This window comes from Marinobacter sp. DSM 26671 (genome assembly GCF_900112835.1).
Lineage (GTDB): Bacteria > Pseudomonadota > Gammaproteobacteria > Pseudomonadales > Oleiphilaceae > Marinobacter > Marinobacter flavimaris.
In genome coordinates this window covers 1-57671 of record NZ_FONF01000001.1, presented here as the reverse complement: position 1 = coordinate 57671, position 57671 = coordinate 1, and the positions used below count along the sequence as shown (strand labels likewise).

The window sequence follows — 57671 nt, the reverse complement described above, 5'->3', positions numbered from 1 at the left end:
CCGTTTGAAACCCGCACGGTTCAGTTGACGTCGGAAAACATGGAGCAACAACTGCCCCGTGAGGCGGACCTGATAACAGCGTCAGCACTGATTGATCTGGTTTCCGAGCCATGGCTGAATGCGTTAGCCCTGGCAGCCGCAAGAAGGAAGTCCGCGATGCTCATTGTGTTGAGCTACGCCGGTCACTTTGAGCTGGCTCCCGAGCATCCTGATGATGAGCTGGTAAAGACTCTGGTGAATCGGCACCAGCACGGCGACAAGGGAATTGGTGCCGCGCTGGGGCCGGAGGCCAGCACTGTGTTGCAAGACCTGCTGGTTGCCGAAGGTTACCGGGTTGAACTGGCGGAATCCCCCTGGATGCTGGATGGCAGGGATCACGCATTGGCCAAAATGCTGATGCAGGGCTGGATCGACGCGGCCATTGAGCAGTCACCTCACGAGGCGGACCGATTGTCACGCTGGCTGGAGAGACGCAATCACCAGTTATCCGAAGGGGATCTGACGATTGTTGTGAGACATCTGGATCTGCTGGCGTTGCCACCTGAGGCATTGCCTTGACCGAACTGCGTCAAAGGCAGGTGAAGTTGGCTGCCCGTTGGTTATTCACGGTTCTGGTGATCGGATTCGTGATCCGCTCTATCGATGCAGGTGAGCTCTGGCAGGAGCTTGCCCGCTTTTCTCCTTATGTCCTGGTTCCCGCACTGGCGCTTACGGTCTTTCAGGTGGCGTTGTCCGCCTGGCGATGGCGTTACACCGTCGAACGGCTCGGGCTGCCCCTGGCCTATGGTGTAGCGGTGCGGGAGTACTATCTGGCGACGTTTCTGAACCAGGTGTTGCCGGGAGGTGTGCTCGGCGACGTAAACCGGGCCTGGCGACATGGCAGCGGCGCCGGAGAGCGCCTCTCCGCGGTGCACGGGGTGGCCATCGAGCGACTTTCAGGCCAACTGGTTTTGGCGCTGGTGGTTGTCATATCGGTCAGCTGGTTGCTCGGTTCCGGACGGGTAACGGCTGGTCAATGGAATGGCGGGTTCTGGCTGGGCGTCGGCGTTATTGCGGTGTTTCTTGCACTCTGGTTGGCCCTGAAAACCGGGCTGGCGGCTTATCTTCAGCGGCTCAGACAGGATCTCTACCAGTCTTTGCTAAACCGAACGGTGTTGCCGGTACAGATCGGTTCATCTTTACTGGTGCTGGCGAGCTATCTTGGGGTGTTTCTCTGCCTGGCCTGGGGCGCAGGCTATATCGAAAGCACAGAGTCGGCGGCCATCATTGTCAGTCTGGGCAGTATTCTGCTGCTGAGTATGGTAATACCGCTGACGGTTGCCGGTTGGGGCATCCGCGAGGGCGCTGCAGCCTTGTTATGGCCAATGGCGGGATTGCCCGCGGAGCAGGGCGTGGCACTGAGCGTTGGGTACGGGGCGTTGGTGTTGGTGTCCAGTCTGCCAGGGGCTGCTTTTTTTCGACCTACACATCACGGGTAAAATCGAGGTCGAAGAGCATATCGCTGCCGAGGTTTATAAGTTGGGCGCGAGGTCGCAAGGCATCATCCAAAAAATCGATCTCGGGAAGCGAGAAAGCTGGCCTGCCGCTGCCAATGATCATGGGCGCAACCATCACGTGCAGGCGGTCCAGCAAGCCGGCGTTCAGGAAGCACGAAACGGTAACACCGCCCCCTTCCACAAAGACTTTTTTCAGCCCCAGGTCTGCGAGAACCTCGAGGATCACTCTCGGATCGACGGCATCTTCGGATTCGGCATCCCCGAGACAGGGAATCTCAGTAACTCCGGAACCGATCGATGGATTCTTCGCTTTCTCGTAAGTACCCGCCACCAACCGCAGGGTGGGAGCTTCGCCATCGGTGAACAGGTCATGGCTGTCCGGTACGCGATGGTGACGGTCAATGACCACGCGCACGGGGTTGCGGCCACTGGTGCGGCGAACGGTCAACCGGGGATTGTCTGTAGTTGCGGTTCCGGCTCCAACAACAACCGCATCCGACACTGCTCGGATCCGGTGCAGATGGGTAATTCCATCGTCGCCGTTGATGAAACGGGAGCGACCGGTAACCGTGGCAATGCGTCCGTCCAGGCTCTGGCCCAACTGACCAATAACTTTGGGGCTGCCGTTATCTGGCACGGGCCGACAAAGGGGTAGGAATACCGCGAGCAGATCCTTCGCCTCACCCGTCGCCGGTTGCATCAGGTGCCAAGCCCCGTGGCCGTTGAGTTTTACCGCTTCTTTGTCGGTTCCCGGCAATGGCAGTGTCACATTGCTGCGGTTAACTGCGCTAAGCACCAACTCCCATGCCGAGTCGATATCCAGAGTTCTTGCCGCCATAATTAGCCTGTTTGGTTGTTGCCATCTTCAGTATAGGCAGATTGTGTGCAAAGCTGTATGTACGTTACATTTCTGGATTGATTCACTTCGCAGGGCATTATCGGGACGAGTATCCCGGCTTGGATGACGAGGTAAGTGGCCATGCAGCATGCGCAACCCATTCAGCACTGGGAGCCAGAAAAGCCTGAGGACCATGGGCAACTCGAGCTGCCCGGTATTGCCCTGGATAAGAGCGACGAACTTCTGGAGTCGCTGGATGAGCTGGAACAAGTCCTTGATAAGGTCCAGTTGACCACGGAAGAAGCGGAGCTTCTTCGCCGGTTCCGCAGGACCAGTGCGGAAAACCGGCGAATGATTCTGCAAATCCTGGGCAACTGATCCCGCCCAAGATGCCTTATTTGCCTTTTTTGTAGATATTCTCGTAAACGTAGTTGGTGGCTTCCACGAAGCCATCAATGCTGCCGCAATCGAACCGGCGCCCTTTGAACTGATAAGCCAGTACGCAACCGTTTTTCGCCTGCTCGAGAAGGGCATCGGTGATCTGGACTTCACCGTTCTTGCCCGCCGGGGTCTTCTCAATAATTTCGAAGATATCCGGCGTGAGAATATAGCGGCCGATAATGGCGAGGTTGCTGGGCGCATCTTCCGGAGCCGGCTTTTCTACCATGTCTGTGATCCGGTAGAGGCCATCTTTCATGGATTCACCGGCGATCACCCCGTACTTGTGGGTTTCATCAGCCGGCACTTCTTCTATGGCTACAATAGAGCAGCGGAACTGGTTGTAGAGCTTCACCATTTGCGCCAGGACGCCATCTTCACCCTCGGGGCCAATGCAAAAGTCATCCGCCAGCACGACCGCAAACGGGTTGTCACCCACCAGATTGCGACCAGTCAGTATGGCGTGGCCGAGGCCCTTCATCTCATTCTGCCGAGTGAAGGCAAAACTGTTGTGGTCGATCAGTTCGCGGATGGAGGTCAGCAGCTCTTCCTTACCCGAGCCGGCAATCTGTTGTTCGAGCTCGTAGCTGATGTCGAAATGATCTTCGATAGCGCGCTTGCCCCGACCGGTCACGAAGCCGAATTCGTGAATACCTGCTTCGGAGGCTTCCTCAACGCCGTACTGAACCAGGGGTTTGTTCACTACCGGCAGGATCTCCTTGGGCATCGCCTTGGTGGCCGGAAGAAAGCGGGTGCCGTAGCCGGCGACGGGAAACAGGCATTTTTTGATCATATCGTTCGTCCTTTGATGGTCGGTTTCACGCCCTGTGGGCTGCTTAACGCCTTTGCGTAAGCCTATTAACAAGTGTTCTATCACAAAGTGTGCCGAGTTTACCCAAGTTGTAACGACAAATGCAGGGGCGTGATGGAAATTGTACGTTCTAGCAAAGAGCTATGGCCCTTTAGAGGAGGGTTCTTCAGGTTTACCATCACCAAAAATTTCTCTGATCAGAGGTCTCTTAGTGCGATCCTCCTTGCCTGATTGCACTATTTTGGTGCGCTTCCGGCGGCGTGGGTTCCTTGCCCGGATAGGCTCTCTACCTTTTATTGTTCGTACATAGTCCACGTGATCTTCTCTATGGCAATCTATGGCCCGGCACAGGAGGGGCGAGAACAATGGACAGACGAACGCTGATCAAGGGGCTCGGAGCACTGGTAAGTGCCGGCGCGTTACCACTGTCGCCTCTGGTGAACGGTGCCGGCCTCCAACCAGTTGCTGGTAGCAGTCCCCGTGCCTTCAACTACGCCTGGCTCAAAGGTCGGGCCCGGGCACTGGCAGCTGAGGCGTATGTCTCTCATAAGGATGAATTGCCCCAATCACTGAAATCCATTTCCTGGGATGACTATCAGGCCATCGCCTTCAGGTCCGACCGGGCGCTCTGGCGCGACGACGACACTGCTTTCCAGATTCAGCTCTTCCACCTTGGGCTGTATTTCCAACAACCCGTAAAAATCCATGAAGTCACTGATGGCGAGGCAACGGAACTGGCCTATCGACAGGATCTGTTCCGGTACAACGGCGATCAGCGCCTGGGCGATTTGCCAGAAGACCTGGGCTACGCCGGTTTTCGGATCCACTACCATAAAAACTTTGCCCTGGATCTCGCCGCCTTCCTGGGCGCCAGTTACTTCCGGGCGGTGGGCTCGGAGATGCAGTACGGCCTGTCGGCCAGAGGGCTGGCCATTGACACCGGCATGGACCGCAAAGAAGAGTTTCCCCGGTTTTCCGAGTTCTGGCTGGAGAAACCGGCCCCGGGGAGCCAGCTACTCAGGGTATGGGCTCTGCTGGACTCCCCCAGTACCACCGGCGCCTACGCGTTTGTGCTCGACCCGGGGCGCAACATGGTCATGGATGTGGATGTAGCGCTTTACCCGAGAACGGAAATCACGAGGGCAGGGATTGCACCGCTGACCAGCATGTACCAGGTGGGCGAAAATGATGATCGCATGGGCTACGACTGGCGTCCGGAAATACACGATTCTGACGGCCTCTCCATTCGCAACGGCAACGGCGAGTGGTTGTGGCGGCCACTGGTGAATCCCGTCAATCTCCGGTTCAACACTTTTCAGGATAACAACCCCGTTGGCTTTGGCCTGCTGCAGCGGGACAGGGATTTCGACCACTACCAGGATGATGGCGTGTTTTACGATCGCCGGCCCAGCCTCTGGGTGGAGCCCCGGGGAGACTGGGGGCGGGGCAGTGTTGATCTGGTGGAAATCCCTACCGTGGATGAAACCTTCGACAACATCGTCGCCTTCTGGCATCCGCAGGAACCTCTGTTGCCAGGCCGGGAATACCTCTACAGCTACCGCCTGCACTGGGGCGAGCAAGCTCCGTTGCAACCATATGAATTAGCCACGGTGCAGGCAACCAGGACCGGGCTGGGCGGTGTCGTGGGCCAGGAGCGCACCTATTTCTCTTGGCGCTTTGCCGTTGATTTCGCCGGCGGCGCGCTTGAAATGCTCGCCAAGGATGCTGAGGTAGAGCCGGTCATAACCGTGAGCCGCGGAGACGTTGAAATCACTTCCGCAAGACCATTGTCTGCAATCGACGGCTACCGGGCCATGTTCGACCTGGTGCCGGATGACTCGATTGAACCCATCAATATCCGCCTGTACCTCAGGCTGGGCGGCGAGCCGCTGACGGAGACCTGGCTATATCAGTACACTCCGCCACCGGTCGCCGAACGCCAGATCTACTGATTGGCTCTACCTATTGTAAACAATCTGCAGCTCAATTTAGCCAATATTGTTGACAATTTGATCGCTCAAGCGTAGCTTTGCTCAAAATCAACCCGGTTTTGTTGACAAACTATGGCTGAGTTACTGTCTACCACCTACACCCGCGCCGATGAGGCGTTTGATTGTCTGCAAACGGCAATCGTCAAAGGGGAACTGGCGCCCGGCGAGAAGATCGGCGAACTGGAGCTTTGTTCCCGTTTTAACCTCACGCGTGGCCCGCTCCGGGAAGCGCTGGGCCGTCTTGAATCCCGCGGCCTTCTGGTGCGCCGTCCCCACGCCGGCGTCAAGGTGGTTTCAGTCAGCGCATCCGAGTTAATGGAGCTCTACCGCATACGCGAAGTCATGGAGGGGCTGGCCGCTCGACAGGCCGCCGAGCGCATGACCGACCAGGAAATTGCCGACCTTCAGGCCACCCTCGACACCCACGAACGCATGATCGATGAAGCCCAGGGCCAGGCCTATTACCAGGCCGAAGGGGATTACGACTTCCACCACAGAATCGCCACCGGTAGCCGCAATACCAAACTTGCCCAGATGCTGCTGGGTGATCTTTATTACATGGTACGGATGTACCGTTACCGTCTCAGCACCTCCACCGGGCGCCCCCAGCGGGCACTGGGTGAACACCGCCGTATCGTCGAGGCCATCGCCCAGCGCGATGGGGAACTCGCCGAATTTCTGATGAAACGCCATATCAACGCAGCAAGACAGAACATCGAGAGAAAGATCGAGGAAGGCGAGCTCACAATTTGAACAAGGGGTCAGACCCCGATTTCACGCACAAATTTACGAATAACCAAGAGAGGCCAACACCATGTCCAACAAACTCAGCCCCGGCGCCCGCTTCCGCAAAGCGCTCAAAGACAACCAGCCCCTTCAGATTGTCGGAACCATCAACGCCTACGCCGCTATGATGGCCGAGAAAGTGGGTCATAAGGCCATTTATCTTTCCGGTGGCGGCGTCGCTAACGCCTCCTACGGTTTGCCGGATCTGGGCATGACCTCCATGAACGATGTGGTCGAGGACGTTCGCCGAATTACCGCAGCTACCGACGTACCTTTGCTGGTTGATATTGATACCGGCTGGGGTGGTGCTTTCAACATCGCCCGCACCATCCGCGAGATGGAGCGTGCCGGTGCAGCCGCTGTCCACATCGAAGACCAGGTTGCCCAGAAACGCTGTGGTCACCGCCCGAACAAGGAGATCGTGTCCCAGGAGGAGATGGTCGACCGCATCAAGGCCGCCGTGGATGCCCGGGAAGACAAAGACTTCTTTATCATGGCCCGTACCGACGCGTTCCAGAAAGAAGGCCTCGAAGCCGCTATCGAACGCGCCAAGGCCTGCATTGAAGCCGGCGCAGACGGCATCTTCGCTGAAGCGGTCACGGAGCTTGAGCACTACAAGGCCTTCTCGGAAGCCCTGGACGTGCCCATCCTGGCCAACATCACCGAGTTTGGTGCCACACCCTTGTACAACCGCAAGGAACTGGCCGAAGCCGGCGCCGACATGGTTCTGTACCCACTCAGCGCCTTCCGCGCCATGAACAAGGCCGCCCTGACTGTTTACCAGAACATTCTGGAGAAGGGCGACCAGAAAGACGTGGTTGATCTGATGCAGACCCGGATGGAACTTTACGATTTCCTGAACTATCACGATTTCGAGCAGAAGCTGGACCAGCTGTTCCAGCAGAGCAAAGGCTAACAGCATTTATCCCCTCTCCCCTAGCGGGAGAGGGCCAGGGAGAGGGGGTAGAGAAGCACTCCGCAGAATCGGAAGCTTCCCCTCTCCCCCGGCCCCTCTCCCGCACGGGGAGAGGGGAGTCACAAATATTCAGGATTGGCCCAAGGGGTAATCCGACACCCCAAACAAGATAACGATGGGAGACAACAATGGCTGAAGCAAAAAAACTAGGTGGCGCAGGCCTCCGTGGCCAGGTAGCTGGCGAAACCGCCCTGTGTACAGTGGGCAAAAGCGGCGCCGGCCTGACCTACCGCGGCTACGACATTGCCGATCTGGCTGAAAAAGCCCAGTTCGAAGAAATCGCTTACCTGCTGCTGCGCGGCAAACTGCCGAACCGTCAGGAGCTGGATGCCTACACCAAAAAACTCCAGAGCCTCCGTGGCCTGCCGGCTGCCCTGAAAACCGTGCTTGAGCAGATCCCCAAAGACGCGCACCCGATGGACGTGATGCGTACCGGCTGCTCCATGCTGGGCAACCTGGAAACCGAAGAAGACTTTAGCGAGCAGGACGACAAGATCGACCGCATGCTGGCGGTGTTCCCTTCTATCATCACCTACTGGTACCGCTTCGCCCACGAAGGCGTTCGTATCGAAACCGAGAGCGACGTGGACTCCATCGGTGGCCATTTCCTGGAGCTGCTGCACGGCAAGAAACCCAGCGAGCTCCACGAGCGCGTCATGAACGTTTCGCTGATCCTGTACGCCGAGCACGAATTCAACGCCTCCACCTTCACCGCCCGCGTGTGTGCCTCCACGCTGTCTGATATTCACAGCTGTGTGACCGGTGCCATCGGTTCGCTGCGCGGCCCTCTGCACGGCGGGGCCAACGAGGCGGCCATGGCCCTGATCCAGAAATTCAAGACGCCGGAAGAGGCCGAAGAGGGCCTGATGGGCATGCTGGAGCGCAAGGAAAAGATCATGGGCTTCGGCCACGCGATCTACAAAGAGTCCGACCCGCGGAACGCCATCATCAAGCAGTGGTCCAAGAAGCTGGCGGAAGAAGTGGGCGATACCGTGCTGTATCCGGTATCCGAGCGCTGTGAAGCGGTTATGTGGCGCGAGAAGAAACTGTTCTGTAACGCGGACTTCTTCCACGCATCCGCCTACCACTTCATGGGCATTCCAACCGAATTGTTCACCCCAATCTTCGTGATGTCCCGGGTATCCGGCTGGACCGCCCACGTGAAAGAACAGCGTGAGAACAACCGCATCATTCGCCCAAGCGCCGATTACACCGGCCCGGCGGATGCCAAGTGGGTTCCGATTGAGGAGCGGCCATGAACACTGAATACCGCAAGAGTCTGCCAGGTACCGACCTGGACTATTTCGATACTCGCCAGGCCGTGGAAGACATCCAAGCCGGCGCGTACGACAAGCTCCCATACACCTCCAAGATCCTGGCTGAGCAACTGGTTCGCCGGTGCGATCCCGAGGTGCTGACGGATTCCCTGAAACAGCTGATCGAACGCAAGCGCGACCTGGATTTCCCCTGGTATCCGGCCCGCGTGGTGTGCCACGACATTCTTGGCCAGACCGCTCTGGTGGATCTCGCAGGTTTGCGTGACGCCATTGCCGAGAAGGGTGGTGACCCCGCCAAGGTCAATCCTGTGGTTCCGACCCAGCTGATCGTGGATCACTCGCTGGCCGTTGAGCACGCGGGTTTTGAGAAAGACGCGTTCGAGAAGAACCGTCAAATCGAAGATCGCCGCAACGACGACCGTTTCCACTTCATCAACTGGACCAAGACTGCGTTCAAGAACGTGGACGTGATTCCCCCCGGCAACGGCATCATGCACCAGATCAACCTGGAGAAGATGTCTCCGGTGATTCAGAATCGGCCGGATGGGGAAGGAAAGCGCGTAGCTTTCCCGGATACCTGTGTTGGCACTGACAGCCACACGCCAATGGTTGATGCCCTGGGCGTTATTTCCGTGGGTGTAGGTGGCCTGGAAGCGGAGAGCGTTATGCTCGGCCGTGCCTCCATGATGCGCCTGCCGGACATCGTTGGCGTGGAGCTGACTGGCAAGCTGCAGCCGGGTATCACCAGCACTGATATGGTCCTGGCCATCACCGAGTTCCTGCGCAAGGAGAAAGTGGTAGGCGCATACCTGGAGTTCTATGGTGAGGGCGCCGACAGCCTTAGCGTGGGCGACCGTGCCACCATCTCCAACATGACTCCGGAGTATGGCGCCACCGCAGCGATGTTCTACATCGACGGCCAAACCATCGACTACCTGAAACTGACCGGTCGTGAAGACGACCAGGTCGCCCTGGTGGAGAAATACGCCAAGGAAACCGGTCTCTGGGCCGACAGCATGAAGAACGCGGAATACGAGCGCGTGCTGAAGTTCGACCTGTCCAAAGTGACCCGTACCCTGGCTGGCCCCTCCAACCCCCACGCGCATTTGCCGACATCCGAGCTGGCAGAACGCGGCATTGCCGGCGAGTGGGAACAGGAAGAGGGCAAGATGCCGGATGGCGCCTGCATCATCGCCGCCATCACCAGCTGCACCAACACCAGTAACCCCCGCAACATGGTGGCTGCCGGCCTGATCGCCCGTAACGCCAACAAGCTGGGCCTGACCCGCAAGCCATGGGTGAAAACCTCCCTGGCGCCGGGTTCCAAGACCGTAAAGATGTACCTGGAAGAAGCCAAGCTCCTACCGGAGCTGGAGCAACTGGGCTTTGGCGTGGTGGCCTTCGCCTGCACCACCTGCAACGGCATGAGTGGCGCCCTGGATCCGAAGATCGCGCAGGAAATCATGGATCGCGATCTGTTCTCCACCGCCGTGCTTTCGGGCAACCGGAACTTCGACGGCCGGATTCACCCCTATGCCAAGCAGGCATTCCTGGCCTCGCCGCCGCTGGTGGTTGCCTATGCGATCGCCGGCACCATCCGTTTCGACATCGAAAAAGATGCCCTCGGCTACGACCAAGACGGCAACCCTGTCACCCTCAAGGATATCTGGCCGGACGATGCGGAAATCGATGCCATCGTGAAATCCAGCGTGAAGCCGGAGCAGTTCCGCAGCACCTACATCCCGATGTTCGACATCACCCGGGATGCCCAGGCCAACACCAACCCGCTGTACGAATGGCGCCCGCAGAGCACTTATATCCGTCGCCCGCCATATTGGGAAGGTGGCATGGTTGGAGAGAAAACCCTCAAGGGTATGCGCCCGCTGGCGGTGTTGCCGGACAACATCACCACTGATCATCTGTCGCCCTCCAACGCGATCATGATGAACAGCGCAGCCGGTGAATACCTGCATAAGATGGGCGTGCCGGAGGAAGACTTCAATTCCTACGCCACCCACCGTGGCGACCATCTGACGGCCCAGCGTGCCACTTTCGCCAACCCGAAACTGTTCAACGAAATGGTCCGGGACGAAAACGGCAACGTGAAGCAGGGCTCCCTGGCCCGCATCGAGCCGGAAGGCAAGGTCGTCCGCATGTGGGAAGCCATCGAAACCTACATGGATCGCAAGCAGCCGCTGATCATCATCGCCGGTGCCGACTACGGGCAGGGTTCCTCCCGCGACTGGGCCGCCAAGGGCGTTGCCCTTGCCGGTGTCGAAGCGATCGTGGCCGAAGGTTTCGAGCGGATTCACCGCACCAACCTGATCGGTATGGGCGTGATGCCCCTGCAGTTCGAGGAAGGCACCACCCGCAAGACCCTGGGCATCGACGGCACCGAAACCTACGATGTGGAAGGCACCCCGGCGCCCCGCGCCGAGCTCACGCTGGTCATCCATCGGAAGAACGGCAGCACCGAGCGTGTGCCGGTTATCTGCCGCCTGGATACCGCGGAAGAAGTGTCTATTTATAGCGCTGGTGGTGTGTTGCAGCGGTTTGCGGAAGATTTCCTGCAATCGGAAGGTGCGGCATGACACACAAGCCACAAATAAAAATCCCCGCCACCTACATGCGTGGCGGCACTAGCAAAGGCGTGTTCTTCCGGCTGAAGGATTTGCCGGAAGCCTGCCAGACCCCAGGCGAAGCCCGGGACAAACTCCTGCTGCGAGTCATCGGCAGCCCGGACCCCTACCAGAAGCAAATCGACGGAATGGGCGGCGCCACCTCCAGCACCAGCAAAACCGTGATCCTGGCAGAACCCACCCAGCCGGATCACGATGTGGATTACCTGTTCGGCCAGGTCTCCATCGACAAGCCCTTTGTGGACTGGAGCGGTAACTGCGGCAACCTCACCGCCGCCGTCGGTGCTTTCGCCATCAACAGCGGCTTTGTGGCCAAAGACCGGGTTCCGGAGAACGGCACCTGCACCGTCCGCATCTGGCAGGCCAACATCAAGAAAACCATCATCGCCCACGTGCCCATTACCAACGGCGAGGTTCAGGAAACCGGCGATTTCGAGCTCGATGGCGTGACCTTCCCGGCTGCAGAAGTGCAGGTGGAGTTCATGGACCCGGCCGACGGCGAGGGTTCCATGTTCCCGACCGGCAACCTGGTGGACGACCTGGAAGTGCCTGGCGAAGGCACCCTGAAAGCCACCATGATCAACGCCGGCATCCCCACCATCTTCGTGAACGCGGAGGACATTGGATACAAAGGCACCGAGCTGCAGGACGACATCAACTCCGATCCCAAAGCCCTGGCAAGGTTCGAAACCATTCGGGCCCACGGCGCGGTAAAAATGGGGCTGATCCAGAACATCGAAGAAGCCGCCAATCGCCAGCACACCCCGAAAGTGGCCTTCGTCGCAAAGCCCTCTGATTACGTATCCTCAAGCGGCAAAAACATCCGGGCAGGGGACGTGGATGTCCTGGTTCGCGCTCTGTCCATGGGTAAGCTCCATCACGCCATGATGGGCACGGCGGCGGTGGCTATTGCCACGGCATCGGCCGTTCCCGGAACTCTGGTGAATCTGGCTGCAGGGGGCGGCGACCGCACCCATGTGACCTTCGGGCATCCCTCCGGCACGTTGCGTGTGGGGGCTGAGGCGAAGGCAGTGGATGGTCAGTGGACTGCAACCAAAGCCATTATGAGCCGCAGTGCGCGGGTTTTGATGGAAGGTTGGGTGAGGGTGCCTGGCGACTCGTTTTAACAATGATTGTGTAAGATTCCCAAGTATAGGCCGGGGTATTCCCGGCTTTGTCTTGGCGGGTAGATGTTCAGAGTTCGTCTCTCCTCAAGAATAGCGCGGCCTACCTCTAAGGTTTACTAACAGAAAACTAATTAGTAAACTCCCCCCATGTATTCCATAAAATTCAAAAAATCTGCGCTTAAGGCGCTTCGAAAGATTCCGAGGCCCATAGCCCAAAAGATCATGTCGGAACTTGAATCGATCGCCCGGGATCCTGAAAGCTACAACGGAGACTGGAAGCCCCTTAAGGGAAGGCCTTATTGGCGACTCCGTCAGGGCGGTTACAGGGCAATTTGCAGTATTGATGATGGCCAGCTGGTTTTATTGGTTTTGAAAGTTGGTGCGAGAGGAGATGTTTACAAATGAGCGTTCAGATTATTGAAAAATCAGGCAAACCTGAATATGCGGTGATTCCTTACGCAGAGTATCAGGAATTGCTGGAGATGGCTCAGGATGCGCGTGACATTCAAGACGCCGATGCAGCTCTCGCGGCCCTTTCAACCGGAGAGGATGAGGCGATTCCTGGATCGGTCGCGACGCGCCTCCTGTCAGGTGATGAGCATCCGCTTAAAATTTGGAGAGAGTATCGAGGCTTCACTCAGGAATCACTGGGCAACGAAGCTGGGATAGGAAAATCGTACGTGTCTCAAATTGAAGCCGGAGCCAAAATGGGTTCTACACAGGTACTTGGAGCGCTTGCGAAGGCTCTTAAGGTCGATATCGACGATCTATTGCGGTGATTTCCGCTGTAAAAATGGGACTGATCCAGAACATCGAAGAAGCCGCCAATCGCCAGCACACCCCGAAAGTGGCCTTCGTGGCGAAACCGTTTGATTACGTATCGTCAAGCGGCAAAAGCATTGGGGCAGGGGACGTGGATGTACTGGTTCGCGCGCTGTCCATGGGCAAGCTCCACCACGCCATGATGGGCACGGCGGCGGTGGCCATTGCCACAGCATCGGCAGTTCCCGGAACCCTGGTGAATCTGGCTGCAGGGGCGGCGACCGCACCCATGTGACCTTTGGTCACCCCTCCGGCACGTTGCGTGTTGGAGCAGAAGCGAAGGAAGTGAATGGTCAGTGGACCGCAACCAAAGCCATTATGAGCCGCAGTGCGCGGGTTTTGATGGAAGGTTGGGTTAGGGGGCCTGGCGATAGCTTCTGACGGAATCTATAGTGGGGGCAAGGAGGTTCCCACTATGTCAGCAACATTCGATCTCAACGAACGCCCAGACTATGACGAAATCCTGCAAAAGATCGCGGATTACGTTCTGACCTATGAAATAACGAGCGAAGAAGCCTGGAAAACCGCTCGCTTCTGCCTGATGGACACCCTTGGTTGTGGTCTTCTGGCTTTGCGCTTTCCCGAATGCACAAAACATCTCGGCCCAATCGTTGAGGGCACGATGGTTCCCCATGGTGCCCGTGTGCCCGGAACTTCCTTCCGGCTTGATCCAGTCAAGGCCGCCTGGGATATTGGTTGCATTGTTCGCTGGCTGGACTACAACGACACCTGGCTAGCGGCAGAGTGGGGCCATCCATCTGACAACCTTGGCGCCATACTGGCCGTTGCAGACCACCTCTCGCAAAAACAGGTTGCCGAAGGCAAAGAGCCTCTAACCATGCATAGTGTTCTGGAAGCCATGATCATGGCCCACGAAATCCAGGGCGTTTTGGCACTCGAGAACTCCTTCAACCGGGTAGGGCTTGATCACGTGGTACTGGTAAAAGTCGCGTCTACGGCGGTTTCGGCAAAATTGATGGGTGCCAATCGCGAGCAGATGCTCTCTGCATTGTCCCACGCCTGGGTAGATGGCCAGTCGCTCAGAACCTACCGCCACGCGCCCAATGCAGGCTCCAGAAAATCCTGGGCCGCAGGCGATGCCACATCGCGAGCCGTGAGGCTTGCCGATATCGCCATGCGCGGCGAGATGGGCATCCCCAGCGCCTTAACTGCGCCGCAGTGGGGCTTCTACGACGTATTGTTCAGCAAAACCAACAAAGACCAAAAACTGAAGCCTGAAGACAAGCGTCAGTTTTCTTTACCACAGGAGTTTGGCTCATATGTGATGGAGAACATCCTGTTCAAGATTTCCTTCCCGGCCGAGTTTCACGCCCAGACCGCAGCCGAAGCCGCGGTTAGTCTGCACCCGCAAGTGAAAGACCGGCTGGACGAGATTGACCGGATTGTTATCACCACCCACGAATCTGCTATTCGCATAATTTCAAAGAAGGGCGATCTGGCCAATGCGGCCGACCGGGACCATTGCCTGCAATACATGATTGCCGTTCCTCTGATTTTTGGACATTTGAAAGCGGAGCACTACGAAGACAGCTTTCACGCGGGAAACCCGATCATCGATCAGCTTCGCGAAAAGATGGAAGTGGTTGAAGATGAGAGATACACCCGGGAATATCTGGAAGGAGACAAGCGGTCCATCGCCAACGCCATTCAGGTATTTTTCAAGGATGGCAGCAGTACTGAACAGGTGGCGGTTGAATACCCGATTGGGCACCGTCGTCGCAGGGCGGATGGTCTTCCGCTGCTGGAGGAAAAGTTTCGTGACAATCTTGCCACCCGCTTTCCGGCACAGCAATGCCATAAGATCGGCTGGTTATGCACGGATCAGAATCAACTGGAAATAACTCCGGTAAATCAGTTTATGGAGCTATTCGTGATTTGAGCAGGCAATGAAAAGGCCCTTAATCGAGGGCCTTGATTCAAATCGAGCGATGGCGCGCTTTGTATGTATTGATCAGCCTGATTGAGAAACATCAGGTGCCGGGTGACAACCCGGGGCCGCGCCGCCACGCCCCATATATCAGGCATGCCCTCTCCGTCAGTGCCGGGATTGATTTAGAATTTGTAGCTGGACCTTATGTCGGAAATTTATTTCCGATTTGGCGACAGTGGTTTCACATTGTCCGGATGTCTGGCGGGTTCTCGCGACTCTTCGGTAGACCTTGACGTCAGTTGCTCCAGGCGGGAGTCAATACGTTCCAGTGCTGTCGCAATACGCGATAGGGCATCATTTGATGGCATCGCCGGGTTGTTTTGTGGTCTTCTTTCCTTTGCGCCGCCACCCGATTGTCGTCTGGTAGCCTGTCTGCGTGGCGCTTCTGTAGATGTATCCTCACCCAACAAATCTCTTCGAATCCCCTTGAGATCGAACGGATCAATGAACGGCCGGTCTTCTGAATAGGCGCACATCATCATGCCGTCACAAAGTTTGTTGATCAGGCGCGGTATGCCCTTGCTGAGCTTGTGAATTTCACGGACGGTATCGTCGTCAAACAGCTTGTTCCCGCCATGTCCGGAGACAAGAAGGCGGTAATCGATATATTCGGCGGTCTCAGCAGCGGTCAGCCCTTCCAAGTGGAAGAAAAGCTTTACTCTCTGTGACAACTGAGGGATGTCGCTGACCGCCTTTTTAAGCTCGGGCTGGCCGAGGAGGATCACACGCATGGAAGGCCCCCCCATGCTCTCCATGCCGGTCAACATCCGGATGTCTTCGAGATTTTCCCGGCTCAGGTTTTGAGCTTCATCAATGGTCAGAACAACCGGGGTGCCAGCCGCAGCCATGCCCTCAAGGTACTCTGTGATCTGGAACAGCATCGCGACTTTGCTGTCATCCTCGATCTTCATGCCGGCCTTGCGCAGGATAAGACCAAACAAATCTTTTGATTCGAGGTTTGTGTAGGAAATATTAAGGAGTTTTAAGTCGCCCTCAAGGTTGCGGATAGTCTTCTTGAGCAAGGTCGTCTTACCGGAGCCGATCTCCCCGCTGATCACCACAAAACCTTCAGAACTCCATATGGCAGAGGACATGTAGACATAAGCCCGTGAGTGCTGCTGGCTCATGTAAATGAAATCGTCTTCTGGAGTGATGCGAAACGGGTGTCTGTGCAGACCGAAGAATTCCAGATACATCTCTAGTTCCTGTCCTTCGCCTAAGCCAGGCGGATCATTTGGTTGCTTCGCAAAAGGGTTTTATCAGGCTCGTAAGCGTTATAGCTTTCGCTTACAGTACCAAACCGGAAATCCTGGAGCAGTCGTTCCAGGCGGCCATAGCAGCGGTCAAGATTGGTGTAATGGCGGAAGCGGGAGAACCAGCTTGCATTGTTGTAACGCGGCTGGTCCGGATCAATTTCCCAGGGATGCAGGTAAAACATCTGGGGGCGGTCCCCAAAACCTGAGGCATTGCGGAACAGATATCGAAATACCGGATAAGGAAACTGGCGGAAATAACCACCACCCGCTGCGGGTATCGCAATTCCCATCACATTAGCGGTTGTCAGGGGAAACTCCCGTATGATGTTTCCGTTTGCCGTTTCGATGGAGTAGGGCGCTGAAGGCGAACCGGGGATGCCGTAACGGTCATGCCGGATCGGGAAAATACTCGAGTCCCAGGTAAAACCCGCCTCGCTGAGAATATCCAGTGCCCACAGAGAGTCTCTCGTGATCGAATAGCTGGCCGCCCGGTATCCGTATACTTCGCGGCCGATAATGTCTTCCAAGAGCTTCTTGGAGCGAAGCGTTTCCTCCCGAAACGTCTCTTGAGATTGGTTGTAAACGAGCTGGTGGCTATACCCGTGAGAAGCGATTTCGTGGCCGTGGTCCGCCAATTTTCTGATGAGCTGTGGAAAGCGATCAGCGACCCAACCCAGAACGAAAAACGTTGCCTTGACGTTGTGGCTGTCAAAGAGCCCCAACAGACGTTCGGTGTTTTGCTCAACACGGCTTGGCAGCGAGCCCCATTGTTCGGGACTGATAACCCCTGAGAGCGCTGCAACGTGGAAATAGTCTTCCACATCAATACTCATTGCGTGCAAGGGCGATTTTGCTTCCGGGCTCGACATGGGTACTCCTTCCCAATTTAACACCAACAGGACGATTTTCACTCAGCTATCCCTCAAATACAATTTTAGTTGGTGTCAAAAATCAACCGAATCATAAAAGAATGTAAAAGTGTGTTACATAAAGATACAATCGTGTTGAGGTTGCATTGCGCTGAGAGCAGAATGCACAGTGAGTGATCAGGAGTCGGCGACCCAAGGTGGTTTGTCGCCGGGGAATTCGAAGTCGGTCTGTCGCTGATTGTCGAGCAGACGACAAGGATGTTCAGCGTGTCATATATACGGTTCCGGAAACATTACCTGCACATACCCTACCTGGTACTGGCTGTACTGGAGTTCGGGGTCCTTTTTGCAATTTTTTCGTTACTGACCCTATTTCTGACCCTCGTAGGCATTGATCACGCACCGATGTCTGTCGATCTGGTGTCTGCGCTGCTTTTCGCCGTTATTCTCAGCAGTGGCACGCTCGCGATGGGTGGCTATCTGGCCATGGTCCACGAAAGTCTCTCCTCCCTGTTTTTTCGCACCCTGGTAGCCTACTGTTTTGTAGGTGGGATCGGGCTGACCGTGCTCTACATGGTCATGCCCTCAGCGGATCCGGGCAGTGCCAACCTGTTCTGGGCCGTCATTCTTGCATCCCTGGCGGTGATTCTGCTTCGTCTTGTATTTCTCCGGATTGTGGATTCGGAACAGGTTGTGCGTCGTGTAGTTATTTTTGGCGCGGGAGATTTCGCTGCCTCACTGCTTGAGGAATATGAAACCAACATGAAGGCGCTGGGTGTAAGGATTATTGGCTGCATTGCCGACACTCCCACCCGGTCGGTTGCGGACGACAAACTTCTCCCGACACCGCGAGATTTTTATGAGTTCTGCCGCCAGAACAAGGTCTCAGAAATTGTTGTGGTTCAGCAGGAGCGCCGTCGTGCCGAAGGAGGATGGCTTCCGGTACCTGAATTGATGGAGTGTAAGCTGCGGGGCATCGCAGTCACTAGTGGCCTCGAATTTTATGAAAGGGAATTAAAGAAGGCGAAGCTGGATATGGTACACCCGTCCTGGATCGTCTTCTCCGAGGGGTTCAAGGCATCAAAGAGCAGAGCGCTTGCCAAGCGGCTCCTGGATCTCGTCATTAGCCTTACATTACTCACAGTAATGTTTCCTTTCATTATCCTCACGGCTTTGGCGGTATTCCTGGAAACAGGAAGGCCGATACTCTATAGCCAGAAACGTGTAGGCATGCTTGGGAAGGAATTTCGGATTTATAAGTTCCGCAGCATGCGGCAGGACGCCGAGAAAGACGGTAAGCCCCGTTGGGCGTCTACGAACGATGACCGCGTAACAAGGGTTGGCGCATTCATCCGCAATACCAGACTGGATGAACTTCCTCAGATCTATAATGTGATCAAGGGCGAAATGAGCATCGTTGGTCCCCGGCCTGAACGACCGGAGTTTGTCTCTGAACTGAAGGAAAAAATAGCGTTTTACGACACACGTCATTACGTGAAGCCTGGATTAATGGGCTGGGCACAGCTTAAATATCCGTATGGTGCATCGGTGGAGGATGCCAAAGGCAAACTTGAATACGACCTCTACTATTCCAAGAATCACAGTTTGGTAATGGACTTTTTGATCATGATTCAAACCGTTGAGGTAGTGCTCCTTGGAAAGGGTGTGCGCTGATGATGACTAGTATAACAACAGGGATTTGGAGAACATTTATGTGTACGTTCAGTTACTTGCGGCAGGTAATGATAGTAGCGCTTGTCCTCGTTCTGGGGGGGTGCTCCGGCCTTCCGTCCTCTTCTGAAATGCCGCCGGTTTCCGAGCTGGAGCCGGAGCCGTATCAGATTGGCGTTGGAGATACCATTTCGATTCATGTCTGGCGTAATCCGGAACTGGGACAATCCATCGTTGTTCGACCTGACGGATTTATATCAATGCCCCTTATGGGAGACGTAAAAGCCGAAGGCAAAGAGCCGGAAGCGCTGGCTTCAGAAATCAGCGTTGCGCTTGGCGAGTATATTCGCACTCCAGAAGTCACCATTATGGTCACCAGCCCGGCGAGTAAAGAGTTCCGCAATCGCATCCGGGTTACCGGCCAGGTTGCATCACCCCAGTCCGTTACATTTCAGCCAGGTATGACGGTGCTAGACATAGTGCTCATGGCAGGCGGAGTAACCGATTTTGGGGCGGGTGGACGCGCGATTCTTCATCGGCAAATTGATGGCGAATACAAGAGCTACTCGCTCGATCTGGATGCAATCTTGAGTGATGGTGATATGCGTACCAACCATCCCCTGCAGCCAGGAGATGTAATCAGCGTGCCAAGAAAAGATCTTTTCCGAGGTGAGCTCTGATGGACATCCAGTTCATTCTGGATATTTTGCGGGCAGTGAAGCTTGAACTATACAGCAAGCGTGTCGCTGCTGTTGTCATCTTTATGTTGGTCACCGCTGGTGTTCTGACCTTTGGTTACCTCATGCCCAAGCAGTACACCTCGGAAGCTGTTTTATATGCGGATCAATCGAATATCCTGCAGCCCCTGTTGAGAGGACAGGCAGAAGTCACACAGATCGATCGTATAAATGAAGCCCGCGAAATGCTCCAGAGCCGCTCTTTCCTCGAACAGGTTGGTCTCGATACTGGCCTGATTATGGGAGGAGAAACAGACCAGAGACGCAATGGCATTATTTCCCAGCTAAGAAACCAGATCCGTTTGCGTGTTACCAACGGGAACTTCCTGGAGCTGCGGTATACCAGTGGCGACCCTGATGAATCATTCCGCGTGCTGAGTTCGGTGCTTAATCGCTTTGTTGAGAGAACGGTGCGAAAGAAACGCTCCGAAAGTCAGGGAGCGTTCGAATTCATCGATTCGCAAGTCAAGTCATATCAACGACAGCTTGAGGAAGCAGAGCAAAGACTGAAGGAGTTCAAGGCCGCCAATCAGGACGGTACGGAAGGCAGTGTTCAGGGAAGGATCGAATCGCTCCGCCGGGACATCGAAAACCTGAAACTTGAAATCCAGCAGACCGAATCGGAAGTTCGCCTGACCCGCGCTCAATTGCAGGAAGAAGAGCCCGTTCGCCGAATCACAGTCGATCCAGGCAAGTCCTCTATCGAAAGGCGTCTTGCGACCATGTACCAGGAGCTTGATTCCCTGCTACTGAAATACCATGAAAAACACCCCGATATAGTCAGCATCAAGGATCAGATTGCAGATCTTGAGCGGCAGAAGTCAACGGAGGGCGATGGAGCCCGCGAGGGTGCGGTCACGGAAGTACTGGAAAATCCGGTGTACGAAAATCTGAAAATACAGCTTTCTGAAAGTACAACTCGCCTGGAGGTACAGAAAAATCGATTGGCGTCCCTGCAACGTTTGCTGGAAGAAGCATTCGAGCGGTCCCAGCGAGTGGCACAGAACCAGGCTGAATTGTCTGATCTCACCCGGGACTATGACGTTACCCGTGGTGTCTACGAAGATATGTTGCAACGGCGGGAGAAAGCTCGGCTGTCGATGACTCTGGACGTTCAGGGCGAAGGGGTCAGTTACAAAATCCAGGAACCGGCATCCTATCCCACTACCTGGGATGGCCTGCAGTTATATCAGGTCGGTATTGCAGGTCCTTTTCTTGGCAGTGCCGCCGTTCTTGGCTTGCTGACAATGCTGGTAATGTTTGATCAACGGGTGCGGTCTCCCCGGGCCTTGCAGTTGGCACTGCCGGAGACCATCCCTGTCATTACAACCATCCCCCATTACCGTAGCACTTGGAAAGACCGGCTTCTTAGAAAAGATGTCCTGTTTATCCTGTTCATCCTGGTGGTGTTTATGCTTGGTTATCTCGCAGTGCTGTTGTTCAGCGTCATGGGGGTTACGCCTGACCAATTGGTCGAGAGAGTCAGGGAGTTGACTGGTCTTGGGGGCAATTGATGGACGATAACAAGCTCTACAACGCATTGCTGAAAAGTCAGGAAGAGCGGCGTCTACTTGAGCAAAAGCGTGGTGAGGCCAGACCGGAGGAAAACTTTCGGAAAGAACGACCTTTCGCGGGTTCCGACCGATTGAAGCCGAACTGGGTAAGAATCGATACAGACGATGGTGAGAACGCCCCAACAGTCTATGACTCGTCAGTCTCTCTGGCTCTGATTGGCAACCCGAAACCCTGGAGCAGGGACCAGCTTCGAGAGCGCAAAATCATCTACTCCGGCATGCCGGATAAAGAAGTGATGGATGCCTATCGGGAGCTGCGTATTCAGCTCCGCAACAAAGCAGGTGAGGGAAACTTCACGGTACTCTTCAGCAGCCTGGGTGATAAAGGGGGTTCTGTTTTGACCGCCTTTAACCTCGCGGTTTCCTTTGCCATGGATTCGCATACTTCCGCACTTCTTGTGGATTGTGATCCCTATCACGAAGCGCTGACAAACCTTGTTTCCAGTCCAATGACCGCGGGTGTTACCGATTTCGTTGCAGATTCCTCACTAAAAATCAAAAATATTCTATACCCTAGTGGTGTTGCCAGGCTTTCCGTGATTCCTGCAGGCACACAGGTATCTTCGGCTGTTGAGCTATTCTCTGCGGTGCGTATGCGGGATCTGATGAATGAGCTTAAAGCTCGCTATCCGGACCGGTGTATTATCATCAACGCCCCACCTTTTCGGGATAACACTGAAGCCCGGATTCTGGAGCGATTTGCAGACCAGGTCGTGTTTGGCGTTCCTTTCGGAGAGGTGACCGCTGAGGAAATCTCGGAGTCCGTTGATGTACTGGATTCCGATAAATTCTCTGGCCTGGTTTTTCAGGAGTAAGCTCATGCAGCTCAGAGTGGACAGGGCACGTCGGCTCCAGGCACCCATCTTGATCGGTTTATGCATTTTGGGCGCAAATGCTTCGGGGCAGGGCCTGAGTGACAAGGTAACATCGATCTACGGTTCCGGCTCGGTGTTTACCGGATTGACCTACACCAGAACAGATACCGGCTCTGGTACAGACACCAATACCGAGCCGAGTGTCGGCCTGTCCGGAAGCCTCGGCGGTAATCTGGAAAGCGGCGCCAATTCCCTCCAGTTGCAGTACGGTGGAACGCTCGAAACCCGCAGGGATACCTTTGGAGGTGGACAAACCGACAGTAGCTCGGTGACCGGAGCATCGCGGTTCGTCCATTTTGATCCGGCAAGCCGCTTTGATTTTAACCTGGGCCACACTGTCAGCTCAGTACGAAACGACACCGGTTTCGTTGTAAACCCTTCGAGCTACGATACCCGCAACACGCTGAGTGCTGGCGCGGGCCTCCGATTTTTTCCAGGCGACTTAACCACATTGCGTTTCTCGGGCCAGGCGGGCAAAAGCTTTGGTGAAGGTGAGCTGAACGGAGGCGAGTCGTTTACCGCATCAGCGGATCTTACCCGTCGTCTTTCTGAGAGATCTTCAGCAAGTCTGGTAGGAAGCAGGAGCTGGTCTGATGATGACGGCCTGGACACGATAATAGATTCCGCTCAGGTCATTTATAACCGTACCCTGGAGAACGGTTCATTCAGCATCGGTGTAGGAACCAGTCGCTCTGAGACCGAGTTTGCTGATGGTTCCGAATCCGACGGTGATGCGGGAACGGGCTTCGTGAACCGCACCTGGGCTTCCGATGAATCGCAAACCACCGTGGCATACAACCGCCGTCTGTCAGACAGTACCACCGACCTGTCCCTCAATATTCCGGAGTTTCTGAACTTTTTACCGGACTCGATTCGAATCCGGGATCTGGTTGTCAGCGATTCCGTTTCGATAACCCACAGCACCTCCCGTCTTTGCGACGTTTGTACACTGGGACTCGTGGCTGAGGCTTCTGTGCTCGAGTCGCAGATCACAGGGGCTACCACCCATGAATACCGGACCGGAATTAACCTTGGAGTACAGCTAACGTCTCTTCAAAGGCTGAGTTTTGGTTATAGCTGGCAGGGAGACGCGGGCGAAGATGAGGGTACCATCATCGATCAGATCCACAGCTTAAACACTCGCTGGACCCGGCAGTTGGCGGAGAACACATCGTTCAGCGTTGACTTCAACCAGTCCTACCTGCGAAGCAAGCTGGAACGGAATGATCAAGAGCAGTTTACATTACGCCTTGTCCTGACCCATGGCTTTTCTCTGATGGGCACCGGGAGTTAGCGGCAGGCATGGAGTTAAGCCACTAATGCAAGCTGCGAGTCTTACCGAACTATGCTGCGAAGAGAGCAGCATTGAGCCAGAAGAACTTGCTGAAGAATGGCGGGATCTCGAGCAGTGGGCCAGCAACACCGTATTCCTTTCATGGCAATGGATTGGAGTGTGGCTATCTGTTTTCCAACCCAAAGCCAAAGTGCTGCGGGTTACACAGGGTACCCGGCTTGTTGGTTTGGGCATTGTAGTACGGTCGATTGAGCGTAGACATGCCGTTCTTCGCTCTCGGTGTTTGTACCTGCATCAGACCGGTTTGGAGTCGGAGGACCAGATCTGGATCGAATACAATGGATTTCTCTCAGGCCGGGGGTATGAGTCCGCCGTGGCGGTAGCGTGCCTGAACCATCTCAAACGGAGAGAGCCCGATTGGGATGAATTTGTTATCGGCGCAGCCGATGAAAATTACGTGCAGTCGGTATCAGAGGCTTCAGGTCTAGTTTCCCATGTTCGCTGGGAAGCGCCCTGTTTTGGTATTGATCTGTCCTCTCTCAGATCCAGTGGGCAAAGTTATCTCGATTCGTTATCTGCAAACAGTAGGCACCAGATTCGTCGCAGTCTCAGGCTTTACGAGCAAATTGGCGCCGTAACGTTGGTGCGACCAAAAACTCACGAAGAAGCTGATCTTGTATGGGGTTCAATCGCGCCATACCACCTCGCACGGTGGGGTGATAAAACGGGAGAAAGCGGGTTCGCCAACCCGGACTTCGTGCGGTTCCACCAAAGCTTCATCAGGACTAACTGGAAGGCCGGTGCAGTGGATTTGATCGTGCTCAAGGCAGGCGAAGAGGTCATCGCAATCTTTTACAACTTTCTCTACCGGAACCGGATCTACTTCTACCTTGCAGGCATCCGATCGGAGACGGACAACCGGCTGAAACCCGGTATGCTCGGCCACGCGCTCTGCGTAGAGGATTATCTCGATCGCGGTTACGACTTTTACGACTTCATGGGCGGAGAAGAAAGATACAAGCGCCAACTGGGTGTTCGACATCAATACCTGGTTCGCGCTGGACTACAGAGAGATCGCTGGAAACTCCGCGCTGAGCGAGCCGCAAGAACCATAAAGAATCGCTGGGAATTGATGTGAAGATCGTTGTTCTGTCCCACCGGATACCATTCCCCGCAAACAAGGGTGAAAAAATCCGAACGTTTCATCAGATCCAGTATCTGGCTGACTGCGGCCATGAAATAACGGTTCTTGCGCCTTATGAGCATGCCGAAGAAATCAGCTACGGCAAAGCGCTGGAAGAGCGCCTGAAAATAAAAACAATCATGTTTCCGCTTCGGCCCAAGTGGCTGAGGCTGGCGCGGGGTTTGGTAACAAACGACGCTTTGACACTCTCGTATTTTTACAGCGCCGGACTGCAAAAAACTTTCGACAGGCTGGTGAGTTCCGGAGATTACGATACAGTGCTGTGCACCGGCTCCGCCATGGCGCCTTATGTTTTCCGAAATCCTGAATTAACAGGGCGGGACAAACCAGTGCCGCTTCGTTTGATTATGGACTTTATGGATCTCGACTCCGATAAATGGCGGCAGTATCAGGCAAGTTCCCGCTTACCAATGAAACTGGTGTATGGGCGGGAGGCGAGGCTCATCAACCGGGTAGAATTGAGAAGCTACCAACGGTTTGACGAATGTTTCTTTATTTCGGCGAACGAGGTGGATCTCTTCTCCATGCAGCTGCCTGAAAACCGGAAACTGAGTGTGCTTGGTAACGGGATAAATACCAGTTCTTTTTTCCCGGTCCGCGAGGAGGACGCTGCCCGTAAACCGACGTTTTTGTTCACAGGCGTCATGAATTACAAACCAAACGAAGATGCCGTCCTCTGGTTTGTCGATGTGCTTTGGGAACGAATAAGAGCAGAATGGCCGGATGCAGAGTTCATTATTGCCGGCATGGACCCGAGTTCCAGAATAAAGCAGCTGGGAAAATTGCCCGGCATTACCGTTACCGGTTTAGTGGAGGATATCGTGCCTTTTTATCAGAAAGCCGACATCTTCGTAGCGCCGTTTCGGATTGCCCGGGGTGTGCAGAATAAAATACTTCAGGCTCTGGCATGTGGCCTTCCGGTTATAACAACCCGCCTCGGGTTGGAAGGAATTAATGCAACCCCGGGAGAAGACATTCTTGTAGCCGATACTGAACAAGAATTCTTTGAGGCCATAAAAAAGATTCTTGAAACAGAAACGCTCTACAACAGCTTGTCGCTGAACGGTGTCGAGCTCATCCAGCGGGAATACAGCTGGGACAGTGTGCTACAGGGTCTTGCCAAGGCAATAGAAGTAAAGGATTGCGCGTGACGGGTATTACGGAAATCGCAAAGAAAACAATCAGGATTGGGGCGCTCATTGTTGTGAGCCCGTTGGTTGTTCTCTACTGGTTGTTACGCCCTGTCAGCCGGGAGGACAGCCTGTTCGCCGGATTTTCCCAAACCGTGTCCCTGTTTCCGGGGCTGCTGGGCAGTTATCTCAGAATCGCTTTCTACCGCTGTGCCATGAGCCATTGCGCGAACGACAGCTATATTGGGTTTGGCACCCTGTTCTCCCACCGTGATACCGAACTGCACAGCGGCATCTATATCGGGCCTCAATGCAACATCGGCTTATCCGTAATCCACCGTAACTGCCTTCTCGGGAGCGGCGTTCACCTTTTGAGTGGCAAAAACCAGCACCGTTTTGATGATCCGGATACCCCGGTTCGCCTGCAGGGCGGGGAGTTCACCAAAATATCCCTTGGCGAAAATACCTGGGTTGGCAATGGCGCCATCATCATGGCGAACGTTGGCAGGGATTGTATTATCGGTGCAGGCACTGTGGTTACCAACGACATTCCCCCCGGGTCAATCGTAGCGGGCAACCCCGGTAAAGTCGTTCGGAGCCGATACGCTGAATCAACAAAGGGGGCCACGACATGACGGCTGGCTCCGGCGTATTTGCAGGCACGGTGAATAACCCCCACAACCTTTTGCAATGGCTGCGTTTTGGCCTTCCGGTTGAGAAAGGTGTGTGTGAGGATGCGCAGTACCTTGAGTTGGCATCCGAAAGCGGGGACAAAATCGACGCAGAGTTCAGCACCATAACCCGATGGCACGACGGCTCCGTTAAATGGGTTCTGGTGGATCTTGTCGGAGAAATGTCCGGCGCCGTCTTTCTTCAGCAAACCGGAGGATCGGGGCAGGGCCGGGCGAGGCAGCATCCGGCCTCATCTATTGAAGGGGATTTTGCCGGTGAGAAATGCCGGTTTTCTCTCGGTAATGACATCAAGGCAGAATTGTTGATATCTGTTGAGGGCGCTGAACGTCGACTGAAGCTGGCACAAAACCAGGTTGAGCGGAGAAGGCTAAGTGCCGACTACCGGTGGGTGTTCGAGGTTGAGGGCATTCGTGATCTGGAGGTCTCCCTTCGTGTGACCGATGTGCCGGCAACCGGACACATCGAGCTCAAGCCAAGAGTGCATAACCGCAGGGCCAGCCTACACCCCAATGGTTGCTGGGATCTGGGTGATCCCAATAGCCTCTACATTGACAGTTTCTCAGTGAAAGTAACCAACCCGAGGGCTTCCGACACCAGACTGGAACTCCGGGATTTGGCATCGCATCCGGCGTTTGAGCGGTCCTACCCCGAGGGAGTTTTGGTCCAGTATGGCAGTGGCGGAAAACACTGGGATTCGCCGGTTCATGTTGACAAGAATAGCCAGTCAACCGTGCCCGAGCGTGGCTTCAAGCTCTTTGATAACGAGGGTGGGCACCTGGCCCAGGGTTTACGTGCCAGCCCGCTTGTTCGGTTCGACAACCCGAGCGCCCGGAGATACCTGATCCCCGGCCACTTCTGGGAAAACTTTCCATCCTCTCTTGAAGTAAAAGCCAGAGAGACTTCCTGGCGGCTATTTCCCAGGGAAACCGAGTTGCAGCCTGGAGAGGCCAAAACATGGCAATGTGATATCGGGTTTACGGTTCCCTGTGCCAGTTTCACCTACGATCCTGACTATATCGACCACACCGGCGTGATTCTGGGGCGCAGGGTAGTTGCAACCAGTGAGCTCACCGACCTGCTGGATAACAACCTTTCAGGGCCTGGTTCGTTTAAAGAAAAACGTGAAGTCTGTGATGAATACGGCTGGCGGAATTTCGGCGAGCTCTACGCCGATCATGAAGCTCTGAATTCGTCTGACGAAGAAATCTTCGTCTCCCATTACAACAACCAGTACGACCCGATACTGGGATTTTCATTAAGGTATCTGGCCACCGGAGACCAGCGGTGGCATCAACTGGCGTGCGATCTGGCGCAACATGTGGTCGATATCGACATCTATAAAACCGATCAGGACAAAGCGGAATACAACAACGGCCTCTTCTGGCATACGGATCATTATCTGCCAGCGCTTACCGCCACTCATCGTACCTACTCGAAAGACCATCAGTACGCCTATGAAGGGCACCAAGGCGGTGGGGGACCGGGCGGCCAGCACTGCTATCCTTCGGGGCTTGCTCTACGATACCTCCTGTCTGGCGACGATACATTCAAGTATGCGGCCATCGGGCTGAGCCAATGGGTGCGCTGTTTCTATAATGGCTCACCGACGGTACTTGGCCGGTTGCACAGATTGCTCACGGTCGATCTTAAAGCCGGACAAATGACTAACGTCGGCTACATGGAGGAAGGGTACAAATACCCCCTTGACCGGGGCACAGGCAATTATCTCAGTGCCCTCATCGATGCCTTCCTGATCGAGGGCGATGGCGGTTTGCTGGATGAAATGCATCGCATCATCATCGAAACATTGTCTCCGGATGATGATCTTGCGGCCCGGGATCTGGCGAACGTTGAGGAGCATTGGTTCTACATCGTATTCCTGCAATCACTTGCCAGGTACCTCCTGCTCAAGGAGCAACTCGAACAGCCGGATCATCATTATGCCTATGCCCGCCATTCTTTCCTGCACTACGCCGAATGGGTGCTGAAGTACGAAGAGACCTACCTCTCCAATCCGGATGCCCTTGAGTTCCCAACGGATACCTGGGCTGCACAGGATTTAAGAAAGGCCAACGTGCTGTATTACGGAGCCTATTTCAATCCGGCAAGGGCAGAAGCTTTCCGGCGACGGGCAGACCTGTTCTGGGACTATTGTGTAAAAACGCTTGGAGAGTCTCCTGAAGCCCATACCACCAGAATTCAGGCGATCGTAGCTCAGAATCTGGGTGTTCGTGAGTGGTGTCTGGAACGCGACAGTTCGCCATACCCGCTGATGCCGCTAGAGCAGGTAAGGGTAAGTAAATCAGGCATCAGGCAGCGTTTTTTGCGGGATCTCCGGAAGATCCTGCGGGACTTTTCGATAACCAACGAAATCGAGTGGCTCAAGGGCCGCGTGAGCGGTCGATGAGGGGGACAAATGGATACCGTTGATTTTGTAATCCCCCACATGGGTCGCCCGGAAATGCTCCAGGAAACCGTTCGGACCATTCTGGCCCAGAGCCGAATCGAGCAGGTGGAAAGTATAACCGTGGTCACGAAAAACGAGCATCGGCTACCGCTCGTGGAACACGATAAACTGAACATTCTGTACGCGCCCGATGCAGCGTCCATCTCTGACCAGAGGAATCGTGGCGTGGCAGCCGGGCGTGCGCCCCTGGTTGCGTTTCTGGATGCCGATATCGGCCTGGCAGAAGACTGGCTGGAAGTCTGCGCCGGCCTGCTGGCAGAAAAAAGCGACCGGGTGTTGGTCAGCGCCATGCAGAAAAACTCAAAAAGCGCCGGCCGGGTAGAACGTCTCAGAACAGCGCTCAGCAATGTCAGTCTGGATGAGCCTGTTCAGTTTCTGCCCGGCCGAAACCTTCTGGTAAAACGTTCGGCCCACGAGCAGGTTGGGGGCTTTCCCGAGCACCTGCAAACCTGTGAGGATTATTTCTATACCGAACAACTATCTCGGCTGGGCGAGCTTTATTACACCTCACGCACTCACTATGTGCACCTGGGCGAAGATAAATCACTGCGGCAAACGTTTACCAAGGAAATCTGGCGCTCTGAATACAACCTTCTCTCGCTGGCCGGTCGCACGGTGCCGCTCAGAGAATGGCCGAGTATTTTGTTGCCGTTCTGGATGGTGCTTGGGTTTGTTGTGCTTGTTGCCGGTACGTATTCGCGGCCATTTGGGGCTGCAGGCGCGATCATGCTGATTGTGCCGGCCTGTCTCTATAGCGCAAGGTTGTATGCCAAGCCATCAAACGACCAGCCGCTGCCGTTTCTGCTACTTTTTTATACAGTGTATTTTCTGGCCCGCGCAGCAGGTACTGTTAAGGGTACACGGCTTTTGCTGAAGAGGAAGCTCACGGAATGAGTATCAGGGTTCTGCAGTTCATCTGTCCTACGGGGTATTACGGTGCCGAGCGCTGGATCAACGCCTTGGTCTCGGCGAATAGGGATGATGCTATTGAATACCATATCGCAATCACGGATGAACCCGAATCGTCTGATGAGGTGCTCACACGCTCAATACTGCCCGAAGGCCAGAAGCACCGCCTCAGAATGTCCTCCAAATTCGACCTTCTGGCCATAGTCCGGCTTGCCCGGCTGCTCAAAGAGCGGCAGATAGATATCATCCATACCCACGGCTATAAATCAGACATCGTCGGAGTTGTCGCCGCAAGGTTGGCGGGCGTGCGGTCTGTATGCACGCCTCACGGCTTTGAAAATGCCGAAGACACCCGCCTGAAAGCCTACATGTGGCTCGGGGGGAAGGCCTTCCACTGGTTTGACTTGGTTTGCCCCCTGTCTGAAGATATCGAAAAAACCGTCTTGCGCGATTACGGCGTTGATTCCCGATCCGTTCGTTTGATCAATAACGGCGTGGACCTGGCGGAGGTTGAATCGGCAATCGCTGACCCGAAAACTCTCGATGCCTCGGACTTCACCATTGGCTACATCGGCCAGTTAATCAGCCGCAAGAACTTGCCGGCAACCCTTGAAGCCTTTGCCTTGTTTCATGGCGACCACCCGAATACCCGTCTGGTGTTAATTGGTGATGGTGAGGAAAAGCCGTGCCTCATGGAGCAGGCCAGGGAGCTGGGTCTGTCAGATTCGGTGGGTTTTCTCGGCTTCCGGGACGATCGCCTTCAGCTTCTGCCGACCTTTGATGTCTTTGCACTCACCTCATCCCTGGAAGGAATCCCCCGCTGCCTGATGGAAGCCATGGCTGCAAACGTTTGCGTTACCGCCTTCGACATTCCCGGCGTTGATGTACTCGTGAAGCAGGATGAAACCGGCGTACTGGTTCCTTTTGGCGACGCTCGCGCTTTGGCGAGGGCATGGGCTCATCTGATGCAAAACCCCGCCACAAGGACAAGACTGGCTGAAGCTGGCCGATCCTGGGTTTATTCCAGGTTCTCAGCTGCAGCTATGGCGGAGGAGTATGCTGCGTTGTTCAAGAACCTGAGCGCAAAACAGGTGGTCAGCAATGCGTAAAGTCTACTTCGTGCTCAGTGTGGACACCGAAGAAGAGTGGGATTGGGATGGCCCCTTTCCGAACAAGGTTATCTCCGTCGAAAACGTGGACCATCTTCCGGTATTCCAGGGCCAGCTGAACGATCTGGGCCTCAAGACCAGCTATTTCCTGGATTACGCGGTCATGGAAAATGCCCATGCACGGGGCCTGCTGGCGGATCTCTACCGGAGCAATCCCGGGATCGAATTCGGGGCTCATCTTCACCCCTGGGTAACGCCACCCATCGTACCGGTTGAATCGGAGGCCGACTCCCACATTGTCAATCTGCCCATCGACATTGTTTCGGAACAACTGAGATCCCTGACCAGCACGATCACCGAACTGACCGGCCGGCAACCTACGTCGTTTCGCTCCGGTCGTTGGGGTATTAACGATGACATCTTAAGGGCGCTGGCGAAGCAGGGCTACCTGGTGGATTCCAGCATCTACCCCTTTTACGAAAACGACTGGTTCAGTTGCGCTGAATACGACAGTTGGCCACTCGCCATGTCGCACCTGCAGACCAAGCCGGAACTCATCGAACTGCCGGTAACCGCCGGCTTCAACCACCGGCCCTTTACCAAAGCACAGCGCATGCACAAGACCTTAGAGCAGCCGGCCTGGGCACGATTCCATGTTATCGGCGTGCTATGGGCGCTTATGCTGCACCGGAAAATCTACCTTAGCCCGGAACTTTCAACCAGCCGCGACATGATTGCCCTGTGCAAAGAAATGCTTCAGGCGGAATGCCCGGTGATCCACATGTATTTGCACAGTTCCAGCCTTCTGCCGGGTTCAACTCGCTATGTTCAGTCCGAGAGGGACAAGAACCGGCTTGTGAAACGCATAGAGAGCGTGGTCAGCTTCCTCCGTTCACAATGCGAGGTGGAACCAGTGGCCATCACTGAGGCGGCTCTTCGCCTGAGGGAAGAGGGGGCTCTCAAAAACCATGGCTGAGGCAGCGCTGATTGATTATCAGGAACGGGACAACTGGAACGAATTTGTTGCCGGCGCAGAGTCAGCGACTCCATACCACAGATTCGAATGGATGGAAGCCATAGAAATTGCCTACGGCCATAAACCCTATCCGATTGGTGTGAAGCAAGAAGGTAAGATCGTTGCCGTATTGCCGTTGATACTCATGGAACAGCCCCTGACCCGGAAAAAAGCCCTGGTCAGTTTGCCATTTTGTGATCTCGGCGGGGCCGTGGGTGCAGGGGCCCACGTCGAGCTACTGAGCAAAAAAGCCAGGGAGTTGGCAGACTCCTTGGCCGCCCGCGAACTCGAAGTTCGCCAGAGAGAAGGTCAGGGCATGGGCTTTGATTTCGACACCCTGGCGTCGGAGGTTGGCAACCAGAAAGTCAGTATGATTCTGGAGCTGGAATCCGGCAGCGAGAAGCAACTGGCCGCCTTCAAACCGAAGCTGCGAAGCCAGATAAAAAAAGCCATGAAAAACGGCTGTACTACAGAGCTCGGCAACAATGAGAAGCTGGTTGAGGATTTCTACCACGTATTTAGCCGCAATATGCATGCGCTTGGTTCGCCCGTGCACAGCAAGGACCTGTTCCATGCCATTTGTAAGGCCTTTGCTGATCAGGCCGTTGTTGCCGTAACTTATTTCGAAGGCGAAGTGGCAGCCGGGGGCATTGTGCTGAAAAACGGTAAGAATGCTGCCATTCCCTGGGCCTCGTCGCTCTCCGAGTACAACCGGCTGGCGCCCAACATGCTGCTGTACTGGGAGCTCCTGGCACACTGCGCCGATAACGGCATCACAACCTTTGATTTTGGTCGGTCTACATTTGGTGAGGGCACCTTCCGGTTCAAGAAGCAGTGGGGCGCGCAGCCCTATCTATTGTCTTGGAAGGACTGGATGGAGCATAACGTAAGCGGTACCAGTGCACCGGGGAGAATCAGGCCCATGCTCGAGAGCGCCTGGCGCCGTCTTCCCCTGGGGCTGGTTAATGTACTCGGACCACTTGTGCGAAAGCACATTCGTTTATAGGGATTGTTAACGTGTGCGGTATAGCAGGATTCACAACCTCTCATGAGTCTGACAGCCATCTAAAAGTGGCCAGGGCCATGGTGGAGTCGATACGCCACCGGGGGCCAGATGCCCAGGCAGTGCAGCAATTCAACGGCGCGGTGCTGGGCCATGCCCGGTTGAGTATCATTGATCTTTCCGAAGCCGGTAATCAGCCCTTTGTCTCCGACGATGGCCGCTATGCCCTGGTGTTCAACGGCGAGATCTACAACTTCAAAACCCTGCGCAATAAACTTGAAAGCCAGGGTGTGCGGTTCCGCACCCAAACCGATACCGAGGTGGTACTCGCGTTGTTGGCCAGGGAAGGCATGGGCGCCATCGAGCAACTGAACGGCATGTTTGCCATTGCCTTCTGGGACAATGACGCCGGCACCCTCGATTTGATTCGGGACCGGATTGGCAAAAAACCACTGTACTACACCGAACAGGACGGCCAAATGCTGTTCGCATCAGAGCTCAAAGCCCTGCTCCAGTGCCCGAACGTACCCCGGGAAATCCGCCCGGATGCGGTTTACGATTTCTTTGCCTACCAGTACGTACCCGACCCGAAAACCATCTTCAAAAACATCTACAAACTGGAGCCGGGCAGCCACTTGCACCGCACTAGCGCCGGTAAGACAACGCTGCGCCGCTACTGGTCACCGGAAATGGGCGAGCCTGAGTCCCTGAGCATGGAAGATGCCAAAGGCCAACTGCTGGATTTACTGGAAGATGCCACCAGGCAACGCATGATCAGTGACGTGCCGTTGGGCGCCTTTTTGAGTGGCGGAGTGGATTCAAGCGGTGTAGTCGCCATGATGGCGAAGGGCGGCCATACCGTAACCACCTGCTCAATCGGTTTTAAAGAGAAAGACTTCAACGAAACCGAATTCGCACAGGCCGTGGCCAACCAGTACCGGACCGATCATCGGGAACACACGGTGGAGGACGGCGTTGCGGAACGCCTGCTGGATATCTGCCGGTTCCTGGATGAGCCTTTTGCAGATTCATCCCTGGTGCCGACCTTTCTGGTCTCTGAACTCGCCAGGAAAGACGTAACCGTTGCCCTGACAGGGGACGGCGGCGACGAAATCTTTGCCGGCTACGAAAAATACGCCACCGACTGGAGAGAGAACCAGCTGCGGAACAAGTTTCCCTCATCTGTGCGGGCGGTTATGGGCGATCTGGCCCCCGCTCTGCGGAAAATACCCGGCACATTCCTGCGCCGTGCAAGTTCATTGATGCACAGCCTCAGCCTGGACCCGGCAAAGGCCTTCTATGTAACCAATACCTTCATTGATGATCACATCTGGCAGTTCCTGCTGAACGAGGATTTCCGAAAGGACCTTGCGGATTACCATCCCAGTGAACTCACTGAGCAGGTGTACAACCAGTGTGACTCCGAAGACCATCTGGCAAAAATTCTGTATACCGACATGCGAACCTTCCTGCCGGGCGACATACTGGTAAAAGCAGACCGCATGAGCATGGCCAATTCCCTCGAACTACGGTCGCCACTGCTGGATTACCGCATCATCGAGTTCGCCAACCGCCTTCCGTCCGAGTTGAAATTCAACAAGGGCGACAAAAAGATTGTGCTGCGCGAGGCGCTCGAGCCGCTGCTGCCGCCGGAGATTCTGAACCGCAAAAAAATGGGCTTCTCCACGCCTCTGGCGGCCTGGTTCCGAGGGGAATTGAAGTCCATTGCCGAAGCCCATTTTTTTGAGAAAGGGCAAGGCCTGAGCCAGGTGTTCCGCAAAGACCACATAAGATTGCTATGGGACCAGCACCAGAGAGGATTGTTCGATCATTCCCCGGTGCTCTGGAGTATGCTGATGTATGAAATCTGGTGGCAGAATTACATGGCAGGGAGCGAGGCCCGAACGCCTCAAACGGAAACACCGGTCGCTCTGGCCACCTGTTAACAGCTCACGCTCTGGATTGATTGAATGTCGATATTATTACTCAGCGAAATTTTCCCGCCCCGCCATGGGGGCAGTGGCCGCTGGTTTTATGAACTCTACCGAAGGCTTGAGCCGGGCACGGTAACCATCGTGACACAGGATAATGCCGATTCGGCTGATCAAAGGGTGGATGCAGAATTCCCCCAGCGCATACACAGGACCGCAATGGCATCACCAAGCTGGGGCCTGTTGAGCGTCACCGGACTCGTTTTTTACGCGCGGACTCTGATGCGTATTCTGCGATTGAAACCTTCGGGTTTAAGCCAGATCCACTGTGGGCGCACCATCCCGGAAGGATTCATAGGCCTCCTTCTGGCCAGACTGCTGCGCAAACCGCTGTTGTGTTACGTGCACGGTGAGGATATTGAAGTGGCGCGCACAAGCCGGGAGCTTACCTGGATAGTGAATCGAGTTTTGCGTGGCGCCGACCGGCTTATTTGCAACAGCCAGAATACCAAGTCACTCCTTATGGAGCATTGGCATGTGCCGGCCAAAAAGATTGAAGTGATCAATCCGGGCGTTGACGAACAAACCTTCTGCCCCGCAGAGTCAGATCCGGCCTTCCGGGAAAAGGTTGGTTGGGACGATCGATTTGTTTGCCTCACAGTGGGTCGCCTCCAGCGCCGTAAAGGCCACGACAAAATGATCGAGGCTATTCCACATATCAAGGCGGAAATACCTAATATCCTATACGCCATTGTTGGGCAGGGCGATAACTACCCAAACCTGGTGGCCGAGGTAAAGAAACTTGGCCTTGAGCAGCATGTAAAGTTCCTGGATGAAATCGAGGACGAGGACCTGATCCGCTGCTACCAGCAGTGTGACGTTTTCATATTGCCGAACCGTTCAGACGGAAACGATATAGAGGGGTTTGGCATGGTATTGGTAGAAGCTCAAGCAGCCGGTAAACCGGTGATCGCTGGTAACTCTGGAGGTACCGCCGAAACGATGAAAGTGGGCAACACGGGAATGATTGTGGATTGCACCAGCCCAGAGGCTATTGCGAAAGCCGTTAATTCATTAAAGGAAGAAATGGAGCAGGGGGCCTTTCAGCCAGACGCCTGCAGGCAGCATGTTCTCGAAAACCTGACCTGGGTAAAACATACCGAAAAAGCTAAAGCAGTATTTCAGCAGCATGGAGGCGGCCTATGACCGAATCCTATTCGGTGGTTACGTTCGCTTATAACGAAGAGAAAACCATTGCACAGACTATTCGCAGTATTCTGGTTAATTGCGACGACCGCCTGACAAAACTCACAGTCGTCGCCAATGGCTGCACGGATCAGACCGTCGAGGAAGCGAAAGCAGCCATGCAAGGCGCGGCGGTTGCCTGCGAAGTAGTCGAGTTGTCTCTCGGCGATAAGTGCAATGCCTGGAACGAGTATGTTTATCACCATTTGCCGAAAGCCGACATTCACTTTTTTGTCGACAGCGATGTAACCTTTACCGACCAGGCCTTCCCAAAACTATTTGAAAAGCTTATTAACTCCCCGACGAAGAATGCGGTAACCGGCTTACCCCAAACCGGTCGGAACGTAAGGCAATACATTGAATTGGCGACACGCTATTCCTGCCTTTTTGGGAATCTCTATGGACTCAAAAACGAGTTCGTTCAACGCTTGGCGGAGCAGGGAATCCGCTTGCCGATTGGTCTGAGTTGGATAGACGCCCAAATCACCAAACTGGTAAACGACAACTTGGAATACCAAAAGGACGATTACCAGCCCCGGGTGACATTTGTGGAAGGCATTGGCTATCGGTTTGACAGCCTGAAACCGTGGAAGCCTGATGATATCCGCCTCTATATCAACCGCATATGCCGTTACAAAACAGGGCAGCTTCAGGAGCCCTACCTGGACGCATTGCCTTTTACCGAGTGGCCGGAAACTATGGACAGCATCAACAGCGATATCCTACAGAACGGTGTAAAGCTTGCTGCCTTGGGTAAAGTCGCGCCATTTCGGCATAAAGTGCTCAAAAGATTACGGAAAACGTTCAGTAGCCAGTCTGGGAGTCAGGCGTGAAAATACTTAACGTTCACAACGTTGGAAAAATGGGCGGGTCAGAGCGGATTACCCTCGATGTAATTCGTGGGCCGGGTAAGCATTCACACAAAAAAAATTTGGTCACTCCGAAAGAAGGCCCCTTTTTGGCTGCGGTAGAACCCTGATGGGAAAAATATTTCTAATTTTTTTATTAATACTTACTGCCTTCTCGTTATTCTTTGCCCCGTGGGTTTCTGGCGCGGCCTATTTTCTTAACTCCTTGCTTCAGCCCCAATATTTGTGGGACTGGGTCTTTGCAGGTATACCTGTTTTTAAGATAACGGCAGGAATGGCGATTATTGGCTTCCTTTCTCTTTTGGCAAAAAAAGACCTCAATTGGTCTGTGCTTAAGTCTAATCAAAGTATCTGTCTAATTATTATTTGGGTATGGATGCATTTATCCCACGCTTTTACATCCTATCCGGATGCTCCATCCGCAGTGCCTCCAGAACTGGTTTTGTCTACTGCAAATAGCATATTCATCATGTATTTTGTATTGTTAGGTCTGTGTAATAATGAAAAATCTCTGATCTATTTTTGTTACATATTTGTTATTGTCGGTCTATACTATATATATTGGTCTAACTCTGCGTATTTATCCGAGAGTTGGCATATGTTCAGAAACAATCGACTGCGAGGGCCTCTGGGAAGTCCGTATAGAGATGAAAATGCTCTTGCTTCATTGATTGTAGTTTGTTTGCCCTTTATTTTGCTGCTTGCATTCAAAGTAAGGAATAAGATGGCAAAGGCAATAACTATACTGGCCGTTCCACTAACCTGGCATTCACTTATCCTTTTTGGGTCACGTGGAGGGCTTGTCGCGACAATAATAGTTATTTTTGGGCTTGCCTATATAATGAAATCGAAGATGGTAAGCCTTCTTATATTTTCGGGTTTTGCTGTTTTTATGGTGTACCAAGGAGCGATTTTGTTGGATCGTACAACAGAGACGTTCAGCGGTGATCGAATCGCTTCGGAGCAGCCGATTAATCCCAGAATTGTTTCATGGGGAATAGCGCTGAAACTAATACCTGAATATCCCGTTTTCGGTGCAGGCGTCGAGAAATATCAAGCGGCTTCCCATAACCATTTTCCTGGTACTACAAGTAGTGTTGCTCACAATACTTTCTTCAACTTGTCGGTCAACACCGGATTGCTGACAGGATTACTCTTTTTGGCAATTATTTATATGAGCGTTAAAAGATTATTCTGGATTAGAGCTCAAAAATTAGATTTGAACGACGTCGCGTTTTACAGTTTAGCTTCTTCATCTTTGAGTATTCTGGGTTTTTTTATCTGTTCAATCTTTCTTGATTTGATAATATTTGAGCCATTCTATCTGGCGCTAGTAATCAATATGGTTTCTTGGGATATCATTCAGAAACGATCATTAGCACAATCACCAATAAGTTAACGAATAATGAATTTATAGAAAAGGAATGCCTGCAAGAGCTCAGTGTTAATTCCGAGGGGACCCACTTGCCTCAGCGGTATCGCGCTATTTTGGAGCCGGCAAGTCCACGTTCCACGCAACAGCGCTTCAAGTTCCTTCAGAATTTTGACCTCGACAATGTCCGAGGGCACATGGTGGTTATAAGCGGACAAAGCGTAACGCAGACGACCAGTCTTACGCTTCTTGCACTGGTACTCGGATTCGGAGAAAGCTCTCTGATCCCTGGCAGACACGAATAATATGCGGTAAGCCATAGAGTATTATCGCTGGATTTTGGGTCTTATTCAGAATTTTCTTACATTTATTTAAAAGGCTAAATATATGAAAATTGTAATAAGTAAAATCATAGTTCGGTATTTTAAGAATTGGCCACTGCTATGGAGACTTGTTCCAGTCATCCAGCAAAAAAGTAGAAGTTATTCCGGTAAAAATATTCCAAAAATCGTTCGCACCCGATATGGTTTTAAAATCAACGTGAATTTGGGTGATTTTATTGGAAGACACATTTATCTTCATGGTGATTATGAAGACTACGTCTCCCGTATTTTTTTAAAATTGCTTGAGCCTGGAAATAACGTTATTGATATAGGTGCCAATATTGGATATTTTTCATTATTATCATCGTCAATTGTAGGTAAAACTGGTCAAGTTTTTTCATTTGAGGCATCGCCCGCAATCTATAATCGACTCAAAAGCAATATTCAGCTTAATAATGTTGATAATGTTTATGCCTGTTCCAACGCGATAGGGGATGAAGAGTGTAATATAAAATTTTTTGAAGCGAATGATACACATCTTGGTCTTTCGTCACTTCGAGATCTAGGTCTACAGGACTCCAAAATAATCGACGTTAAAATGGTTACTCTTAATAAAATAGCTCCAGAATTTCCATTTATAAATTTAATTAAACGTCGAAGGTGCCGAAATGAAGAGTTATGGTGATTTCTGGTGTATGGAAGCAGGCTGAAAGGATGGCGTATCCTGTTGGTTGATCACCACCAAGATCACAACCAACAGAGGATGGATACGCCATGTCCAAGTCTAACCTGCATGCTCTTTCACAACCAGAGGCGACCACGAACGATCCCTTGCACGATCTGATCCGACAGGGTGCCCGTGACCTGATTGCGCGGGCTGTCGAGTCTGAGCTTCAGGGGCTACTGGATCAGTATGCCGATGTATTGACACCCGATGGTCGCAAGGCGGTAGTCCGAAACGGTCATTTACCAAAGCGAACCATTCAGACAGGCGTTGGAGATGTTGACGTTCAGGTGCCCAAGGTCCGGGACCGCAGCGGCTCCGGCATTCGCTTCAACAGTCAGCTCCTGCCACCGTATTTGAAGCGGGCCCAGAGTCTGGATGAACTCATCCCCTGGCTCTACCTGCGCGGTGTCTCCTCTGGCAATTTCCAGGAGGCCCTGAGTGCCTTGGTCGGCGAGCAGGCCAAGGGCCTGTCCGCCAACACGGTGTCACGGCTCAAGGCACGGTGGCTGAAGGAGCACGAGGATTGGCGTCGCCGTGACCTGGGCCAGAAGCGCTACGTCTACTGGTGGGCAGACGGTGTCTACAGCAATGTTCGTCTGGATGATCGACTTTGCCTGCTGGTGATTATCGGGGTCACAGAGCATGGCCACAAGGAGCTGGTCGCGGTGGAAGATGGCCACCGCGAGTCCGAAGCCAGCTGGCGAGAGCTGCTCACCGGCTTGCGTGAACGTGGCCTGGACAATGCGCCCAAGCTGGCCGTAGGCGACGGGGCTTTGGGCTTCTGGAAAGCGCTGAGCAAGGTGTTTCCGGATACCCGGCACCAGAGGTGCTGGGTTCACAAGACTGCCAACGTGCTGGACAAGCTGCCCAAGTCCGTACAGCCGAAGGTGAAGTCAGACCTGCATGAGATCTATCTGGCGGAGACCCGTGATGGCGCTCACAAAGCCTTTGACAGCACGTTAAGGCGATTCCGGGACAAGTACCCGAAGGCCATGGAAAACCTCGAAAAAGACCGGGATGAACTGCTGGCCTTTTACGATTTCCCGGCAGCGCACTGGATTCACTTGAGGACCACGAATCCCATTGAGTCCACCTTCGCCACAGTCAGGCTGAGGACCAAGCGAAGCCGGTCCTGTGGCAACCGCGACACTACGTTATCGATGGTATTTAAATTGCTCCAATCCGCCCAGAAACGCTGGAAGCGGATCAAGGGGTTTAACCAACTGAAGCTGGTCGTGAATAACGTTCAGTTTCGGGATGGAGAACGGGTGGATGATCAATCCGGCAGAGACGCCGCCTGATGCTCATACACCAGATTTGACAATAACTCCGAAATGAAGGTGTTTAGAGGAATTGAGTCAATTATCGACAGAGATTTTCCATTCATTATTTTTGAGGTTACTGACTATATGCTTAGAGAGCTTGGCTCAAGTAAATCTGAGTTATTGCGTTTCCTGGAGAATAAGAATTATTTACTTTATAAAATTTGCGATAAAACTTTATCATCGATACCAGAAAGGGAAGAGCAATTTAACGCAGTGGCAATTCCGATTACAAAATTGGAGGTAGCATCCTCCCTATCTTAAAATGTCGAAAACTAATTAGGTCGCGACATCAACGATAATACGTCCATCGCAACCACGGAGGATTCGGTTCCGCGACGCATGAGATTCACATTCTTCGAAGCCGAGTATCAAAGCAAGAAACGCAAGAGCCGCTTCGTGGTCTGTTTGAAATGGATGAAAATAGGGCTAAACATTGCCGATATTTTAATAACTCTTAAATTTGTAGATAATTTTTCATTAAAATAACTAAATCAGAAAAAATCGAAACGGCGACACAGCTCCGTAAATTCTATTTTGACACCTTTATTGTCATTTATGACCTTATAATTACGCACTTTATCTTTTCTGCTTAATATTAGAACAGACCATAATTCATCTTTCACGACCCCGGAACCAAAGTCATATCGAGATGCCATGCCCTTAGCATTCGACACTTTTTGACTTTCCTGAACGCCACCAAAACTATTATTTCCGAAATGCCATGCTTTCATAATTAAATGACTGTTTTTATTACTTATTGTCAGCACAGAGTTTTCTTTTTCTAAAGTAAAAACAAAATTTTCTTGATGTAAGCCAGCCCATGCCATTGCTCCTTGTATTTGAAGTGGGCTCCCTAATGATCTGATCCTACTCACAAGCACCAGATCATCATTAATCAATGAATAGAGCCTGATAATCTCAGCTCCTCCATAGCAATGAAGGTACTTAATCCAATCATTTCCCTGTGATAAATGACCGCGACCAAATGCTGCTTGATCATTAATGACAGGCATATCAGATATGACAACCTCCCCAGGGATACTTACGTCCAAACACGGAAGTAGGTCGTGACCATCGACATCGCCAAATAGTGCCAATCCGGCACAACCAGTAACGTGACGGTCTTCAGACCAACCATAAGAGCGATCACAGCCGGCGAAGAAAACTAAATACTGATGGCCATTGCCCAGTGACGCAAAACCAGCATCATTAGCCAACCAGATATGGTCTTTTTCCAACGGCAACAACGTACTATTATTTTTACTCTGCCTAAGTTGCTTTAATATACTCGCCGCTCGAAACAGCATATAGCAAACCAAACCGTTGTACGGTGTTTCGCAGTGGTTCCAAGCCATTCTTTCATTTACATAGCTATTCATAGCAGTAGGTAACATACCATTGTCAAGTTGGAAACTTTTGAGGCGGGTCGCCATCACGCTAATCCCCTTTAGAAACATGTCTATCTCATCCTTTTTTGAAGAGCGTGAAGCCGCTATGGCAAAGGCTAATATGGCACTGGCAGATTGATGTATATTGTTTGATGCTCTGCCTGTATAAGCTGGCTCACCACTAGGTGAGAGGACCCTCAGAGTAAACCTGACAGCACGGTTAAAGATATTCCAACCTATGAGGTTATCCGTTTGTAACAAACCTAGACCCAGACATGCTGTTGAATATTGATGGTATGTCAGATCATGAGCGTCAGGATATGTAGAAATGTTATCGTGAAATAACCCGTCATCAGTTTGGTCGAAAGCGACTTTCTCCAGATCTTTATTTGCGCTTTGTAAGAGTCTGTCATCATTTGTTAAGTTTGCTAAAACGGATTTCCAATGGTATCTAAGCGCAAACACATTAGTTGGTTCGTATTTGTCTTCATAAAACCTGCTAATAGTCCAAGGTTGAAGGACACTTGGATCAGACTGAGACGCCAATTGCTGTTCTACAATAGCCGCATTTTTAAAGTCTGAATGGTGCCAGACAATAGAAGCAGGCATATATTGAGGGTATACTCTTTGAGTAAATCGTTGACTAGCCAAACTAGCCTCTAACCATTTCTCATCTTGGGTTAATTTGAACATCCGCTCAAATGCTAGACAAGAATAGGCGTCAGCATAGTAATTACCAGCAACCTGAGGTGGATAACTGAGCCCCTCTGCATTGATATATTCATCAAAAATTCCGCCTTCGTCATAAGATTCACACACGAAAAGATTTTTTTGGCCTGAGTTATGACAAAGTCTAAACGTTACTCCTTCGCTCATTGATAAATCCTGGTGAGGCTCTGGGAAAAAATAGCCTCGACATAGTTTGAGAAATGAAAACAGCCAAGGGAGCTTTTTTAACCCGGCAACTATTATAGCTTTAGTCGGGTCAACCTCATTCTCAGGGGAGGGGACTTTTTCAGTAACTTTAATTCCTTTGTGTGAAGGGGTGAGGCCAACAAAACCCGGGATAGTAGTTAAGTTTCCGCTTTCTGTAATTCGCCAAAATTGCCCTGTAGAAACATCTATTTTTGCTATTTGGCTGCTCACAACAAAGGAGTTTTCATTAACGCGTTTTATTCTTAAAGGAACAGATTTTTCAGATTTATTCAGTAATTTTACATCAAAATCTAAGACTTCGTTTCGGCCAAAATTAAGCTCGAGATCTTGAACAATGACCTGATTTGCTATTAAGTGGCGAGCGAGGTTTTTGGCAATATCGACGCAACAATCGATTTGTTTAGTGGCTGCATAATCCATTAGTCTTTTCCGTTAAAATTTTCCAATGCATGCATATATATTTTATGAAGGCGTATAATATAATGTTCAGGATTAGCAACTGACTCAACCCATTCACGAGCCTGAAACCCAAAGACTGATAAATCTAAAGACATGATATTTTCTAATATTCTCGCCTGTGCTTTGGTATCTTCGAGATCAACTAGCCAACCTGTCTTTCCATCTACAATAGTTTCTGGTAAACCACCCACTCGGGTGGCAACACTAGGGCGATAAGATGCACCGGCCTCTAACGGTACTCGGCCAAGCGGTTCTTCTCTGGAAAACATAGCAACCACGTCAATTACCTGGTAAAACTCGGTGGTATTTTCAATAAACCCAGAAAATATTACGTTATCACTTAGGCCGTATTTTTCAACTAACAATTTGCAACGTTTCAAATAGGGTTTTCCCTCCACAGGATCGTCTCCTGCCACTAAAAGCTGCCAGCGTTTATGACTTAAAGTGCTGAGGGCCTTTAATAATAAATCGAGTCCTTTTACCTCAGAAATCTGTCCGATGAAACCAAACGTGAAATAGCCGGGTCTTAAACCGAATTTGGTTTTCAAGCAATGGGTCAATCTAGCTTGCTCTTTAGAATCAATAGCAGAACTCATTAATACTGGATTAATGATGGTTTCTATATTCCCTATAAGGCCTGGATTAATTGACTGCACTAACTGATCGGTTGTATAGCGGCTGATACCAACCGCTAAATCTAATCCACTCTTCAACCACCAGTTACAATGCCTATCAACAGGGTCCCTGAAATGACAAACTCTCAATAGCTTCATCCACTTAGCTATAGAAGCCACCGCGGGATAACTCCACAATTGATTACTGTGAATGATTTGAATCTTGTGACGTCGAAGAATCTTAAACAGTTGCCAGTTAGTTCGTACCCATTTCAGTGGTTGTGAAATGCCTGTTACCGTGAGGTCACAGGTATAATTCTCTATTCCACGCTTAGTTGCCCAGTCAGCCAAAGGCGATCCCAGATGAGCAATCACTATAGGATGGATGTTTACCAGTTCACAATGACTGAGTATCGTTTGTAAAGAACGCTCTGAACCACTGATGAAAGGCGCAAGTGCAACATACGCTATCCGCATAAAATCCTTATTTTTTGTAGTCACGTAGAACTTGCTGATAGATGGTATGTAGCCTGTTTGCCAGCATAGGGGCATCAAAATGGCTGAAAGCTCTCACTTTGGCTTGTTCTCCTTTTCGCTGCGCTAGTTCAGGATCGTTAATTAATGTCGACGCCATTTCTACCAAGGCATCAACATCTTTCACTTTGGCTATAGATGATGCGTCATCTAAAACTTCTGCAACGGAGCCACCGGAATAACCTATCACAGGCTTAGCAAATGCCATGGCTTCGCAAACGCTCATACCAAAAGTTTCAAGTTCGCTAGTACTAACAAAGATATCAATGGCTTGATAAAAAGGAGCCATATCGTCAATGTTACCAATCATAATGACAATATCTTGCAAGCCACTATCAATTATTAGTTGTTTTAGTTCAGAGACATATTCAGGGTCAGCAAACTTTCCTCCTCCGGCAATGATGCCTTTTACGGCGAAGCCTTTGTTTTTTAACTTCCTAACAAGAGCGATAAAGTCCTCCAATAATTTTCGTCTTCGTATAACGCTTGCTGTTCCTAAAACAACCTCTCCGGTTGTGACATTCCAAATTTCTCGGGTAGCATTTCGCTGACACGGCACTGAGGTCAGCTGGGTAAGGTCGCGCCCATTACCAAACAATATCGTGTCACTACCGGGAACGTTGGCCGGTATTTCTCCTTTGCTCCTGTTGAATTGGTCTTGACTGGTAAAGAGTAACTTGGCGGGTCTATCTCTTCCACCAAAAGCCCATTTTGCATAACCACCCTCAAGCACAAAACGAACACCAACAATAACAGGAACTCTACAGACATAGGCAGCATGACGTATCATTGGAAAGTTGTCATGTTCATTTAAATGAACAATAGACACGTTGTTAACCTTGATTAATTTAACCCAATAAAAAACGTTTCGTATAAACTCGATTGGCCGCGATTTTTCAGGCACCACAAACGGCCGAATTTCGACTTTAATCCCCTGCGCGACTAGAGATGTCTGCCAAGGACCCCGCTCTGGAAACACCAACATTTGAGAGTATTGACCTGTAGGTAAATTTTGAATGGCTGCATCGATGACACAGGTCGTACTCCGAAGATTTACATTGTGAGTAATATATAAAATATTCAACCGCCTGATCCTTTGATTTGAGTTTAATTAAATTTTATGAAGGGCTACCACCAAAGGGCCAATTACTTCACTGCATGAATGTGATTCGGAGTTTTTCTCGCCAGCATTCGCTACGGAGGGAAAAGGCAGCTAGAATACTGTGATCTTAAATCCGCAAGCAATTAACTTAGCACCCAAAGCTAAAGTGACACTAAAAATAGTACCTGAAAAACTTGCATTATGGCCACTTTCTCGCTGCCAAATTGAAGCGGATTTCGTCGCAGCTTGCATTACTCCCGATGCAGGGTTGCTTCTGCTTCGCGCAGTCGACACACAGCATGGTTTTTCCTGGCGCCTTCCTCGATTCTCAATTATCCTCACGACACAGGGCTGGCTTCATACGAGCTGGGGACTATCACCTAGACATGGAATGAGCCAGTTTAGGGCTACTCTGAAAAATCCGTCAGGTCAGCGAACGTGCCTTCATAGACTAAAAGTGAAGGGTTTCTCGGTTACGCGGGCCAGAAAGTGTAATTCAAGCTCGAGGACCAGTACAATATACTTAGGTTCCGCCAACAAGGCTTCATGTAAAAGATCGATCGGAAAAAGCCACCCCTCACCTAATACGTTAAAGGTACAACCCTAAGTGATCAAAGTAGTAAAAAGTTCCGGGCTACTAGTCCTTCAGCGTTTAGCGCAGAGGTCTTTAGGTATTGTGAGTACCATTGTGCTTGCGAGGATACTTACCCCAGAAGATTTCGGTATCGTTGCCATCGCAATGCTGGTTATGTGGTTCTCTGAAGCTATATCCAAATCCGGTGCTGAAGCTTACGTTATTCAGAAGGCGGACTTAACTACAGAGGATGTAAATTCTGCTTGGACACTTGATATATTGCTAAAATCTCTCTCTTTTATTATCTTATTAGCAGCAGCGCCGATAACAGCCTGGCTTAAGGACGATTCCTCACTGATCCTTGTAGTTATCGTAACCGGCACGGTAATAATTTTTGACTCACTTAATAACCCGGGAATGCTAATTCTTAAACGGGAACAGAATTATGGGCGTATTGTGAAATTTTCGGTTTTCGCCAAGGTTTTTGCCATATCAATCTCGATACCGATTGCTATAATATTTAAAAACCATTGGGCTTTAATAAGTGGACTGCTGGCATCTTCTATCTTTATGTTTATTGCCTCTTTTTATATTTCTTCGTTTCGGCCGAAGCTTAGTCTACAGAACGTTGGTGAGCAATGGCAGTTTTCAAAATGGATTATTCCTCGTTCATCGTTAGGTTATTTTAGGAACCACGTAGATTCACTAATCGTAGGCTCAAGCTTTTCGACAGGACAGTTAGGCGCCTATAATAATATGAAATATTTTGCTTCCATCCCTTCATTGCAGTTCATTTCTCCTATACTTGCACCACTTCATGCCGAATATGGCAAAGTGCAAAACCTGAAAACCGAACTACGCTTCCAATCTGACATTACTATTAAAATCATTGCAGTTCTTGTCGCCCCTATAGCGTCCGTTGCGTTTATAGGTGCCGAGTCAATTATATCAATCGTTTTGGGTTCGCAGTGGCTTCAGTTTAGTTACCTGTTCGCTTATTTCGGTTTGCTGGTTGTGCCCTTTGCAATTATGAATCAATCTATCAAGCTCCTAATGGTTGATCGTCGGACAAAAAATATCTTCTTTTATGAGTTGTTAGCATCAGCAGCGACGTTTATCGTCCTGTTAGTGTTTTCAAACTGGTCTTTGCTTGCTTTTGTAGTTGCAAGATGTGCAACAGAGTTAGTGCTATGCATTGGTTTGTACATTTACGCTTATGGAGCAGTATTAGGCTCAAGCGGATTAAAAAATATTATACTTACACTTCTTAACGTAGGCGGCTCTATTGTAGTCTTGGGCTTTCTCGCTGATCTTTACCTTGGCGAGATTGGGCCAGTCACGAGGATTTTCGGTTTGTTGTTTTTTGGTTCTTTAAATGTTGTTTTAAGTGCGTTTTGTTTTTACTTTTTTTTGATGACAGATAGAGAAAAGAAATTATTTATAAAAACGGTGAAGCAGATGCGAAAATAACATATCTGGTGGGTTACTATTGTTTTGATCGTATGACGGTTCGTGTTTATTTTTTGATGTTGTTTTTGTGGTGACGCTTATCTCTCAAATTCATCCCCGGTAATTCGACGAATTTATACAGTAATTCTGAAGTCACGATCGTGATAAGTGAAACAAGCATTAGGTAGCTAAAGAAGCTAAGTTCCGAAAAGAAACGGTTTGTCGCTGCAATAGCGTCGGGATGGAGTAGGTACATCGAATACGATCTAGTTGCTATATAGTAAGCGCCTGGAAAAGATTTCGACTGCTTCGATGCCGAAGAATTAGCATAAAGCACCCAGGTCGAGAAGACAAAAGCACGTTCAAGATATCCAAATTCGAGGACTGGAATTGCTGGGATCCAACGCTGTATTGCGAAGTAAAAAAACATACCAAGCGAAATGGTAAACAAAAATCCCGATATATCTTTCAGGTAATTCCAGAGACTCTCATACTGGTTTTTGAGAAAAGCTAGCAGGACTCCTGCTATGCATCCATCGACTCGGACGTGTGTTTGTATAGTGTCTTCATATAGCCCTAGAAATCTGAATATTGATGGCGTTAACAAAAGTATGACAAGTAATAATAGTTGCTTGTGTCGAGATGCCTTTGTTATGAGAAAAATGGTTGGAGCGATGAAAAGATAGAATTGCTCTTCTACTGATAAAGACCAGCTGATATAAAATATTTCAAGGGGTAAATCATAATTTTGTAGAAAAATAAAATATTCAAGCGGAGCGCTGAAGTCAGATTTGGTTAAATATTGCTGAAGGATTGTAAAGCCAAGAACAGCATAATAAGCCGGTAAGGTTCGATACCATCTTTTTCGCCAGAATTCATACACATTCAATGTGCCAGCTCTGGATTCTTTGAAAAGTTGACCGCCTAGGAGCCAGCCCGAAAGTACAAAAAAGAGATCTACGCCAACGCCGCCAAATTGTAGCGGCGCAAGGCCTTCTGGTGCTCCGTAACCAAGGACGATATGGGCTAGAACAACCAAGCTGATCGCGATCGCCCTCAGCGCATCAAGCGACTTGATCCTTTCGTTGACCAATCGTGTTCCCTTCAGTAAAACGTCGTCCTGGGACAACTGTGATTTTGATATGTAAGAATTGGCTGGAAAAGAGCTCTGGTACCGCGAATGTATTGCATGTCAAGGTCATTTGCAAATTCGTGTTCGAGTCATATTATTTATAGTTTTTATAAGCAACCGCCTTGATAGACCGATTGTGGTGGTTCAATGATTCCGGGCACCAACGTAGATGGTAAGATCACCACCATAAAGGAGGTGTCTGATGACCAGAAAACGACGTTCCTTTACTCCGGAATTCAAGCAGGAAGCAGCTAGCCTGGTGCTGGATCAAGGTTACACCATCGCACAGGCGAGTACGTCCTTGGGCGTAGGTGAAAGCGCTCTGAGGCGCTGGGTTCAGCAACTGACGGATGAGCGTGAGGGCATTACCCCGAAGGGTAAGGCTTTAACCCCGGAGCAGCGCCGTATTCAGGAGCTGGAAGCTCGCTGCAAACGCCTTGAACAAGAGAAAGACATACTAAAAAAGGCTACCGCTCTCTTGATGTCGGACGACATGCATCGTACGCGCTGATAGACCAGTTGAGTGAGCAAATGCCCGTTGAAATGGTCTGCAATGCGTTCGATATCAGCCGCTCCAGCTATTACGAATACCGCCAAAGGCGGAAACATATAGACGTTGAGCGTCTGGTCCTGAAGGCTCATGTAAATCGCCTGTTCACCAAGAGCCGCAGTTCTGCTGGCAGCCGAACAATCAAAGGCATGCTCAGCGAAGAAGGCGTTGTCATTGGTCGCTTCAAGGTTCGACGACTGATGAGTGAGCTGGGGCTGATCTGTAAGCAACCAGGCCACCGTTGAGCGACCAGACATCCCGAACCATCTGGCTCGTGAATTTACAGTAGAACGGCCCAATCAGGCGTGGTGTGGAGACATTACCTACATCTGGGGCGGTCAGCGGTGGAGCTATCTTGCTGTCGTACTGGATCTGTATGCCCGACGCGTTGTTGGTTGGGCAATGTCCTCCAGGCCAGATGCCGACCTAGTCGTCAAAGCTCTGGACCACGCCTGGGAGCAGCGCGGTCAACCAGAAAAAGTCATGTTCCACTCGGACCAGGGGAGCCAGTACGCCAGCCGCAAGTTCCGCCAGAGGCTCTGGCGCTATCGAATGACACAATGCATGAGCCGGCGTGGCAAATGTTGGGATAACGCCCCGATGGAGAGACTGTTCCGAAGCCTGAAATCTGAATGGATACCGGCCCTGGGATATCGGAACCTGCCCGAGGCTAAAAAGGATGTGGGCGGCTATCTGATGGACTACTACAACCGGCAACGACCTCACGCATTCAACGACGGCATTTCGCCCGTCGCCGCTGAGGAAAACCTTAAAATACTGTCCGGGATTAGTTGACCACTACAGATGTTCGAATAGGTTTATAGCGTATTATCGGTTGTCATTTTGAGAAAAGGAATTTAGGGTTCACTTTAGCAACTACCATTGCCGTTGGTATCCAATTTGCCGGTTGATAAAAAATAAACGTTTTCTGCTCCTAATTCAGTATTGGTGCGGCCTCGATTTTGAGGTTTGCTACGGTCGGACGGTCCGATTTTCCGGTTTACTTTTTAATGCGAAAAGGCATCATCCTCATGTAGTCCAGCCATGAGGCTACGAAGTGCAGTCATGATAAGGGTTCTCCCCCCAGTTCAATGGACACGCATCGATAACTCCGCAGACGGAGCAAACCGACGCCGGAAATGATCACCGGAAAGAAAACCCAGCAGTACACCAATGAGTTCAAAGCCAAACCGGTGGAGTGGAGTCATCAGGCCTGTAACCATCCCTCCAAGTTGTAAAGGTGCCAAATGTGCGGGAGCTCCAGATCCCAGAATGATATGTGCTACCTTTACTGAAATGATCGCGAGGCTGCGCAATACACATCTAAGGAATGTAGGCGTTCAGTCATTGAATATGGCATCCCTGCTTTTTAAAAGTGCGATTTTGAAGCGCCTAATTAATTTATTCTCATAGGCGTTATTTTTTCTTGTTACTGAATTTTGAGGCCTGAAGGCGAATTCGGCCTGCTTCCTAGGGCAATAGAGTAGCTCAGCAATAGAGGCGCACTCTCGTATTGGCTTTGAAGCTTATCAGCCCTCCCAAGCATTAGAAATAGTCTGTTTTTGCTGTGGTTAAAGCTTGCTCCGATTACCAAATTTGGCGTTTTGCCCTCCTCCTGGAAAGGAAGTTGTATTTCACCGTATTCATAAGGACGCACCTCGTGGGGGGCTTTGTTGCCTTGGGCAACGGAAATCATATCGTTCACATCGTAAAACCAAAAGTAGTTGTAAACGTCTGATGCTTCATAGGGGCATGGGCCTCCACATTGCTGTCCGTTGTCTTGCGTAATCTTGTACCCTATACCGGAATTGTGACCTCCGCTTGTTCCAAAAACCGCATAGGTGTCTGATCCAGGCACTATGAACCCGACATGGGCTGTGGAAACTTCAGTCCAAAGGTCGTTTTCCCGTTCGCGATTATATGGGTCTTGGGCGAGTGGATTGTCGATCGAATAATCAATCAAAGGAAAAGTTGGCACTTGATCACCCGAGCTTGCGTTCGTTATGGTTTTCGCAGCCACACCGAAAGCGCTGGGCCCGATACTGTTCCTGGCATTTATAGCGTAGTTGCTAGCATAGCCAAAGATATACTCACCTTTAAAGGTATCTTGAAACTTTGCTGGTATTTCAGACATCCAACCTGAAGCATGACTTCTTGCACTTAATTTCAAAAAACCAGTTACAGGGCTAGTTGCAAGCTCGTTAGGATTTTCTATAACAAATGTAGTGTCGGTATTATTGGCGTCGCCGTCATAATATTGGACGCCGTTGACCACGAGCTCATCATTTATCAGGTTCATTCCGGTAATTCTGTTGATGCTATCTGGATTTCCTGAGGGCACGCGGTCGAAAAACTTTTGGAATGGTTGTTTGTTTTGCGCCATCGGGAGTTCAGAGATCGATGAAGCCGTCGAAAATTGTGGCAACGCAAACTCTGCTATGGCTTGATGTTGAGAATGACCGACCATGAATGCAGACGAAAAGTCGTCAGTAACGTGAAATGTTCCTTCGGCGTATCCCATTCGGCTGTCTCCATATGTTCCAACAGGAATTCTGGCCGCACCTTCGTAGACGAGGTCGCCTATCGAAAAGAGAGTTTCTGCACAAACAAAGGATGGTGCGATTAAAGCTAAGAAGACTGATGACCGGAGGTTTGTTGACATTTTGTTCCACCCTCACGCACTTTTTTGCGTGTGCTGTTGGTTGCTGCGTTTACCATCGTTTGAGCGATTGCTGTTGTCTACAGCCACTTACGTTTTCGATCTACTGCTCCCTGCAGTTGGTTCGCAGTACTGTATTCCAGAGTGTAGTTGAACCCTGATGATTTTGTGTAGACTAGTTTAGGAATTTTGTTACTTCGATTTACCGTTACGATCGCTTGGGTTTTATCTCAGCATAGTGGAATAAGCAGGGTGCTACCCCACATTCTAGAAACATCTAGTGGACTTCTGGTAGTGGACCTCTGGGCGTATGAGCGAAACATCGAAATTGACTTCTAGCGACCCGGGCAAGCCTACCGATAATGCGACGGTAGAATCCTTCAATGGACGACTCCGGCAGGAGTGTCTGAACGAAAACTGGTTCTTGTCACTGGCCGACGCCTGGGAGAAAATCGAAGCATGGAGGACGTTCTATAACCAAGTCAGACCCCATTCCGCATTGGAGTGGTCTACGCCCTCGGACTACGCCAGGAAACATGCGGTTTCACGAAGAAAACCGATGCAATTGGAGCCGGATTTTTCCAACTCTGGTTGGACCTGATACGGGGTCAGGGGCATAAGGTATCGTCAATTTTACACAGCTGCGTTGGATCTCCGTACTTCAGTTTTAAGTTTCTGATATAGATGTCATTCTTAAGGCCGATAACATTCTGTTCGGCTAGCCCGCCTATGTCTGTCCCAAGCCATGAAACCGTATTGAAATTGTAACCACTATGAATGATTTGCGTTCTGTGAAGTTTGGCCATCCAGAAGAACCAGATATCATCTGCCGTTGGACATAGCTCGAGAAAAATTTCTTTGTTGGTGACATCAGTATGGAAGCAGTTGGGTGGATAAATAACCCCGGCACCTGTTGTGGGAAATAATACCCTGTTATTGGTGGCGAGTACTGACTTCAGCCATTTATTATAAGATAACATTTCTCCATTCTCATAACTGACTGCGTGAGTCCTATGGGCAATTATAGAATCGGATCCATCGACCTTACTTGTTAGTCTTTCTAGCCAGCTACGTGGGTAAAATAGGTCGTCATCTGCAGTGACTATGTAGTATTCTGGATAATTAATAATTGCTGGAATAAGCTTTTTGTATGATTTTAAATCGTCGCATGGTTTTATTTTAAAGTATTTGTATTCCTCTTCTAATTTTGTGACTTTTTCAGGCAATAAATCGTAATCAGCATGACTTACCCACAATATAATTAAGTCTGGTTTCACAGACTGTGAGAGGAGTGATTTGATTGTAAGATGGACTTTTTTAAATCGAGGCTTGTAAGAAGTAAAGCTAATTAATAGTTTCGAGTCCAAGTTGTGCTTTTTTGGGGAGCTCTGTTTAGCATAAATCTAGTGTAAATTTCAAAAATAAAAGATTCTATTCTCCAATACAATATTTTTAGATTTTTTAAGCTTGCATTCACGTTTCTTTCCTTGTCTGACAAATTTGTTATTTTCATGTTTCGATATTTTCAAAATTTTTTAAAAATATGGAGGCGAAAAGGTTGAAGTATCAACTTGGTCTACCTAAGAAAACTCCACTTGATTACGCGCAACTGGGCTCAAACTCTATCGGGCCGAGATAGCCTAAAGCCGAGTACTTTTCCGGTTATCAAACACTTCAATGTGTTTGAATATAACCGATTCTGCTGCAGCATTCGACTCGGAACGCTTGGCATAGAGCAGCTCCACCGTTAGTCGACTGAAAATTCATTAAGGCGCTCAGCAAATAGGTTAATTCTCTCAGCGATGAATGCGCTCATAAAGAGTTTTCAAGATTGTTGTACCCTGATCCCACAGATGAGCGATTTCGTCTATGTGGGGTCTGCTACTCGCTGCAATCGCCATAAGAAGGATTGTGACCAGACCGCTAAACAATAATCCGCTTAGAATTAGTGAGATCAGCGCGGTTGCTGGAAAAAATGACAGCCTCACAATTTCAGTTACCAACCAGGCGAAGAGGGACGGGGCCAGAACCAGAACGCTAATGGCGCCGAGTCGAGCCAGGTTGAAGTGTGTCCGGGATTGTAGAATGAGTAGCAGAGCGAGGGTGGTCAGGACGGCAAGCCAACCACGAGCCCATGCCATTGTTGAAAGGGTTATGTCTTCAAGGCTTAGAAGGAATCCTACGATTATGGTTGTGGACACAAGGTCAAATATAAAAAGGGCTCTGACCTGGCCGGTGGCGACAAAAGCATCGCTGACCAGTGCAAACAGACAAAAAGTAAAAAAGAAGAGGGCAAATGGGCGCAACAATTCCTCAAAATCTCCCCACTGGGGCCCCAGGAAAACGTTTACTATCTGCTCGCTGTACGCCGCCATGAAAATGGTCAGTGGAGTCAGCAGAGTGACCATCATGAACAGACTAAGTCGGATGCGATAGGCTAGCTGCTCTGAGTGGTTTTTGCGTTCAGCTATGGCGGCCTGCAGAGGTTCGCTGCCGGGAATAATCACCGATAGAGCAGGAAAGGTTGCGAGTTCACGGATCAGGTGATAACCGCCCAATTGACCAGTGCCAAACAGTTTGCTGACAATCAGGTTGTCTATCTGAGAGCGAGTAAAACCTACCACGCCCCGGAGAATAAGCCACTTGGAGAAGTGCCACTGTGCGCCAATCTTTTGCAGTGTAAGGGCGGGCTTGTAAGCGTGGATGAAATAGGAGCCGATCGCCATCACAATCGCGGCTACTAGGTCGCCCGCAATAATAGCCCAGTAGCTGGGGTGTATCAGGGCAAACACGACTACAACGATAAAAGAGACCGCTTTCTGCCAGATGCTGAGCACGAACACCGGTCGGTAGTTCAGCTCTCGGGCCATAAGCATCAGAATCGGATTGCGTAGCGCTCCAAGCGGCATTGCCAGGGCCGCGATGCTGAGTGCCATGGTAAGCTCCGGCGCGCCGAGATATTCGCTAATCAGGGGAGCAACGACGATAATCAAGGTTGCCATGACAGTCTTAATGGCAAGGTTCATGGTCCAGGCGGTATTGAGGTCCTGGTCAGTGACTTCGGATTTCTGGATGATGTAATGCTTGTTACCAGCATCTGCGAGCGTTTCAAAAAACTGCAGAGCAATGGCCACCATGGCCACGATGCCGAAGTCCTCCGGTACAAGTAGGCGGGCCAGGATCAGTGTGCTGATCAGGCCAAGAGAGCGCTGGAAGAGTTGAATCGCCAACAAGAAGGTAGAGCTCTTGAAAACGCGGCTACTGGTACTCATGTGGTGGGCGAACTAACCTCCAGGGAGGGGATGAATAATATCAACGAAATCAGAAAAAGAGCTTAGCACAGACTATAGTTCCCTGATGGTTAAGGACCTGATTATGTTGCGGGTTTGCTACCTGTTTCTATTGATGATCCTTCCCTTGAATGTGGAGGCGTTCGAGTGCTCCTCGGCCCCTGTACCTGAACAGCCTTCGGGCAGGGAGGTCAGAGTCGGGAATGCTGGTGAGCTTCAGAGCGTGGTGCGTTCTGCGGAGTCAGGCAGTATCATTCTGCTGAATCCAGGCGTATACAGGTTGAAGGCGACCCTTGCAGTTCGGACGGACCATGTCACTCTAAGGGGAAACGGCAAAGCGTGTGGCGACGTGGTTTTGAAGGGCGCCGGGATGAATAACCCGGATTATCGTGGGGCGCCTCATGGCATCTGGACTGATGCTTCCGGCCTTACGGTGCAGAACCTCACCATTCGTGACTTTTATCAGCATGGCATTGTGTTAAACCCTGGAGCCGAATCACTAACCTTCCAGAATATTCGCATACTTGATACCGGCAAGCAGTTAATTAAAGCCAATCCATCGGGCTTTGGGGATGGCGTTGATGGAGGCCTCGTTGAAAATTCGGTATTCGCATATACCGAAGGGCCTCCGATGATCGATCGGGGAGGCGGCACTGGCTATACTAATGGTGTGGATGTGCATGCTGGTGCCAACTGGGTTATTCGGAACAATCACTTTGAAAACTTTCATGCGCCTGATCATGCGGATCACCTTTGGGCACCCGTTGTCTTGATGTGGAACGGTGCGCGCGACACCGTTGTGGAAAACAACCGCTTTGTAAATGTCGATCGGGCCATCGCGTTTGGTTTGCTGGACCGAGCTATGGATCATTCCGGCGGAGTTATTCGAAATAACCGCGTTGACTATGCAGAGGGACTCTACAGTATCCAAAGGCGGCGAGGATCCGATGGGGCGATTATTGTTTGGAGTTCCCCAGGCACCATCGTAGAGGGTAATGAGGTGTTTACCAGGGGAAACCTGAATCGTTCTATTGAATTCCGGTTTGATACCAGTGGGGCCAGTGCCATCAATAATACGGTGGACGCGCCGATTGGCACCCGCGATGGCGGGAGTTACGAAGGTTCCGGCAATCGGTTGATCAGGGAATAGCGGCTAACAGAACTTTTGAGACTTTAGAGCAGGGGTTTTTAAGCTGGGTGGCTGACAGGCCAGTTACTCCGGGCAACCGGCCTGCTTGATCAAAAAAGGAACTGCTTACGATGCATTTTTTCTTCTCGCAAAACCCAGGCCGGCCAAGCCGAGACCAAGCAACGCCAGGGAAGCGGGCTCAGGCACGTTGACTGGTGCTGAGAAGTTTGAAATTTTTGTTACAGCTGAACCAAAGATTGAGTCTGTCGCTCTGGCGCGAAACCCGAAGACGTCACCGGTGGTTACGGCAAATGTTGCAGTGCCAGACTGAGTGGAATAACTCCCATTTTGTGTAAGTTGCGTAAATGACCCATTCAGTAGCCATCCAAAAGGATCATAAGAAGAGCCCCAGGAGTCATATGTTTTATACAACCAATCGAAAGTTACTAAACCATCCCCTAACGCACTGATCGTGAAATCTGTGTCGGATGCGCCGCCGCCCGAGTTACTGCTGATCTGAAGGATTGATGAGGGGGCGCCTGTGGTATCGATTGCTCCACCATTCAGCGATTGGTTCCAATTCGAAACGTCATACCCGCCTGTAAAATCGTTGATCAACCCTGCGTTAACAGAACTTGCAAAAAACACAAGAGACAAACAAAGAAAGATATTTTTCATTACTTTATTCCTTATTACTGAGATGGGCTTCATTGCACGGCTATGGCCATACAAGACATGTGCCAAGTCAGTAACCTTTTGTTTTAAATTGATAAATACGGGAGGACGTGCGTATTCCAGACCAAAGTTGCCACTGATTCCAGACGAAGCCTGCCACCCATTCCACGCGAAAGCTGCCACTGATTCCACGGCAAAGCTGCCACCCCGGCAGGCTGCCTGACTTCCCCATCAAAACGTTCGACGCGGGATAACTAACGGTACTCTGACCCTTTTCATCCGGAGAGGGTCAGATGCCAGCGAAGAGGTTATCCATGCGTAAGATCAAAGAAGTCCTTCGCCTCAAGTGGGAGCGAGGGCTGAGCAACCGTCAGGTTGCGGCGGCCTGCGGTATCAGCCGTCCCACCGTGAGCGAATACCTGCGCCGTAT

The 57671-nt window shown here is 51.5% G+C and carries 45 protein-coding genes and 5 pseudogenes (1 of these 50 running past the window's edge); 38 read left to right on the top strand and 12 right to left on the bottom strand.

The genetic code is table 11. The features are described 5' to 3' along the window. Together BM035_RS00255 and BM035_RS00250 are read left to right on the top strand one after the other, a co-directional pair. Positions 1-558 carry the 3' end of a glycosyltransferase family 4 protein gene (locus BM035_RS00255; protein ID WP_092029745.1) on the top strand. It extends 1383 nt beyond the left edge of the window, so 558 of the gene's 1941 nt are visible here — the last part of the coding sequence; its start codon lies off the left edge, out of view; it ends in the stop codon at positions 556-558. Next, on the top strand, positions 555-1478 hold the full coding sequence (locus tag BM035_RS00250; protein WP_092029743.1) for a lysylphosphatidylglycerol synthase transmembrane domain-containing protein: 924 nt from the start codon (positions 555-557) through the stop codon (positions 1476-1478). The genes BM035_RS00255 and BM035_RS00250 overlap by 4 nt, the downstream gene beginning before the upstream one ends. Here BM035_RS00250 and BM035_RS00245 read toward each other — a convergent pair. Further along, a complete protein-coding gene (locus BM035_RS00245; protein ID WP_092029741.1) occupies positions 1462-2334 on the bottom strand; it encodes a RibD family protein in 873 nt (290 codons plus the stop codon). The genes BM035_RS00250 and BM035_RS00245 overlap by 17 nt on opposite strands. A 141-nt stretch (positions 2335-2475) precedes the next feature. On the opposite strand from BM035_RS00245, the gene BM035_RS00240 reads away from it, so the two are divergent. After that, positions 2476-2712 (top strand): hypothetical protein, encoded by a 237-nt coding sequence (locus tag BM035_RS00240; RefSeq protein WP_088557098.1) that lies wholly within the window; start codon positions 2476-2478, stop codon positions 2710-2712. A 16-nt stretch (positions 2713-2728) separates the two neighbouring features. Here the strand turns inward: BM035_RS00240 and galU are convergent, their stop codons facing one another. Next, complete coding sequence (gene galU / locus BM035_RS00235; RefSeq protein ID WP_092029740.1) at positions 2729-3565, bottom strand: UTP--glucose-1-phosphate uridylyltransferase GalU; 837 nt, start codon at positions 3563-3565, stop codon at positions 2729-2731. 383 nt (positions 3566-3948) lie between these two features. Here galU and BM035_RS00230 point away from each other — a divergent pair, with 383 nt between their 5' ends. The 10 genes and pseudogenes from BM035_RS00230 (at position 3949) to prpD (ending at position 15101) form a co-directional block, all read left to right on the top strand. Then, on the top strand, positions 3949-5535 hold the full coding sequence (locus BM035_RS00230) for a glucan biosynthesis protein (RefSeq protein ID WP_092029738.1): 1587 nt from the start codon (positions 3949-3951) through the stop codon (positions 5533-5535). Between the two features lie 111 nt (positions 5536-5646). After that, positions 5647-6327 (top strand): GntR family transcriptional regulator, encoded by a 681-nt coding sequence (locus tag BM035_RS00225; RefSeq protein ID WP_014577287.1) that lies wholly within the window; start codon positions 5647-5649, stop codon positions 6325-6327. Between the two features lie 61 nt (positions 6328-6388). Then, the gene (gene prpB, locus BM035_RS00220; protein ID WP_053112143.1) at positions 6389-7276 is read left to right on the top strand and encodes a methylisocitrate lyase; all 888 of its coding nucleotides are present in this window, start codon (positions 6389-6391) and stop codon (positions 7274-7276) included. Between the two features lie 188 nt (positions 7277-7464). Continuing rightward, positions 7465-8595 (top strand): bifunctional 2-methylcitrate synthase/citrate synthase, encoded by a 1131-nt coding sequence (prpC, locus tag BM035_RS00215; RefSeq protein ID WP_008171942.1) that lies wholly within the window; start codon positions 7465-7467, stop codon positions 8593-8595. Then, a complete protein-coding gene (acnD, locus tag BM035_RS00210) occupies positions 8592-11204 on the top strand; it encodes a Fe/S-dependent 2-methylisocitrate dehydratase AcnD (RefSeq protein ID WP_092029736.1) in 2613 nt (870 codons plus the stop codon). The genes prpC and acnD overlap by 4 nt, the downstream gene beginning before the upstream one ends. Next, a complete protein-coding gene (gene prpF, locus BM035_RS00205) occupies positions 11201-12379 on the top strand; it encodes a 2-methylaconitate cis-trans isomerase PrpF (protein WP_092029735.1) in 1179 nt (392 codons plus the stop codon). Before acnD ends, prpF begins: the two co-directional genes overlap by 4 nt. A gap of 147 nt (positions 12380-12526) precedes the next feature. Further along, positions 12527-12784, top strand: a complete 258-nt coding sequence (locus tag BM035_RS00200; RefSeq protein WP_008171934.1) for a type II toxin-antitoxin system RelE family toxin — start codon at positions 12527-12529, stop codon at positions 12782-12784. Beyond that, positions 12781-13158 carry a helix-turn-helix domain-containing protein gene (locus tag BM035_RS00195; protein WP_092029733.1) on the top strand — a complete coding sequence of 126 codons (378 nt, stop codon included), beginning with the start codon at positions 12781-12783 and terminating at the stop codon, positions 13156-13158. The genes BM035_RS00200 and BM035_RS00195 overlap by 4 nt, the downstream gene beginning before the upstream one ends. 5 nt (positions 13159-13163) lie before the next feature. Continuing rightward, a pseudogene (locus BM035_RS00190) lies at positions 13164-13582 on the top strand (PrpF domain-containing protein); the annotation flags it as partial. Positions 13583-13616: 34 nt separating this feature from the next. Further along, positions 13617-15101, top strand: a complete 1485-nt coding sequence (gene prpD / locus BM035_RS00185; RefSeq protein WP_092029731.1) for a 2-methylcitrate dehydratase — start codon at positions 13617-13619, stop codon at positions 15099-15101. A 206-nt stretch (positions 15102-15307) separates the two neighbouring features. Here the strand turns inward: prpD and BM035_RS00180 are convergent, their stop codons facing one another. Both BM035_RS00180 and BM035_RS00175 read right to left on the bottom strand, forming a co-directional pair. Then, positions 15308-16348, bottom strand: a complete 1041-nt coding sequence (locus BM035_RS00180) for an AAA family ATPase (protein WP_092029729.1) — start codon at positions 16346-16348, stop codon at positions 15308-15310. A 20-nt stretch (positions 16349-16368) separates the two neighbouring features. After that, positions 16369-17277, bottom strand: coding sequence for an XrtA system polysaccharide deacetylase (locus tag BM035_RS00175; RefSeq protein ID WP_254775324.1), 909 nt, complete (start codon positions 17275-17277; stop codon positions 16369-16371). 267 nt (positions 17278-17544) lie between these two features. On the opposite strand from BM035_RS00175, the gene BM035_RS00170 reads away from it, so the two are divergent. From BM035_RS00170 to BM035_RS00075, 19 genes are all read left to right on the top strand, one after another. Then, the gene (locus BM035_RS00170; RefSeq protein ID WP_441295074.1) at positions 17545-18951 is read left to right on the top strand and encodes a TIGR03013 family XrtA/PEP-CTERM system glycosyltransferase; all 1407 of its coding nucleotides are present in this window, start codon (positions 17545-17547) and stop codon (positions 18949-18951) included. Further along, positions 18951-19628 (top strand): XrtA/PEP-CTERM system exopolysaccharide export protein, encoded by a 678-nt coding sequence (locus tag BM035_RS00165; protein WP_254775322.1) that lies wholly within the window; start codon positions 18951-18953, stop codon positions 19626-19628. Before BM035_RS00170 ends, BM035_RS00165 begins: the two co-directional genes overlap by 1 nt. Beyond that, positions 19628-21199, top strand: a complete 1572-nt coding sequence (locus BM035_RS00160; protein ID WP_092029724.1) for an XrtA system polysaccharide chain length determinant — start codon at positions 19628-19630, stop codon at positions 21197-21199. The genes BM035_RS00165 and BM035_RS00160 overlap by 1 nt, the downstream gene beginning before the upstream one ends. Continuing rightward, positions 21199-22074: a hypothetical protein gene (locus BM035_RS00155; RefSeq protein WP_008171915.1), complete on the top strand. Its 876-nt coding sequence runs from the start codon at positions 21199-21201 to the stop codon at positions 22072-22074. The genes BM035_RS00160 and BM035_RS00155 overlap by 1 nt, the downstream gene beginning before the upstream one ends. Before the next feature lie 4 nt (positions 22075-22078). Beyond that, positions 22079-23428 (top strand): hypothetical protein, encoded by a 1350-nt coding sequence (locus tag BM035_RS00150; protein ID WP_092029723.1) that lies wholly within the window; start codon positions 22079-22081, stop codon positions 23426-23428. A 25-nt stretch (positions 23429-23453) separates the two neighbouring features. Further along, complete coding sequence (locus BM035_RS00145; RefSeq protein WP_092029721.1) at positions 23454-24566, top strand: GNAT family N-acetyltransferase; 1113 nt, start codon at positions 23454-23456, stop codon at positions 24564-24566. Then, positions 24563-25783 carry a TIGR03087 family PEP-CTERM/XrtA system glycosyltransferase gene (locus tag BM035_RS00140; RefSeq protein WP_092029720.1) on the top strand — a complete coding sequence of 407 codons (1221 nt, stop codon included), beginning with the start codon at positions 24563-24565 and terminating at the stop codon, positions 25781-25783. Before BM035_RS00145 ends, BM035_RS00140 begins: the two co-directional genes overlap by 4 nt. Continuing rightward, positions 25780-26397, top strand: coding sequence for an acyltransferase (locus BM035_RS00135; protein WP_254775320.1), 618 nt, complete (start codon positions 25780-25782; stop codon positions 26395-26397). The genes BM035_RS00140 and BM035_RS00135 overlap by 4 nt, the downstream gene beginning before the upstream one ends. After that, positions 26394-28862, top strand: coding sequence for an RIFT barrel domain-containing protein (locus BM035_RS00130; protein WP_092029718.1), 2469 nt, complete (start codon positions 26394-26396; stop codon positions 28860-28862). The genes BM035_RS00135 and BM035_RS00130 overlap by 4 nt, the downstream gene beginning before the upstream one ends. 9 nt (positions 28863-28871) lie before the next feature. After that, entirely contained in the window at positions 28872-29816 is a 945-nt protein-coding gene (locus tag BM035_RS00125) for a glycosyltransferase (protein WP_092029716.1), read from the top strand. Next, on the top strand, positions 29813-30940 hold the full coding sequence (locus BM035_RS00120) for a glycosyltransferase (protein WP_092029715.1): 1128 nt from the start codon (positions 29813-29815) through the stop codon (positions 30938-30940). The genes BM035_RS00125 and BM035_RS00120 overlap by 4 nt, the downstream gene beginning before the upstream one ends. Further along, positions 30933-31916, top strand: coding sequence for a WalW protein (locus tag BM035_RS00115; RefSeq protein ID WP_092029713.1), 984 nt, complete (start codon positions 30933-30935; stop codon positions 31914-31916). The genes BM035_RS00120 and BM035_RS00115 overlap by 8 nt, the downstream gene beginning before the upstream one ends. Next, the gene (locus BM035_RS00110) at positions 31909-32961 is read left to right on the top strand and encodes a FemAB family XrtA/PEP-CTERM system-associated protein (RefSeq protein WP_092029711.1); all 1053 of its coding nucleotides are present in this window, start codon (positions 31909-31911) and stop codon (positions 32959-32961) included. Before BM035_RS00115 ends, BM035_RS00110 begins: the two co-directional genes overlap by 8 nt. A gap of 11 nt (positions 32962-32972) precedes the next feature. Continuing rightward, positions 32973-34904: an asparagine synthase (glutamine-hydrolyzing) gene (gene asnB, locus BM035_RS00105; RefSeq protein WP_092029709.1), complete on the top strand. Its 1932-nt coding sequence runs from the start codon at positions 32973-32975 to the stop codon at positions 34902-34904. Positions 34905-34928: 24 nt separating this feature from the next. Further along, positions 34929-36095, top strand: a complete 1167-nt coding sequence (locus BM035_RS00100; RefSeq protein ID WP_092029708.1) for a glycosyltransferase family 4 protein — start codon at positions 34929-34931, stop codon at positions 36093-36095. Continuing rightward, a complete protein-coding gene (locus BM035_RS00095; protein ID WP_092029706.1) occupies positions 36092-36967 on the top strand; it encodes a glycosyltransferase family A protein in 876 nt (291 codons plus the stop codon). The genes BM035_RS00100 and BM035_RS00095 overlap by 4 nt, the downstream gene beginning before the upstream one ends. Positions 36968-37112: 145 nt before the next feature. Then, entirely contained in the window at positions 37113-38402 is a 1290-nt protein-coding gene (locus BM035_RS00090) for an O-antigen ligase family protein (RefSeq protein ID WP_092029704.1), read from the top strand. A gap of 360 nt (positions 38403-38762) precedes the next feature. Next, positions 38763-39383, top strand: coding sequence for an FkbM family methyltransferase (locus BM035_RS00080; protein ID WP_092029700.1), 621 nt, complete (start codon positions 38763-38765; stop codon positions 39381-39383). An 89-nt stretch (positions 39384-39472) separates the two neighbouring features. Next, positions 39473-40726: an IS256 family transposase gene (locus tag BM035_RS00075; protein ID WP_011783528.1), complete on the top strand. Its 1254-nt coding sequence runs from the start codon at positions 39473-39475 to the stop codon at positions 40724-40726. Positions 40727-41241: 515 nt separating this feature from the next. On the opposite strand, the gene BM035_RS00070 is transcribed toward BM035_RS00075, so the two are convergent. The 3 genes from BM035_RS00070 to BM035_RS00060 are packed head-to-tail and all read right to left on the bottom strand — an operon-like array spanning position 41242 to position 45765. Then, positions 41242-43494: a hypothetical protein gene (locus tag BM035_RS00070; protein ID WP_092029699.1), complete on the bottom strand. Its 2253-nt coding sequence runs from the start codon at positions 43492-43494 to the stop codon at positions 41242-41244. Continuing rightward, on the bottom strand, positions 43494-44648 hold the full coding sequence (locus BM035_RS00065) for a glycosyltransferase family 4 protein (protein WP_175497308.1): 1155 nt from the start codon (positions 44646-44648) through the stop codon (positions 43494-43496). The genes BM035_RS00070 and BM035_RS00065 overlap by 1 nt, the downstream gene beginning before the upstream one ends. Continuing rightward, positions 44632-45765, bottom strand: coding sequence for a glycosyltransferase family 4 protein (locus BM035_RS00060; RefSeq protein ID WP_139216000.1), 1134 nt, complete (start codon positions 45763-45765; stop codon positions 44632-44634). The genes BM035_RS00065 and BM035_RS00060 overlap by 17 nt, the downstream gene beginning before the upstream one ends. 196 nt (positions 45766-45961) lie before the next feature. On the opposite strand from BM035_RS00060, the pseudogene BM035_RS22850 reads away from it, so the two are divergent. Next, a pseudogene (locus BM035_RS22850) lies at positions 45962-46102 on the top strand (IS1380 family transposase); the annotation flags it as partial. Positions 46103-46390: 288 nt separating this feature from the next. Beyond that, positions 46391-47827 (top strand): oligosaccharide flippase family protein, encoded by a 1437-nt coding sequence (locus BM035_RS00055; RefSeq protein WP_092029694.1) that lies wholly within the window; start codon positions 46391-46393, stop codon positions 47825-47827. Between the two features lie 46 nt (positions 47828-47873). Here BM035_RS00055 and BM035_RS00050 read toward each other — a convergent pair whose 3' ends face one another. Beyond that, a complete protein-coding gene (locus tag BM035_RS00050) occupies positions 47874-48899 on the bottom strand; it encodes an acyltransferase family protein (RefSeq protein WP_175497307.1) in 1026 nt (341 codons plus the stop codon). 241 nt (positions 48900-49140) lie between these two features. On the opposite strand from BM035_RS00050, the pseudogene BM035_RS00045 reads away from it, so the two are divergent. Further along, positions 49141-50283: pseudogene (locus tag BM035_RS00045) on the top strand (IS3 family transposase). Between the two features lie 634 nt (positions 50284-50917). Here the strand turns inward: BM035_RS00045 and BM035_RS00040 are convergent. Further along, positions 50918-52150, bottom strand: a complete 1233-nt coding sequence (locus BM035_RS00040; RefSeq protein WP_092029690.1) for a hypothetical protein — start codon at positions 52148-52150, stop codon at positions 50918-50920. A 291-nt stretch (positions 52151-52441) separates the two neighbouring features. Here BM035_RS00040 and BM035_RS00035 point away from each other — a divergent pair. Then, positions 52442-52748 (top strand): annotated as a pseudogene (locus BM035_RS00035) (integrase core domain-containing protein); the annotation flags it as partial. Between the two features lie 7 nt (positions 52749-52755). Here the strand turns inward: BM035_RS00035 and BM035_RS22240 are convergent. After that, a complete protein-coding gene (locus BM035_RS22240) occupies positions 52756-53514 on the bottom strand; it encodes a hypothetical protein (RefSeq protein ID WP_217646285.1) in 759 nt (252 codons plus the stop codon). Positions 53515-53943: 429 nt separating this feature from the next. Further along, positions 53944-55419, bottom strand: a complete 1476-nt coding sequence (locus BM035_RS00025) for an oligosaccharide flippase family protein (protein WP_092029684.1) — start codon at positions 55417-55419, stop codon at positions 53944-53946. A 388-nt stretch (positions 55420-55807) separates the two neighbouring features. Between BM035_RS00025 and BM035_RS00020 the strand changes: the two genes are divergently transcribed. Beyond that, a complete protein-coding gene (locus BM035_RS00020; protein WP_175497306.1) occupies positions 55808-56587 on the top strand; it encodes a right-handed parallel beta-helix repeat-containing protein in 780 nt (259 codons plus the stop codon). Between the two features lie 105 nt (positions 56588-56692). Here the strand turns inward: BM035_RS00020 and BM035_RS23270 are convergent. Beyond that, a pseudogene (locus BM035_RS23270) lies at positions 56693-56776 on the bottom strand (PEP-CTERM sorting domain-containing protein); the annotation flags it as partial. 758 nt (positions 56777-57534) lie between these two features. Between BM035_RS23270 and BM035_RS00005 the strand changes: the two are divergent. After that, positions 57535-57671: helix-turn-helix domain-containing protein (locus BM035_RS00005; RefSeq protein ID WP_139215998.1), on the top strand; the 137-nt coding region annotated here is incomplete at its 3' end.

Excerpts from the sequence above, each read along its gene's own strand:
- BM035_RS00245 (WP_092029741.1), bottom strand. The coding sequence starts at position 2,334 with ATGGCGGCAAGAACTCTGGATATCGACTCGGCATGGGAGTTGGTGCTT.
- BM035_RS00240 (WP_088557098.1), top strand. The coding sequence starts at position 2,476 with ATGCAGCATGCGCAACCCATTCAGCACTGGGAGCCAGAAAAGCCTGAG.
- galU (WP_092029740.1), bottom strand. The coding sequence starts at position 3,565 with ATGATCAAAAAATGCCTGTTTCCCGTCGCCGGCTACGGCACCCGCTTT.
- BM035_RS00230 (WP_092029738.1), top strand. The coding sequence starts at position 3,949 with ATGGACAGACGAACGCTGATCAAGGGGCTCGGAGCACTGGTAAGTGCC.
- BM035_RS00225 (WP_014577287.1), top strand. The coding sequence starts at position 5,647 with ATGGCTGAGTTACTGTCTACCACCTACACCCGCGCCGATGAGGCGTTT.
- prpB (WP_053112143.1), top strand. The coding sequence starts at position 6,389 with ATGTCCAACAAACTCAGCCCCGGCGCCCGCTTCCGCAAAGCGCTCAAA.
- prpC (WP_008171942.1), top strand. The coding sequence starts at position 7,465 with ATGGCTGAAGCAAAAAAACTAGGTGGCGCAGGCCTCCGTGGCCAGGTA.
- acnD (WP_092029736.1), top strand. The coding sequence starts at position 8,592 with ATGAACACTGAATACCGCAAGAGTCTGCCAGGTACCGACCTGGACTAT.
- prpF (WP_092029735.1), top strand. The coding sequence starts at position 11,201 with ATGACACACAAGCCACAAATAAAAATCCCCGCCACCTACATGCGTGGC.
- BM035_RS00200 (WP_008171934.1), top strand. The coding sequence starts at position 12,527 with ATGTATTCCATAAAATTCAAAAAATCTGCGCTTAAGGCGCTTCGAAAG.
- BM035_RS00195 (WP_092029733.1), top strand. The coding sequence starts at position 12,781 with ATGAGCGTTCAGATTATTGAAAAATCAGGCAAACCTGAATATGCGGTG.
- prpD (WP_092029731.1), top strand. The coding sequence starts at position 13,617 with ATGTCAGCAACATTCGATCTCAACGAACGCCCAGACTATGACGAAATC.
- BM035_RS00180 (WP_092029729.1), bottom strand. The coding sequence starts at position 16,348 with ATGTATCTGGAATTCTTCGGTCTGCACAGACACCCGTTTCGCATCACT.
- BM035_RS00175 (WP_254775324.1), bottom strand. The coding sequence starts at position 17,277 with ATGTCGAGCCCGGAAGCAAAATCGCCCTTGCACGCAATGAGTATTGAT.
- BM035_RS00165 (WP_254775322.1), top strand. The coding sequence starts at position 18,951 with ATGATGACTAGTATAACAACAGGGATTTGGAGAACATTTATGTGTACG.
- BM035_RS00160 (WP_092029724.1), top strand. The coding sequence starts at position 19,628 with ATGGACATCCAGTTCATTCTGGATATTTTGCGGGCAGTGAAGCTTGAA.
- BM035_RS00155 (WP_008171915.1), top strand. The coding sequence starts at position 21,199 with ATGGACGATAACAAGCTCTACAACGCATTGCTGAAAAGTCAGGAAGAG.
- BM035_RS00150 (WP_092029723.1), top strand. The coding sequence starts at position 22,079 with ATGCAGCTCAGAGTGGACAGGGCACGTCGGCTCCAGGCACCCATCTTG.
- BM035_RS00145 (WP_092029721.1), top strand. The coding sequence starts at position 23,454 with ATGCAAGCTGCGAGTCTTACCGAACTATGCTGCGAAGAGAGCAGCATT.
- BM035_RS00130 (WP_092029718.1), top strand. The coding sequence starts at position 26,394 with ATGACGGCTGGCTCCGGCGTATTTGCAGGCACGGTGAATAACCCCCAC.
- BM035_RS00125 (WP_092029716.1), top strand. The coding sequence starts at position 28,872 with ATGGATACCGTTGATTTTGTAATCCCCCACATGGGTCGCCCGGAAATG.
- BM035_RS00120 (WP_092029715.1), top strand. The coding sequence starts at position 29,813 with ATGAGTATCAGGGTTCTGCAGTTCATCTGTCCTACGGGGTATTACGGT.
- BM035_RS00115 (WP_092029713.1), top strand. The coding sequence starts at position 30,933 with ATGCGTAAAGTCTACTTCGTGCTCAGTGTGGACACCGAAGAAGAGTGG.
- BM035_RS00110 (WP_092029711.1), top strand. The coding sequence starts at position 31,909 with ATGGCTGAGGCAGCGCTGATTGATTATCAGGAACGGGACAACTGGAAC.
- BM035_RS00100 (WP_092029708.1), top strand. The coding sequence starts at position 34,929 with ATGTCGATATTATTACTCAGCGAAATTTTCCCGCCCCGCCATGGGGGC.
- BM035_RS00095 (WP_092029706.1), top strand. The coding sequence starts at position 36,092 with ATGACCGAATCCTATTCGGTGGTTACGTTCGCTTATAACGAAGAGAAA.
- BM035_RS00090 (WP_092029704.1), top strand. The coding sequence starts at position 37,113 with ATGGGAAAAATATTTCTAATTTTTTTATTAATACTTACTGCCTTCTCG.
- BM035_RS00080 (WP_092029700.1), top strand. The coding sequence starts at position 38,763 with ATGAAAATTGTAATAAGTAAAATCATAGTTCGGTATTTTAAGAATTGG.
- BM035_RS00075 (WP_011783528.1), top strand. The coding sequence starts at position 39,473 with ATGTCCAAGTCTAACCTGCATGCTCTTTCACAACCAGAGGCGACCACG.
- BM035_RS00070 (WP_092029699.1), bottom strand. The coding sequence starts at position 43,494 with ATGGATTATGCAGCCACTAAACAAATCGATTGTTGCGTCGATATTGCC.
- BM035_RS00040 (WP_092029690.1), bottom strand. The coding sequence starts at position 52,150 with ATGTCAACAAACCTCCGGTCATCAGTCTTCTTAGCTTTAATCGCACCA.
- BM035_RS00025 (WP_092029684.1), bottom strand. The coding sequence starts at position 55,419 with ATGAGTACCAGTAGCCGCGTTTTCAAGAGCTCTACCTTCTTGTTGGCG.
- BM035_RS00020 (WP_175497306.1), top strand. The coding sequence starts at position 55,808 with ATGAATAACCCGGATTATCGTGGGGCGCCTCATGGCATCTGGACTGAT.